General features: G+C 34.9%; 50 protein-coding genes and 2 pseudogenes (1 of these 52 only partly in view). 14 read left to right on the top strand and 38 right to left on the bottom strand.

Annotation, left to right across the window (positions count from 1 at the left end):
• Positions 1-139 precede the first annotated feature (139 nt).
• The 7 genes from ACZDYH_RS24745 to ACZDYH_RS24715 all read right to left on the bottom strand — a co-directional run bounded on the left by ACZDYH_RS24745 (position 140) and on the right by ACZDYH_RS24715 (position 6465).
• On the bottom strand, positions 140-490 hold the full coding sequence (locus ACZDYH_RS24745) for a DoxX family protein (RefSeq protein ID WP_033685496.1): 351 nt from the start codon (positions 488-490) through the stop codon (positions 140-142).
• 326 nt (positions 491-816) lie between these two features.
• Complete coding sequence (locus tag ACZDYH_RS24740) at positions 817-1236, bottom strand: MarR family winged helix-turn-helix transcriptional regulator (protein WP_001048563.1); 420 nt, start codon at positions 1234-1236, stop codon at positions 817-819.
• A gap of 503 nt (positions 1237-1739) precedes the next feature.
• Entirely contained in the window at positions 1740-2126 is a 387-nt protein-coding gene (locus ACZDYH_RS24735; RefSeq protein ID WP_002204749.1) for a DUF1259 domain-containing protein, read from the bottom strand.
• A gap of 417 nt (positions 2127-2543) precedes the next feature.
• Positions 2544-2705 (bottom strand): hypothetical protein, encoded by a 162-nt coding sequence (locus ACZDYH_RS24730; RefSeq protein WP_000441009.1) that lies wholly within the window; start codon positions 2703-2705, stop codon positions 2544-2546.
• A 239-nt stretch (positions 2706-2944) separates the two neighbouring features.
• The gene (locus ACZDYH_RS24725) at positions 2945-3160 is read right to left on the bottom strand and encodes a hypothetical protein (protein WP_001104104.1); all 216 of its coding nucleotides are present in this window, start codon (positions 3158-3160) and stop codon (positions 2945-2947) included.
• Positions 3161-3506: 346 nt separating this feature from the next.
• The gene (locus ACZDYH_RS24720; RefSeq protein WP_474887390.1) at positions 3507-4952 is read right to left on the bottom strand and encodes a L,D-transpeptidase family protein; all 1446 of its coding nucleotides are present in this window, start codon (positions 4950-4952) and stop codon (positions 3507-3509) included.
• A gap of 634 nt (positions 4953-5586) precedes the next feature.
• Positions 5587-6465, bottom strand: coding sequence for a CPBP family intramembrane glutamic endopeptidase (locus ACZDYH_RS24715; protein ID WP_006922764.1), 879 nt, complete (start codon positions 6463-6465; stop codon positions 5587-5589).
• Between the two features lie 360 nt (positions 6466-6825).
• Between ACZDYH_RS24715 and ACZDYH_RS24710 the strand changes: the two genes are divergently transcribed.
• The 3 genes from ACZDYH_RS24710 (at position 6826) to ACZDYH_RS24700 (ending at position 10991) form a co-directional block, all read left to right on the top strand.
• Positions 6826-8163, top strand: coding sequence for an erythromycin esterase family protein (locus tag ACZDYH_RS24710; RefSeq protein WP_400855960.1), 1338 nt, complete (start codon positions 6826-6828; stop codon positions 8161-8163).
• A 346-nt stretch (positions 8164-8509) separates the two neighbouring features.
• Positions 8510-9088, top strand: a complete 579-nt coding sequence (locus tag ACZDYH_RS24705) for a sensor domain-containing protein (RefSeq protein WP_006922767.1) — start codon at positions 8510-8512, stop codon at positions 9086-9088.
• Between the two features lie 115 nt (positions 9089-9203).
• Entirely contained in the window at positions 9204-10991 is a 1788-nt protein-coding gene (locus ACZDYH_RS24700; RefSeq protein WP_284996327.1) for a helix-turn-helix transcriptional regulator, read from the top strand.
• Positions 10992-11313: 322 nt separating this feature from the next.
• On the opposite strand, the pseudogene ACZDYH_RS24695 reads toward ACZDYH_RS24700, so the two are convergent.
• The 4 genes and pseudogenes from ACZDYH_RS24695 to ACZDYH_RS24680 form a co-directional block, all read right to left on the bottom strand.
• A pseudogene (locus ACZDYH_RS24695) lies at positions 11314-11505 on the bottom strand (alpha/beta hydrolase); the annotation flags it as partial.
• Entirely contained in the window at positions 11505-11885 is a 381-nt protein-coding gene (locus tag ACZDYH_RS24690; RefSeq protein ID WP_006922771.1) for a hypothetical protein, read from the bottom strand. The pseudogene ACZDYH_RS24695 and the gene ACZDYH_RS24690, both read right to left, overlap by 1 nt.
• Positions 11886-11966: 81 nt before the next feature.
• Complete coding sequence (gene bla, locus ACZDYH_RS24685; RefSeq protein ID WP_000636454.1) at positions 11967-12917, bottom strand: class A beta-lactamase; 951 nt, start codon at positions 12915-12917, stop codon at positions 11967-11969.
• A 306-nt stretch (positions 12918-13223) separates the two neighbouring features.
• Positions 13224-13652, bottom strand: a complete 429-nt coding sequence (locus ACZDYH_RS24680; RefSeq protein ID WP_048657193.1) for a DUF5412 domain-containing protein — start codon at positions 13650-13652, stop codon at positions 13224-13226.
• Between the two features lie 673 nt (positions 13653-14325).
• Here ACZDYH_RS24680 and ACZDYH_RS24675 point away from each other — a divergent pair.
• Positions 14326-16437, top strand: coding sequence for a TerD family protein (locus tag ACZDYH_RS24675; protein WP_434712345.1), 2112 nt, complete (start codon positions 14326-14328; stop codon positions 16435-16437).
• Between the two features lie 212 nt (positions 16438-16649).
• On the opposite strand, the gene cypD is transcribed toward ACZDYH_RS24675, so the two are convergent.
• Complete coding sequence (gene cypD / locus ACZDYH_RS24670) at positions 16650-19847, bottom strand: bifunctional P-450/NADPH--P450 reductase (protein WP_434712347.1); 3198 nt, start codon at positions 19845-19847, stop codon at positions 16650-16652.
• Positions 19848-20415: 568 nt separating this feature from the next.
• Complete coding sequence (locus ACZDYH_RS24665; RefSeq protein ID WP_016122833.1) at positions 20416-21894, bottom strand: DHA2 family efflux MFS transporter permease subunit; 1479 nt, start codon at positions 21892-21894, stop codon at positions 20416-20418.
• Positions 21895-22290: 396 nt separating this feature from the next.
• On the opposite strand from ACZDYH_RS24665, the gene ACZDYH_RS24660 reads away from it, so the two are divergent.
• Entirely contained in the window at positions 22291-22887 is a 597-nt protein-coding gene (locus ACZDYH_RS24660) for a hypothetical protein (protein ID WP_023522462.1), read from the top strand.
• Between the two features lie 83 nt (positions 22888-22970).
• Here ACZDYH_RS24660 and cuyA read toward each other — a convergent pair whose 3' ends face one another.
• The 5 genes from cuyA to ACZDYH_RS24635 all read right to left on the bottom strand — a co-directional run bounded on the left by cuyA (position 22971) and on the right by ACZDYH_RS24635 (position 28399).
• Positions 22971-23966, bottom strand: coding sequence for a D-cysteate sulfo-lyase (gene cuyA / locus ACZDYH_RS24655; RefSeq protein WP_088362216.1), 996 nt, complete (start codon positions 23964-23966; stop codon positions 22971-22973).
• A gap of 356 nt (positions 23967-24322) precedes the next feature.
• Positions 24323-25555, bottom strand: coding sequence for a DUF4073 domain-containing protein (locus ACZDYH_RS24650; RefSeq protein ID WP_434712350.1), 1233 nt, complete (start codon positions 25553-25555; stop codon positions 24323-24325).
• 326 nt (positions 25556-25881) lie between these two features.
• On the bottom strand, positions 25882-26841 hold the full coding sequence (locus ACZDYH_RS24645) for an RtcB family protein (protein WP_042867097.1): 960 nt from the start codon (positions 26839-26841) through the stop codon (positions 25882-25884).
• 282 nt (positions 26842-27123) lie between these two features.
• Complete coding sequence (locus ACZDYH_RS24640; RefSeq protein WP_000916240.1) at positions 27124-27342, bottom strand: RtcB family protein; 219 nt, start codon at positions 27340-27342, stop codon at positions 27124-27126.
• Between the two features lie 136 nt (positions 27343-27478).
• The gene (locus ACZDYH_RS24635) at positions 27479-28399 is read right to left on the bottom strand and encodes a class I SAM-dependent methyltransferase (protein ID WP_053089524.1); all 921 of its coding nucleotides are present in this window, start codon (positions 28397-28399) and stop codon (positions 27479-27481) included.
• 215 nt (positions 28400-28614) lie between these two features.
• On the opposite strand from ACZDYH_RS24635, the pseudogene ACZDYH_RS24630 reads away from it, so the two are divergent.
• Together ACZDYH_RS24630 and ACZDYH_RS24625 are read left to right on the top strand one after the other, a co-directional pair.
• Positions 28615-29205, top strand: a pseudogene (locus tag ACZDYH_RS24630) (ATP-binding protein).
• Between the two features lie 140 nt (positions 29206-29345).
• Complete coding sequence (locus ACZDYH_RS24625) at positions 29346-30458, top strand: LPXTG cell wall anchor domain-containing protein (RefSeq protein ID WP_000851000.1); 1113 nt, start codon at positions 29346-29348, stop codon at positions 30456-30458.
• A 64-nt stretch (positions 30459-30522) separates the two neighbouring features.
• On the opposite strand, the gene ACZDYH_RS24620 is transcribed toward ACZDYH_RS24625, so the two are convergent.
• Complete coding sequence (locus tag ACZDYH_RS24620) at positions 30523-31194, bottom strand: ABC transporter ATP-binding protein (RefSeq protein ID WP_320480714.1); 672 nt, start codon at positions 31192-31194, stop codon at positions 30523-30525.
• Positions 31194-32258: an ABC transporter permease gene (locus ACZDYH_RS24615; RefSeq protein ID WP_006922800.1), complete on the bottom strand. Its 1065-nt coding sequence runs from the start codon at positions 32256-32258 to the stop codon at positions 31194-31196. Before ACZDYH_RS24615 ends, ACZDYH_RS24620 begins: the two co-directional genes overlap by 1 nt.
• Positions 32259-32443: 185 nt before the next feature.
• Here ACZDYH_RS24615 and ACZDYH_RS24610 point away from each other — a divergent pair, with 185 nt between their 5' ends.
• Together ACZDYH_RS24610 and ACZDYH_RS24605 are read left to right on the top strand one after the other, a co-directional pair.
• A complete protein-coding gene (locus ACZDYH_RS24610; protein WP_049108442.1) occupies positions 32444-33067 on the top strand; it encodes an ArsR/SmtB family transcription factor in 624 nt (207 codons plus the stop codon).
• A 69-nt stretch (positions 33068-33136) separates the two neighbouring features.
• Positions 33137-34396 (top strand): MFS transporter, encoded by a 1260-nt coding sequence (locus ACZDYH_RS24605; protein ID WP_049108443.1) that lies wholly within the window; start codon positions 33137-33139, stop codon positions 34394-34396.
• Between the two features lie 151 nt (positions 34397-34547).
• Here the strand turns inward: ACZDYH_RS24605 and ACZDYH_RS24600 are convergent, their stop codons facing one another.
• The 4 genes from ACZDYH_RS24600 to ACZDYH_RS24585 all read right to left on the bottom strand — a co-directional run bounded on the left by ACZDYH_RS24600 (position 34548) and on the right by ACZDYH_RS24585 (position 38024).
• Positions 34548-35018 carry a DinB family protein gene (locus ACZDYH_RS24600; RefSeq protein WP_000820996.1) on the bottom strand — a complete coding sequence of 157 codons (471 nt, stop codon included), beginning with the start codon at positions 35016-35018 and terminating at the stop codon, positions 34548-34550.
• A 201-nt stretch (positions 35019-35219) separates the two neighbouring features.
• On the bottom strand, positions 35220-36596 hold the full coding sequence (locus ACZDYH_RS24595) for a sensor histidine kinase (RefSeq protein WP_103622165.1): 1377 nt from the start codon (positions 36594-36596) through the stop codon (positions 35220-35222).
• A 1-nt stretch (position 36597) separates the two neighbouring features.
• Entirely contained in the window at positions 36598-37275 is a 678-nt protein-coding gene (locus tag ACZDYH_RS24590) for a response regulator transcription factor (protein ID WP_000781961.1), read from the bottom strand.
• An 80-nt stretch (positions 37276-37355) separates the two neighbouring features.
• Positions 37356-38024: a YczE/YyaS/YitT family protein gene (locus ACZDYH_RS24585; RefSeq protein WP_325863855.1), complete on the bottom strand. Its 669-nt coding sequence runs from the start codon at positions 38022-38024 to the stop codon at positions 37356-37358.
• 114 nt (positions 38025-38138) lie between these two features.
• Here ACZDYH_RS24585 and ACZDYH_RS24580 point away from each other — a divergent pair, with 114 nt between their 5' ends.
• Genes ACZDYH_RS24580 through paiB form a run of 3 tightly spaced genes read left to right on the top strand, consistent with a single transcriptional unit; the run spans position 38139 to position 39781 of the window.
• The gene (locus ACZDYH_RS24580) at positions 38139-38591 is read left to right on the top strand and encodes a MarR family winged helix-turn-helix transcriptional regulator (protein WP_000658990.1); all 453 of its coding nucleotides are present in this window, start codon (positions 38139-38141) and stop codon (positions 38589-38591) included.
• 25 nt (positions 38592-38616) lie between these two features.
• The gene (gene paiA / locus ACZDYH_RS24575) at positions 38617-39135 is read left to right on the top strand and encodes a spermidine/spermine N(1)-acetyltransferase (protein ID WP_434712356.1); all 519 of its coding nucleotides are present in this window, start codon (positions 38617-38619) and stop codon (positions 39133-39135) included.
• Positions 39136-39157: 22 nt separating this feature from the next.
• Positions 39158-39781 (top strand): protease synthase/sporulation negative transcriptional regulator PaiB, encoded by a 624-nt coding sequence (gene paiB / locus ACZDYH_RS24570; RefSeq protein ID WP_325863856.1) that lies wholly within the window; start codon positions 39158-39160, stop codon positions 39779-39781.
• Positions 39782-39977: 196 nt separating this feature from the next.
• Here the strand turns inward: paiB and ACZDYH_RS24565 are convergent, their stop codons facing one another.
• Complete coding sequence (locus ACZDYH_RS24565) at positions 39978-40817, bottom strand: YitT family protein (protein WP_000747497.1); 840 nt, start codon at positions 40815-40817, stop codon at positions 39978-39980.
• A gap of 331 nt (positions 40818-41148) precedes the next feature.
• On the bottom strand, positions 41149-41790 hold the full coding sequence (locus tag ACZDYH_RS24560) for a F0F1 ATP synthase subunit alpha (protein WP_000525491.1): 642 nt from the start codon (positions 41788-41790) through the stop codon (positions 41149-41151).
• Positions 41791-42238: 448 nt separating this feature from the next.
• On the opposite strand from ACZDYH_RS24560, the gene ACZDYH_RS24555 reads away from it, so the two are divergent.
• Together ACZDYH_RS24555 and ACZDYH_RS24550 are read left to right on the top strand one after the other, a co-directional pair.
• The gene (locus ACZDYH_RS24555; RefSeq protein ID WP_000823365.1) at positions 42239-42721 is read left to right on the top strand and encodes a hypothetical protein; all 483 of its coding nucleotides are present in this window, start codon (positions 42239-42241) and stop codon (positions 42719-42721) included.
• Positions 42722-43579: 858 nt separating this feature from the next.
• Positions 43580-43990: a DUF3224 domain-containing protein gene (locus tag ACZDYH_RS24550; RefSeq protein WP_434712359.1), complete on the top strand. Its 411-nt coding sequence runs from the start codon at positions 43580-43582 to the stop codon at positions 43988-43990.
• 427 nt (positions 43991-44417) lie between these two features.
• Here the strand turns inward: ACZDYH_RS24550 and ACZDYH_RS24545 are convergent, their stop codons facing one another.
• The 12 genes from ACZDYH_RS24545 to ACZDYH_RS24490 all read right to left on the bottom strand — a co-directional run.
• Positions 44418-44927 carry a DUF4303 domain-containing protein gene (locus ACZDYH_RS24545; protein ID WP_000783832.1) on the bottom strand — a complete coding sequence of 170 codons (510 nt, stop codon included), beginning with the start codon at positions 44925-44927 and terminating at the stop codon, positions 44418-44420.
• Between the two features lie 144 nt (positions 44928-45071).
• Positions 45072-46319, bottom strand: coding sequence for a DUF1015 domain-containing protein (locus ACZDYH_RS24540; RefSeq protein WP_001063071.1), 1248 nt, complete (start codon positions 46317-46319; stop codon positions 45072-45074).
• Between the two features lie 13 nt (positions 46320-46332).
• Positions 46333-47505 (bottom strand): 3-phosphoglycerate dehydrogenase family protein, encoded by a 1173-nt coding sequence (locus ACZDYH_RS24535; RefSeq protein ID WP_000490228.1) that lies wholly within the window; start codon positions 47503-47505, stop codon positions 46333-46335.
• Positions 47506-47517: 12 nt separating this feature from the next.
• Positions 47518-48600 carry a 3-phosphoserine/phosphohydroxythreonine transaminase gene (gene serC / locus ACZDYH_RS24530; protein ID WP_434712362.1) on the bottom strand — a complete coding sequence of 361 codons (1083 nt, stop codon included), beginning with the start codon at positions 48598-48600 and terminating at the stop codon, positions 47518-47520.
• Between the two features lie 207 nt (positions 48601-48807).
• Positions 48808-48999 carry a DUF378 domain-containing protein gene (locus ACZDYH_RS24525; protein WP_000670805.1) on the bottom strand — a complete coding sequence of 64 codons (192 nt, stop codon included), beginning with the start codon at positions 48997-48999 and terminating at the stop codon, positions 48808-48810.
• 89 nt (positions 49000-49088) lie between these two features.
• Positions 49089-50156, bottom strand: a complete 1068-nt coding sequence (locus ACZDYH_RS24520) for a glycoside hydrolase family 113 (RefSeq protein WP_061113270.1) — start codon at positions 50154-50156, stop codon at positions 49089-49091.
• A 172-nt stretch (positions 50157-50328) separates the two neighbouring features.
• Positions 50329-51102, bottom strand: coding sequence for a DUF6612 family protein (locus ACZDYH_RS24515; RefSeq protein WP_000738991.1), 774 nt, complete (start codon positions 51100-51102; stop codon positions 50329-50331).
• 81 nt (positions 51103-51183) lie between these two features.
• Positions 51184-51549 (bottom strand): hypothetical protein, encoded by a 366-nt coding sequence (locus tag ACZDYH_RS24510; RefSeq protein WP_006922825.1) that lies wholly within the window; start codon positions 51547-51549, stop codon positions 51184-51186.
• A gap of 286 nt (positions 51550-51835) precedes the next feature.
• The gene (locus ACZDYH_RS24505; RefSeq protein ID WP_434712366.1) at positions 51836-54226 is read right to left on the bottom strand and encodes a penicillin acylase family protein; all 2391 of its coding nucleotides are present in this window, start codon (positions 54224-54226) and stop codon (positions 51836-51838) included.
• Positions 54227-54301: 75 nt separating this feature from the next.
• A complete protein-coding gene (locus tag ACZDYH_RS24500) occupies positions 54302-55150 on the bottom strand; it encodes a DnaD domain-containing protein (protein WP_139848993.1) in 849 nt (282 codons plus the stop codon).
• Positions 55151-55522: 372 nt separating this feature from the next.
• Positions 55523-57322 carry an S-layer homology domain-containing protein gene (locus tag ACZDYH_RS24495; RefSeq protein WP_434712368.1) on the bottom strand — a complete coding sequence of 600 codons (1800 nt, stop codon included), beginning with the start codon at positions 57320-57322 and terminating at the stop codon, positions 55523-55525.
• A 334-nt stretch (positions 57323-57656) separates the two neighbouring features.
• Positions 57657-57671, bottom strand: partial view of a hypothetical protein gene (locus tag ACZDYH_RS24490; protein WP_061113010.1) — the 3' portion only. It continues 444 nt past the right edge of the window; only the last 15 of its 459 coding nucleotides appear in the window; its start codon lies off the right edge, out of view; the stop codon is at positions 57657-57659.

Below are 57671 nucleotides of genomic sequence, written 5' to 3'. Positions count from 1 at the left end.
CCGAATGATCGTAATGTCTAAATTCGTATTGCTATTATTATTCAAGCACTAATTTGAGAATCCCCCTATTTGTAAAATAATCACATAATGATAGTAACTTGAACGCATAAAGTGAAAATTTAATAGTTTTCGGTTATTTTTAAAAAATGTGATACAAACTTATCCCTAAACTAAGGACAAACAAAACAAGTGCAGGTATCGCTTTCTTAAAGGGATCTCTCGCTAATACAATTAGCGTTAATGCAGCTGCAAGCATCGTACCGCCTAATAACAATCCTGCCCATAAAGCTACTGTTGAAATCCAAATTCCTATCAACATTCCAATCGCTCCTACAATCTCAAAAGCTCCAGTTAAGAAATTAAAAAACGAAGGTAAACCAAATCGTTTGAACTCATCTGCCATTTTCCCGGATATAATTTTCGTTCCTGTCATTAAAAAGAACAGAAACAACACTACTTTTACAATATTGATGAAAATTAAAATAGTAATCACACCTTTCTTATTATTTGATAAAAACTCAGTATTGTTCAGATAATAGTCACTACCTTTATCCTATTTCCTGAGATTACCTGTATGGAAGTCGCTTCCATTTACATTACCCTTTTCCATATTAAAGGGCCGAAAATTACATGCTATAGCATATATAATGCGGAAATTTGACTGGTACTAGGCAAAAAAGTGAACCTGAATCAGATATGATACAAAATAAAGTTATCTTCCCATTCGTCCAAACGAAATTATATGCTGTAGCATATATAATACCTAAAACAAAGTTTGTTCCTTATGAATAGCATAGCATCAATAAGGAACAAATATTAATAGTGTGTATCATACAATTTGTTTAATAACGATTGTAATACTTTAATTTCTTCCTCGCTCAAATTACTCGTAACGAAATGGTGAGCGTCTTTCACTACAGGCAAGATTGTTTTCTTTAACTCGTCACCTTTTTCAGTTAAAAAAAGGTTATGTGAACGCCTATCTTGGTCATTCAAAGCCTTCTTTACAATCCCTTTTCTCTCCATTGACTGTATCATTCTAACAACAGTAGTTTGATCTTTATCAATAGCTTCCGCCAACTCTTTTTGAGTAGTGCTCCTTTGGCTACAAAGAACACTAATAATCCCCCACTGCTCTGGCGTAACTCCATACGGCTTTAATTTCTTCGTAAAATAATTGGTCATTTTCACATCAGTACGATGAACAAGATAGCCTATTAAATCATGTAAGTTCATATACCACCTCTATAAATTAAGATATGAAAGGATATAGCATACCAGTCAATCATTCACAATGAATGTATTTGTTTCATCATATATATGCTATGGCACATATAATAAAGTAGATTATTTTAATTGTCAAATGATTTACCTATTATTTTTCGAAAACAAAATCGCCCCCTTAGATTATAGAAGGAATGACTAATTTGACGTATTTCTCTGGCGATTTCTCCCCTGTCGTTTTATGATATGCTAATAACATTTGATAAAATATGGTATCTACAAATAGTCAAATACCTTTAAAGATACCTCGTCCAGTTCTTGCTATTGCAAGATAAACAGCATATAATCAGTTAACCACCCTCATGAGCAACAAAAACATAAAAAAGACATTCCAAATACGGAATGCCTTCTTTCATTTTATAAACCCATCCACTTAAATCTATTTTACAACTATAACATTCAACACGCTGAAATCTTCTATTTAACGTAATCAATCCATTAACTAAAAAAATTTGTTAATTGCACAATGCTCTTCTCACTTTTCTTGCAAAATTTAGTGGATCATCAACGTCTTCGATATTAACGTAAATCAAATTTGGATCATCACATAACCACTCATTGTGTATAGACGAAACAATTATTCCTTGTTTAATAATTGTCGCCACAAATTCAGTGACTTCTTTTTGTAAGAGTGCTACTCGGCCTAGGCATAATGCCCGTCCAGTTTTATTGTCTCGTGATTCGAATGAAAAGGAAGTTGTTACTCTAAAACGTTTTCCCAAGATTGTTGCTCGTATTTCATCCCTGTTTATTGTTGCCACGCATTTCCCACCGGCGAATCCTTCTTGTCCACCGATAATTCTTGCAAACTGTTGACAAATTGATTCCTCATTAACTGCCATACCTTTAATCATCCCCCCTTTTACTGTTAGGTTATGAATGAATACATAGGTCTGAAACGGTAATGAATCTAATGTATTATAAAAAAATGATGACAATCTACCGAAAGCTATTAACTCAATTATTCTTGATCGTATGAATTGTTATCAGAGTTTAAATGGTGCGGAATTTTCATTTTATGTTTAATGGGCATCGGAGACTGAAAGCAAAACTCAGCTATTATATGGTAAGACATTTTTAAAAAGCATAAAAAAGACACCCTAAGGTGCTATCCTCCGACTTGAGAATCGTATCTATGTATGGAGAAATTTAGAAAAGACAAATACAAAAGAGAAGATTCTAACTATAATTTATAGAACTCTTATGCCATGAATTACTTACATATTTCCTTATTTACCAGAAGAAGAATCTCAGTTACATTATTTTCTGAACAGTCTCGTTAAAGCCATCCCAAGAAATCCAATGCCCATTCCTATTAGCCATCCAGTTTGGGCATTACCTAACATAGATCCCACTCCTCCACCAAGAAACATACAGCCAACGAATACTAATCCTCCAATTCCCCAATTCGGCCGTTCCATAATTCAATCACATCCTTTCAATAAAACATATGCGATTAGCTCCCTCAACTTTCTTCTATAGGATAGTTCATTATTTTGCTTAGGTTTAGCGCTTCAAGGAATTCATAAGATGTGAAGCTTGAGCCATTTATATAGATTGTAGAAGTATGAAGATTTTCCACATTTTCAAATGGTAACGTATAAGCATGAAAACACTATCGAAATAAAACCCCAGAAATCCAACGGTCTCTGGGGCTTCATTATATATTTAGCTCTTTTTGCTTTTTATTTTGTTTATGTCTATACAGCAATTTTCGACTTATTAGAGAAATCACTAATAAGGTCAGAATTAATAAGATAAGTTGCATAAATGATAAATCAAAATATTTAGCACCTGTAACGATTAAAAGTGTAGAAATCGTGCCTTTTACAACGAAAAAAATAATAACCCATAACCCGCCTTTTTTCCAGTTCATTTTATATTACCCTTTCCTACGTTTAAATTCTTAAAAGATTTAATGATAGTTCTTAAATGTGACAACTTAATAGAACTCTATTATATTAACAAAAAATTCATGTCTAATTAAATGCAACGATTCTATATTAAGTGAAAATGATATTCATTGTCAATTTTATTGACTATTTGAATACTTATTCTTAATCTCTTCCTACTTTGTTTCTTATTAACAATACACTTTTGTATTCAAACAAAAACACCTCCATTACATTTGCACACTTAGTATGCGAATGCAAGAGGTGTTTTTTCATATACCATCAGGTAAGATTTCCTGTTTTGTTTATTTCTTGATACGTAGCTATTTTTTAATACACGATAACTGGATCATACGTGTTCAAACTATCATATACAGTTTTTGCAACATTAGGAAGAAGGTTCACACATCCACCTGATCCTCCTGTTAAATAAGCATTATTTCCCCAGTCTTTTCGCCAGCCGGCATCGTGGAATCCTTGACCACTATTTGTGAATGGAACCCAGTAATCTACTTTAACCGCATAATCAGCTTTTCCTACTGCGTTACCTCTTAGCGTATATGGTGTTCGTTTATAGAGGACGTACCACACACCTGGTGATGTATCTTCACCAGTACTATGTTTACCAGTTACTACATTTGTTGTAACAACTAATTTTCCATCTTTGTAAATCCAAATTTGTTGCTCTGCAATTGAAACTTCTGCATACGTGTCTCCGATGCCATTATTCGATGTTGTTTTATAACCGATACCTTCCTTCTCCCAACCATTTCCGTGAATATTAGAAGCAGAAAGCGACTTTTCGCCTTTCTCAAAGGCTTGTTGAACTTGTTTAGTTTCTTTTTCAACATCTAGTGCCCAGCCGTATCCTTGTCCTTTTACTGATATGACTGAACCGGAATGCGTTTTAAATGAGAAATCTTTATTTAATGTTGATTTGGCATTATTAATTTCAGTAATTTTCTTCTTAATATCACTCGCATCAATTGTAACTTTCATATCCTTTGACATAGAGGCATTTTGAATTAAATCTTTCGCTTTTAAAGGATAAACTTCATCCTGCACTTTATACTCAACAGACTGCCCAAGAAGATTCTGTAGTGCTTTCTCCTCTTTTTTGACAATCGGATCGTCTTCTTTAATAGGTTTTATGTATGCAGACTTCAGATGAATTTCGCTTTTATATTTTTGCTTATCATAATCTTTCAGTAGACTAGTAACATCATACTGTTTCCCTTCCACACTTTTCGAAATAACAATTTTCCCTTGTTCTAGCTTCGCCATAGCATCTTGAGGCGCTTTTAATTTTTCATTCATAGAGATGAGCGTTTCTTCTACAAGTTTTTTCATCGTTTCACTACGATACTGATCTGCCTTCTCTGGTAGCAATGAATAATTTTCTCCCTTTGAGGAAGGGAAAAATGTCCACTGACTTTTTAATAGTTTCTTAACTTGAGGCAAATCTTTTTCCGTAAGTTCCGTTTTTGTATCTTTTTCATCTAAAATTTGTTGTTGATCAACATAGACTTTGTTTGCTAGTCCAGATGTCTTTAATTTCTGTATTGCCTGATCAGCGCTCAGACCACCAACTTTTGTGTCATTAATTGTAACATTCGAATTGAAGTGAGTTGCCTGATAATAACTCATTCCCCCAATAAGAAGTGCAATTACACCAATACCCACTGCGATAAACTTCCAATTTGTATAACGTTTTTTTGATCTTACTCGTTTTTGATCAATTTTTTCAACTGATTCATTTGTTGTATTGTTGTTCATCAATCTTTCCCCCGTATGCATTAACGTCAAACGATTTTCAACTAAAATCATAAACTAGTGTACCTTATTTTTCCTAAAATTTCATTATTTCCGACCACATTTTATCGCAATTTAATGATTAAATTTAGATTTTTTAATAGTAAGATGCATTGAACAGTCACTTACAAGTCATAAAGTGAAATTTCAATCAACCGTTACACCAAGGAAATTAGCTAAACCTTCTTTGGAAAACTTTTTCTCTTTACGTAAAATACGAATTATATTATCCATTTTTATGAACATCACCCCCTAAGTTTGTCAAAAAAATAAACGATAGTCCTTCTATATTTTTGATAGAAGGACTATCGTTTTTTCAGTTAGAGTATTTGTATAATCGTTTAACTTTTTATTTCCTGAAGGTCAAACGTGATGAAGATGATAAAATTTCATCTCCAAGCCTTTAAATGAAAACATTATGTTTTTTATGGCAACCTAGTTTATTTTCTTAGCTTGATGACGATGGGATATCACCACATGTCCAGCAGCCTAAGATTAAGTAAGAGTCCGTTCAACTAGATTTTTTCTAATATTTTTAGGAGCATCTTATTTCAGCCTCGTCATATTACACTAATTGAATTTAAAACACATCCGTATGCTATTTAGTAAAATTTACGATTCGAGCCATAATTATTGCAGTAGCCAAGATAATAATAGCGGTTATCAAACCAGATTCTCCAATCCAAATCTCAGTTTGATCTCCTGTACTTGCACGTGCGAAAGGTCCTTGAATAATGGCATTCCAAGTAGTATGAATGATAACCGAAGGCCAAACGCTACCTGTGATAAGTCGTAAATAAGCTGTAATATAACTGAATGGCACAATACAAAAATAGATGCCAAGTACTGAAAGTAGGGCAGATGTTCCCTCTACATATAGACCAGCAATAACAATTGGAACATGCCACGTTGCCCAAATTAATCCGCTAATAAGAATGGGACGTGAAAACTTTGCATCGATTAGTCTTGTAAGCATATAACCTCGCCATCCTATTTCTTCCCCCATAACTGGGATTAAGTTAAGCAAGCTTCCTAAAACTCCGCTCAATACTACTATAAAAATGAAACTTAATGATATCGGTAGATACTGAAATCCAAGTATATTGTAAATAGGTTCTAGCATACCACCTTGCGGAGGCTGAAACCTCACAAGTCCGCTAAACCAGGCAATAGAATAAGTAATTCCACATATTATCATAGGTATTAACAGCGCAAAACCAATCCCCTTCCATATCTTTAAGTTACCGAGACTAAAAGATACATCTTTAAACCCTTCTTTCAATATTATGCGAGTCAAAATAGAAGAAAATGCTGGGGTAAACATATATACCACAATAAGTGGCATACTTTTAGTAATCATTACTAGTACATTTAGGATAATAGAAGTAATAGTTAAGATACTTAGAAAAAGTTGAAGTCCTATTTTAGCACGTTGGATTTTATCTTTATTGTGGAATGCTTCTCCGCGTAATAACATTGTAATCCGCCCTTCCCCTTTTATTCATTTGTTTATCAAAATTACTTCCTGTCATTTCAACAGCTACAACTTAGAATAAAGATATTTTGGCATACAGATTCATTCATCTTTACAATCCCTCCCAAATTCATAATCTAATCTTACTTGCGGCTCAACAATGTAATTATTATTTATAAGTTGTCATAACCGATAGTACAAAAGTGTAATGATTAATCTATGACCTGTGTCAATTAACCTTATGACAATATGTAACTAGAAAATATGATATGGAATAAATAACAATTGAATTAAGGCAATTGATTCGTGCAAGTACATGAATCAATTTTGCTTTTACAAATAATTCAATTGAGGTGGAAAAAAATGAATAAGAAAAGAATAATTGCAATGGTTAGTACAGCTTTATTAGTCACAGGATGTGTAGAAGTAGGAAACGCTCAAACGGTAGCAATCGAAAATTCAGGTCAATCAATCCAAAAAAATATAGTTAAATCAATACAATCACAGGCTAACCCATTAAAAACGATAGAGCCGTCAAAACCATTTGAAGATTTAAAACCACTTAAGAAAATGATTGGGAACGCACAATATGTAGGATTAGGAGAGAATACCCATGGAAGCTCTGAAATTTTCACTATAAAATTTCGCCTTGTGAAATATTTGGTTACTGAGATGGGTTTTACAAATTTCGCACTGGAAGAAGATTGGGGAAACGGCTTAAAGCTAAATGAATATATCCAAACAGGAAAAGGAAACCCTAGGGAATTTTTAAAATTGTTATATCCTACTGATGAAATCATAGCCATGATTGAGTGGATGAAAGATTATAATGCTGATCCATCCAATAAAAAAAAGATCCAATTTATTGGACTCGACTTAAAAACGTTGGACCAAAGTAGCTTTAATAAAGTAATTGATTATGTAAGGGTGCATCGACCAGATTTGCTGACAGAAGTAGAAGAAAACTATAAAGAATTATCATCTTTTACCGGCAGTATACAAGAATATATGAAACTTACTCCTGAATTGAAAGAGAAGTTCAAAGCAAACGCTGAGAGAGTAGCCCGATTACTAAATGATGAGAACGAGCAAGCCAACGCAGAAATAATTCCATCCGAGTACATCTGGGCGAAAGCAACGGCAAGTGCAATAGAGAAATTTACCACAATGCTACTTCCTAACGACTATCCAAGTATAATAAAACTACATGAACAATACTTGGCCGATCATGCAATGTGGGCACAAGAGACATTTGGTGGTAAAACGATGGTATGGGCACACAATATTCATATAGCTAAAGGAATTATCGATGAGAAATTATACCCTTATGTTGCGGGGCAGTTTTTGAAGGAACGTTTAGACAATAATTATGTCACAATTGGTAGTACAACTACGGAGGGAAATTTCACCTTATACAGCGAATATGATCCTTCCACTGGAGGTAAGATTACAACAGACACTATTCCACAAGATGTAAAAAGTTTCAATTATACTCTCGGAAAAGTGCCATATAAAATGTTTTTATTGGATAACCGTCACCTTAAAGGACAAGCAGAGAAATGGGCTAAAGCAAAAAGACCATTACTAAGTATAGGGGGACAAATCATCCCGAACAGTTCGGTATACTTTGAGACTTCATTGCTTGAGCAATTTGATATTATTTTTCATATTCGAAAAACAAGTCCATCTCATATTAAATAAAAGTACAAAATAATCCCGTTCTTGCATATGCAAAAACGGGGTTGTTTTGTGGGGATTAATAAAGTGAAACTTTAATCAGCAGGTTTTTGTTCATCCCCCACTGATTATTAGCCTTCACCAATCGTGCGTTTACCGGCAGCCCGCCCCCCCACCTAACGCTGAATTTTGAGGTGGGAGTCTTACTGCCCAGTAAATAGCGGGATAAAAGCATCTTTTTTAAACAGAAGTAGGCTGCTCTCCCCTTTTTAACATCATTTAGAACTGTCATATGACACTTTTACACTAGTGAGACTGACAAAAAAAGCAGTATGATTCGGTTATTACATAGATAGGAGTGATGAACTTTATGAAATCAAGATTCATCCATAATGGTTATTTTTTATTGCTAACTTTCGGTACAGGATTTTTTTATTTTTGTTTTTACCTAATAGCTCTGCTATTTAGTTTAACGCTTTCATTTACTGTTGTTGGGATTCCATTAATTATACGCGTACTACAGACTACCACACCCTTTATCCAATTCGAGCGCATACAAACGAAAATTTATACAGATATTTCAACAGACTCTTACGATAGAAGTATAACAATGGATACATCGAACTGGGCTCAGGTGAAATTAGCGCTTACAGATCGTCGCACTTGGTGTGCTGTCTATTGGTTAATGCAGAAATTTGTGATTGGCATTTTCAGTCTCATTAGTGCAATCATTTTTTATGTAATGCCACTTATGTTCCTGTTGGCACCACTACTGTATCGATACATCGATATGAATATTATATTTATACAGATAGATACTTTTGCCAAGTCACTCTTTGTAATGTTTATGGGTATAGTATTTACCGCCATAAGTATTAGAATAGTAGATGGTTTGACAAAGAAAATTGGGGGCTATACACGTAGTATGATTCGGCAACTAAATCAATAGAAGTTTACAGTCTGTGAGTAGTATCACAGTTTTAAATTAAAAAGTATAATAAGGCAGGAAGGATTAAATTATAATATAGGAAGTAAAATGGTAGGCTATTTAGGGGGTAAAGGACTTGTTAGATATGGTTAAGTATTGGTTTTGGTATGATTGGATTATGTTAGGAGTACGCCTACTTGCTAGTGTGTCTATCATTCTAGCTACATTAAATTTTCAGGATGGTTTAACATTACCACTTTGGATTATTATTCTTTGGGAAATTATTGCCTTCTCAATTCCATGGGTAGCCTTACTATTCAATTATAAATATTATTTGTTCACAGAAATACTGCTATATGGTGGAATATGTATATATTTAACCTCATTATTTCCGGAAGCTTACAACACATTTCTTATATCGGTGTTTCTAATTGCTGCAAATAGTAAGCATTTGTCCTATTATTGGACAGCTCCAATAACAGTTTTTATAACAACTGGAATTTTCTATGCGATTGCGCCAAGTAATAGCTATTGGATTATGGTTACCTATTATGGATTCGCATATGTAATGGGCTTCGCTTTTCATTTATTAATCGTCAATCATAAGCAAAATGAATCAATTCGTAAACAAAACGCGGTACTTGAGCAATATATGTCTCAAATTGAACGCATCACACTGGCGGAAGAACGAAACAGACTGTCGAGTGAGCTTCATGATACAGTTGGTCACGCTTATACTTCTATTATTATGGGAATGGAAACGTTGCGCACCGAACTTGCTACTGAAATGGGTATACAGAGGCTAGATTCTCTGCTTGAAATGGGACGTAAAAGCATCGAGGACGTGAGAGGTTACCTACATCAAATGGAGTCTCCGTGTCAATCGCCTTCCTTAATTCAATCTCTCCAAAATCTTGGAGCCGAATTTCAGGAGCACGCTCAGGTTAATGTAAGTTTTCGGACATACGGAGAGGAATATGAATTGTCTCGGCAAACGAAGATAGCGTTCATTCGTTGCTTACAAGAGTCCCTTACGAATGCAGTACGTCATGGTCAGGGAACTGAAATTATAGTTTCATTGCAGTTTGAACAACAATATACGAGATTAGAAGTTCAAGATAATGGAAAAGGAAATGTAGAATGGCAGGAAGGCTTCGGTATGAATACGATGAAAGAACGAGCAATGAATTTGCAAGGTCAATTGTCTGTATATACAAAGCCAGATGAAGGAATGCTTGTTACATGTACCATACCGCGACAAACTGAAATAAAAGATGGACTTATTCGTTTGTTAATTGTAGACGACCAGCCGTTTGTTCGGGAAAGTTTGAGGACACTACTCGATAGATATGAAGATTTAAATGTAGTCGGTTTGGCCGAGGATGGCAATGAAGCCATCGATTTGTGTGGGCGCCTTCAACCTCATGTTATACTTATGGATTTAGATATGCAACACATGGATGGAGTCGAAGCAACCAAAAAGATTAAGCAACAATGGCCACATATCCGCATATTGATTTTTACAACTTTTCAGGATACCGAACAGGCGTTAGAATCGCTTCGTAACGGTGCGGACGGTTTTTTACTCAAATCTATTGAAACATTGGAGCTAGCTAATACGATCCGACTTATTCACAAAGGTGGGACACTGATTGATCAGGGAATGTCTCACAAAATATTTGAGAAGTTTGATGCGCAAAAAGAGACACCACAATCAAAAGCAACCGCTTATGAGCTAACAGCTAGGGAGATAGAAATCTTGCAGCTAGTAGCAAAGGGACTTCGATACACTACCATAGCATCAAGGTTATATTTATCAAATGGTACGGTCAGAAATTATGCTTCCACAGCTTATACAAAGCTAGGAGTCCGTAACAAAGAAGAAGCTGTTCAAAAAGCTCTAGAAATTGGAATTATTGAATAAGAAAAATGTTTTTTGTTTCTCTACAGCAAGATGAAATGTAGTTACAAAATACATAGAGGATAAATTTAATTGGATATCATTTTTTAAACAGGGTTAAATTTCTTGAAAAATTTAACCCTGTTTAAAAAATTTAAATAGCGTTGCTACATATTGAATGTAGCAACGCTATTATTTTCTATATTAGAAATTAGACATCTTTATTATTGCTATAGGGAAGGCTGTTTCAGGTCTTTTCACATGAAGATTCCTCTAAGCCAAATGCCCCCTCCCTAATACACTTGTTGCCTCTGAAAATAACTATTTAAAAATATGGTTGCTAATTTCATTTCAATCTTCCTTGCACCCAAGTGGCAATATTATTTATAACATACTCTGGGATATTAGCAGGCTATAATATTCATTCGATTGACTTAATTCTCCATCTCCTTCTGTAAAGAAGTGATTTCACTTTCGATACAGTCGATAATTAATGTTATCTCTCTCTTAATTGTTCTTTCCAAAAAGGATTATTTATCATTCTTTATGAATAACATCATTACATTGATCTTTTTTCGAGAGTACAATTCCTTTATATAATTGAACTGTAATCAAGTAATAAATCGAGTAAATTACTACAAAAATAACAAGTGGTAAGCAAATACGAGAGTACGGATCGATTAAAATAGGACTAAACATGTTCATACCAAATAATATATGAGTAATCCCGTCAATTGCTGGGAATAAAAACATGAAGTATAACTCTTTATAGATTGAGTTTGTTAATAATTCTCGGCGGACAACAATTTTACGAAACGTTTGATAACGTGCCACATCTTTTGATGCTCCCGACAGAACTTTAAACATTAAGCAACTTGCCATCGTTGCTAAAAATGCAACTCCAACGAAGAACCCCATAAACATTAGTCCGCTAGCAAAATCATGACTCACAATATTGTGACTAAAAACCGGGAAAATAATAATAACTAGTTACTATTATTATTTATTTGTCACTTTTAAAGCATCTAACACTATCTTGGTTGCTTCTGCAATAAGCTTATCATCGTATTTAGCATCCTCTTTATCATGATTAGAAAGTATCGCAAGAACAATTGGTTTTTTATTTGGTGGCCAAATAATTGCGATATCATTTCTGGTTCCATAAGATCCCGAGCCAGTCTTATCAGCTACTTCCCATCCTCCTGGAACTCCGGCACGAATTAAGTTGTCTCCGGTAGTATTCCTTTTCATCCAATCTATTAATAAATCCCGTTTCTCAGTTGAAAGTACATCTCCTAGCGTAAAAGCCTGAAGACTAGTAGCTAATGCCTTTGGGGTACTAGTATCACGTACGTCTCCTGGAAGCACTTCGTTTAATTCTGGTTCAAAACGTTCAGGATTTGTAACGGTGTCTCCTACTTCTCTTAGTGATTTTTTGAATTCACTAGGTCCACCTAATTGTTTAAGAATAAGATTTTGTGCAGTATTATCACTATATCGAAGAGAAGCATCTGCAAGCTCTTTCAGGGTCATACCACTATCAACATACTTTTCTGTAATTGGATTGTAATTAACAAGATCTTCACGGGTATACAAAACTCTTTGATTTAGATCTTCTATTGATTTCTTTTGTAAAAGTACTCCCACAGCTAAAGCTTTGTGAGTAGATGCGTATGCAAACCGTTCATCTGATTGATAAGTAACGGTTTGATTCGTATCAGTGTCCAATGCATAAATACCGAGTTTAGCATCAAATTCTTTTTCAAGTTTAACAAAAGAATCATTACCAGTAATTTCTTGTTTGATTGGATTTGTTTGTTTCGTTTGTTTAGGTAATTCAGATTGAGTATTACCATCAGAACAGCCTATAAGCGTTGCACATGAAAGAAATACTACAGGTACCATCTTTTTGTAATGTAAAATGTTAAAAAACTTGTTTAAGACTATCATACATTTTCAACCTCTTTCAAGAATATATGTTTTTTTAGGTGTTATACATATCGATACAATTAAAGAGTGTATCGGATATCACTCTCTTGCATCTCACTTTTCATAAAATGAGTGAACTATCATGAACCCCTGTTTTATACGTATACTTAATAGACAACCTAAATAACAAGTTTGTTCCATTTTTATCAGTAGTCGTATCTAGAAACCTAAAAAAGTCCATTTAGAAGATCTAAATGGACTTTTTCACTCATATAATCCTATCTATAGTTAAACGAATAAGATTAAATAAATTTAAATTTTCTTGTTTTATCTACTAAACTGTTTAGGCATTTCTTTAACGTGCTCATCATCATCACGCCAATCATAGGTTTCTTTCTGTGAAATATCTAAAGTTTGATCTCCAATTCTAACAATATTCTTATTTACCCATTCAATATATGGATCGGTATCTGGATAATTCCAATATATATTTTTCTCTGAATCTGTATCAAGGTTAACTAATTCACCCCTAACAGCATCCGCACTTAATGATCCTGCATTATGAAAATAAGTCTTGATGAGATATTTTCCATCTGGAGATTCCACTGTTCGAATTAATTCCCCTTTTGGAACACCTTGCAAACTAAAAAGTTTCCAATATCCAAATCCAATTATAATTACTAACATAGTAAGTATAGTTAGTAATACTTTTCTTTTCGTTTTTTTAATTTCACCTTTTGTATTTATAATACTCATTCAACTCCATTCCATAGAACCAATACCATATTATACCATCAAATAAATGGTATAATATATCAAAAATAAAAATCCTCCCGTAATAGTATTATAAAAAGGGCATGTGATGATCTCCCTATTTATAAAGTGAAACTTTAATCCCCCTCACCAATCGGGCTACCCGTTAATGCGGGATAAACATGAAAATTCCCCTTTAAGAAAAATATAAAAAATCAGACAGTATACTTGAATTGCTCTTCGCATGAGAATATACTAATAGAGCAGGCTATGACGTTCCTTCCTTCTAACTTCTTTGGCGAAATAGGGATGTTACTTTCCTGCTAAACACATAGGCTATGACAATTCTTCCTTCTTTGTAGAAATTTCAAATTGTTTTAGAGTTGTCAATTTCCTATGAAAAATAATTAGACTATAAAACCTCTTTCTTCTTTGGGATTGAATAAACTTTAGTTTATCAACCATTGATGTAGAGGTTTTCTTTTCTTAATTAACAAATTACCACTTAACAACTAAATGTTATACCCCTAATTTTTCACTAAAAAATAGCTTTATACCCTCTGTGCATTTTTCTACAATTAGTGTGTTTATGCATGTAAAAATAAAAATCTACCACTGAAAGGAGGACAGTCGGACTATTCCCCTCTTTTATAAGGAGTGAATAATCGGCGTTCTCATGAAAAATTCTATTTACATAAGAAGAAGTTTGAAAGTAATTATAAAAAGAGAAGAAAATAAACTACCGAACATGTATTTAGCCACTGTTTTAAAAAACTTGGAAAGTTTAGGATTTACTTTTTCTGAGCCTTTAATAGAAGAGTTGCAAACACTTTCGGTTGATGCATTCACATCGTTTTACAAGGAGTTGGTAAAACATTTAAAAGAAATGGTTGGTGCACATATTCAGTTTACTCCTATGTATCCAAACTTTCCGCAACAAATGATGGATTTAAGTGACGCTGATTTATACACCAATGCCGTTATTCATTATGTGACGTTGCGCCTACCTGTATCAAAAGTAGAAGAACGACTTCCTCTTTTAGATAGCGTTGATTTGAAAGTTATTGACTTAGGAAGTGAAGAAGATTTCAATCAAATGATTTCTCAATTGATTCGTGCAAACAGCTCTATTTCCTCAACTGATAAGACAGATGTAGAATGGGCTATTACACACACTGAAGATGTTTCCTGTTTTCTACCTAATGTAATTCCTCATAAGGAAAATATGTCTTTTATAATTGGGGTTTTATTAATAAACAGAAAAATATCAGCCGATGCTGCTGCAAAGTATTTTAAAACAGCAACTGATGTTCTTCGCCTTGCAGTTGCTTTATCTCAAGGCGATGTGAGTTTAGCATCCTCCGTTCGATTCAAGAAGTTTAACCGAGCAGAAAGACGCTTCCTTTTAGGATTGTTAGAGCAATGCGGAAACATTACCGAAGATATGCTTCGATACAAAAAACGTTGGATTCGTTTAGGTGAAATTCTTCATCCAGCAGAATATCATACTCGTTTCCCAAAAACCCACCGAGCATTTGAGATTCTTCGCAACAACATTAAAGTTGAAACATTTAATGGAAAAATAGAAGCAGCTTTGTTGAATCGTGATATCATGACAGCGAAAAATCTTTTAAAAACTCGCCCGGGGGAATTTGCCAGACGCTTGGATCATTTAATCCGTTTATGTAGTAATAAGTCAACAGATGTTTTCAATATTCTCGAAGATTTTCTAAGTATAATCGGAAACGTTTCTACTCCTGTATTACTTCAACTCACGGCTCATTTTAAGCATCGAAATGATAAAAATGAATTTCGTACATTTTTTCCAAAGGGAAATGTAGCAAAAGCTATAGGTATTGAAAATACACTTCCATTTATCTCAGAGGATATTTGTTTAATGATTGTAAAAATGTGTGAAGATACTTTAAAAAATCGCTTCGCAGAACTTCCAAGTCTCGGAAAAGTATTTTTGGATGAACAGTTAAAAAATCACTTAGTTCCCTTCTCTCAACGTTCAGCCAGCAAAGCGCTTCGTACATTATCTCGAGGAAGTAAAGTAGATTTGCCAGAAGGAGATACGATTCGTTTTTTCCTATGGTGGAAAGAAGGCTATGTGAATGGACAACATACAGGACGTGTTGACATTGATTTGTCTGCTGCAATGTACGACGAAGATTGGCAATACAAAGAACATGTATCCTTCACGAACTTACGTTCAAAAAATTTCAAAGCCTACCATAGCGGAGATATTACTTCTGCACCAAAGGGGGCATCTGAATTCATTGATTTCGATATTCCGTCTGTGCTGAAATATGGTGGACGCTATGTAGTCATGACTTTGCTTTCTTACACAGACCAACCATATAAAGATTTACCAGAATGCTTTACTGGTTGGATGGTTCGTCAATATCCTGGTTCAGGTGAAATATTTGAACCTTCTACTGTTCAAGATAAAGTGGATATTACTGCCGACACCCAAATCTCTATTCCAGTTATTTTAGACTTAAAGGAACGAAAATTGATTTGGACAGATTTATCTCTTACAAGAGATCTAACTTATGATAATACCATCGAGGCTAATCAAAAAGGTATGATACTAGTTGGGAAGGCTTTAACTAATTTAGTTAAACCGAATTTATATGACTTGTTCCGATTACATATTGAAGCTAGAGGTGAACTCGTTCAAGACATCGAAGAAGCAGAAACTATTTTCTCTTTGGATAAAGGGATTACTCCTTTCGATATGGAAAAAATAATATCTGATTTTATAGCTGACTCAAAAGGCTAACTACATTACAGACATTGATAATGTATGGAAAATATCGATGTATAATGTCTATGTGAAACAGGACCTGATAGATGCATATCAGGTCCTGTTTTTTATTTAGTAGATACTTAAATAGTCTGGTTAATCACTATTCATCTAAATACACTATACTAATAAAGTGAAATTTATTCGAAAGAAGTTCATTAGTTAATATGTATCTAATTAAGAAACATTCATATACCAGCCCAAACATCTTTTCCATATCGCCCTTCATCTTGCACACGATTCAACCAATTTCTTGCTTCTTGTTCACTTACTTCATGAATTTCTTGATATGCTTGACAAAGGGTATCTTCTACATCCGGAGCCATTTTACTTCCATCACCACATATATAAAGATGAGCTCCATTATCTAATAACGAAATTAAATTGCTTCTATCTTGTTTTATTAAATGCTGTACATATGTTTTTGGATGTCCCTCTAGACGAGAAAAAGCTGTGTGTAAAGAGATTAATCCATCTCTTTCATCATTTTCTAGTTCTGTACGATAGAGATAATCTTTTTCAGGATGACGACAACCAAAATATAGATGTGCTTGTCCTAAGTTCATACCTTTTTGCTTTTGAACACGACGCGCTTGCAAGAATCCACGGAATGGTGCAATTCCAGTACCTGGCCCAACCATAATAATTGGTGTTTCTGGATCTTTAGGTAATTCAAAGTTTGATTGCGGCGTTCGAATGAAACAGATAATCTCATCTTTATTATGACGCTGAGCTAAGTAATTAGAAGCGACTCCTTCATATGTCCCTTCCCCACTCCATGCAGGCGCATTAACAACACCGACCGTAATGCTCAGACGATTGTGTGCAACGAGTGGAGAGCTTGAAATAGAATAGTAACGCGGTTTGAGCGCAGGAAGAAGTTCTAAAAAGCGTTCAAATCGGATTTCACAAGCCTCATACTTTTCAAGAAGGTCCAACATTGAAATCCGTTTCTTTAATATTTGTTCATGGTAAACTCCTTCTTCTAATAATGCTTCCAATTCTTTTTTATGAGGAGGACATGCTGTGAATGTTACCATTTCTCGTATTTGTGCTCGAGTGGCAGCTTCTTGAACTTCAACGCTATAACTAAGAAGGTCCAATAAACTAACAGGACTGTCTAAAGGTATGTGATTTATACTTCGTCCACTTGCACTCAGTATAACTTGATCCTTCCCATTTAACCCAAAACGTTTTAAAATTCGGTTGATATTTTTCTCGCTATTAACTGGCAACACTCCAAGGTGGTCTCCTTCTTTATATGTAGCGCCTTCTGGCAAAGATACCTCGATATGTCGTGTACTTCTATCACTGCTGGGTGATTGGAGTTCACGATTTTCTAGTATAGATGCATAAACTGCTTCATATGTTCGTGCAAGAGGAGATCCTCCAAGACGACTGACAAATTGTAGACTCAAAGTACTGCGCTCTTTTTCCATATTTTTGTTGAGTTCCAATCCAAATGCCTTCATCGCATCAGACCACATACTTTGTTTCCATTGCTCAAGCTGTTCCTCGAAATCACCACTTGCATCTGCTTCTCCGCGTTTAGAAAATCTTGTTGCTCCTTTTTGAGCCATCTGCTCATCAATGTATCTTGGAATCCGTTGATAGGTACTAGCCCAATTATGATCTCCACAACCAAAAACTGCGTATTGAACACCTTTTAGCTCATCTGGTTTTAGTTCCTCCAACCATTGCACAAACTGCCCTGCATTACTTGGCGGTTTTCCATTATAAGAAGAAGTCACAATAAGTACCGCTCCTTCTTTTGGCAAACTTCCAATTCGATCGTTAAGAGCTACCACTTCCGTTTGAACCCCTTCTAAACTAGCTGTATCTGCTAATTCTCTTGCAATACCTTCTGCTACACCTGTATCCGAGCCATACAGAACAAGAAGTGAAAGATTATCGGCCCCAATAATAGAAGGTGTCTTCTGGACGTTTTGCTTAATTTCATCGTTTTTCAGCTTGCCCTCTGTAGGTGCAAGAACAGTAGGATGACTAATAGTTTGTTTTCGGGGTAGAATCCTAATCTTAAAATCACCGGGCTTTAGCGTTAATGTTTGTTTTACGTCCAGCTGATAGTTTTGATAATCGATTAATTCAAAATGTTGAAGAAGCATTCCCATTACAAGAGTGGCTTCATGAAGTGCAAATTGCATACCGATACATGCTCTCTGGCCATTTCCAAATGGCTTATAAGCATGATGAGGAACCTTATCCAGCTCTTCAAATCGTTCAGGTTGGAATTCTTCCACATTGTCTCCCCATGCATCTTTATCCCTATGTAGCTGTGGAATAAGAACAGAAATACGATCTTCTCCTTTCTTAATTGGGTATTTCCCGCCAATCACTGTATCTTCTTTTGCATAGAGACTGAATGCTGGAGCGGTAGGCCATAGACGTAGCGATTCATTTAAAATCATCCGTATATACTTCAGTTTCATAACTTGTTCGTATGTTGGAGTAGGATCTGTCAAAACACGGTCTACTTCTTCATAGGCTTTTTTCAACTTATCCGGATTCTTTAATAAGAAGTAAATTGCAAAAGATAACAATCCACTTGTTGTCTCATGTCCAGCTATTAAAAAGGTAATAATTTGGAAACGAATATTTTCATCATCTAATTTTTCACCAGTTTCCGGATCCTTCACATTTAACATACGGGAAAGTAAATCATTTTCTTCCTGATCTCCACTACTTTTACGTTCAGCAATAATATTATCTACTAAAGAAAACATAGATTGAATATCATGCTGAAATTGACGTTTCGTTCTCCACATGAGTTTGTCTTCTATATCCAGCCTCTGTAATTGGTGCATCGCCTCATCTAGAGCACGGGTCATGCTAGTAATAAAAGGATGAGGTGTCTCACGATAAAAGCTATTGAAGCGGTAATTAAAACCACATAGACCAATTGTATCTAACGTAAGACGAGTCATATCCTCCGGAACATCCACGTTTTCATTCGGATTAAGCCGTGCCCATTTTTGAACGAGTTGTACAGCAATATCGACCATCATGGCATGGTAATCTTTCATTGCCCGTTGGCTAAATGTAGGCATCAAAATATTATGAGCTTTTTTCCAGTTAGGCTCGTGAGTCTCGCTAGTAAATAATCCGTCCCCAGCAAAGGCACGAACTTTTGCTAAAGCACCCTCTATACTTTTATCGAACCGTGTTTCGTCACAGACTTCTGCTACCAATTCATGTCCAGAAACGACAATGATGGTATCACTTAAAGTTTGAATTTGAAAAATGGGACCATACTCTTCCGCTATCTTGATAAAGGATAGGGTCGGTTTATCTTTATCGATTAATGGGAGATTACCCAGCGGTCCATATGTTTTCGGCTGAGGAATGGCAGATACTTTTTTTTCCATTAAAAACACCCTTTCAAAAAAGCATGAAATAAAGATATGTAATTGATTACCTTATTTTATCTTTTCCCTAACTATTCATGATTATGATATTACGTATAAGCTTGGCAATTAGATTTATAACTTGTAGAAAAATACTAAATTAAAATGAAGCGAATAAATATAGTTGGACCCTTTTAATGTTGGTGTTAAAAGATAATCTAAAATTATAATGTTTATGAGAAATTGCAAACGGATCTCATCTCTTGTATTTGTTTATAAAACAATCATTTTAATTCATTTTCTTCTAAAACACCCCAAAATAGAGAAGTTGACGAGCTTAAGATTGTAGTATTTGAAAAATCAGTGGTTTAGTTAAACCAATACAATAAGCAATATACCGTGTTACTAATGAAAGAGGACCTGATATGAACATCAGGTCCTCTTTCACTACATAATTATGTCACTGCTTCTTTCAGTTCTTTTCCAGCTTTAAATACCGGCGCCTTAGCAGTAAAAATTTGCATTTCTTTATAGTCTATCTAATCAGCAAACAACTTGTAGGAATCATTATCTAGCGTTTTATTCTTCTCTACCGATTTAACTTCTCGACGGCTTCCGCACTTGTATCTACACGTTTAACGAAAAAAACTAATAGTAGTGCAACAACATTCATGCCAAGCGCTACATAGAAGGAATACTGAATTCCAGATAATAAAGCCTTTTGAGTTACTATTGCCTTCGTAGTTTCTGTGAAGGTTGTTGGATCTATATCAGACATTAAACTTTCAACTTTTGTTTTTGTTACAGAATTCATAATCGTAACAAGAATAGCAGTACCAATCGAACCGGACACTTGTTGAGCTGTATTATTAACAGCTGTACCGTGCGGATTTAAGCGAGTTGGCAATTGATTAAGACCATTTGTCATAAGTGGCATCATCACCATCGCCATCCCAAACATCCGCAGTGTGTAAATAAGAATAATATGTGTGTGACTAGAGTCGAGTTGCAGGTTTGCTAGCATATAAGTTGAAACGGCTGTAATGGAAAGTCCTACTATACCAAGAATACGAGGACCATATTTATCAAATAGTTTACCTGTAATTGGTGACATAATCCCCATTATAACCGCACCTGGAAGCATCATCAGCCCAGAGCTCAGCGGCGAAATACCACGGACGTTTTGTACATAAGCTGGTGTTAAAATCATACCCGAAAACATGGCCACCGCGTTAACAATTGCAATTACAGACGCAAGTGCAAACATTGGGTACTTGTAAACACGTAAATCCAATAACGGCTCATCCATTTTTAATTGGCGGATAATAAAAGCAATTAGGGCAATAGCGCCTATGATTAAGGTTGTTAAGACAACTTTATTTGTCCAACCATCGGAGCTTGCAGAACTGAATCCATATAACAAACCGCCAAAACCGACAGAAGATAATAGTAATGAGAGATAATCAAGTTTTGCATTTTTGTTTTGTTTCATGACATTCTCAGATTTCCAAATCCCTAACAGTAAGCTAATGATTGCTAACGGTAAAATCATTTCAAAAAGCAAACGCCAGTCATAATACTCTACAATATAACCTGATAGTGTCGGTCCAATTGCTGGAGCTGTAATCATAACTAGTCCAAAAATCCCCATTGCTGTTCCCCTTTTTTCTCTCGGAAAGCTTACTAGCATAATATTCATTAACAAAGGTCCCATAACTGAAGAGCCTGCCGCTTGAACCATCCGACCAGTAAGTAATAAACCAAAATTCGGCGCTACAGCCGCTAAGGCAGTACCAAGAATAAAAATCAACATAGATGTAATAAATAGGCTTCTATTCGAGAAACGCGTTATTAAAAATGCTGATGCCGGAATTAATATACCACTTACAAGCATATACCCTGTAGAAAGCCACTGGATCGTTGAATAATCTTGAATGTCTAAATCTTTCATTATTGATGGCAAGGCTACATTTAAAAGCGAGTTATTTAGAAATGAAACAAATGCCCCAATAAAAAGAATTACAAGCATTAAATATGGTGGTTTTCTTTTATGTAATGTTTCACTCATATATTTAATTGCCCCTTCATTATAAATTTCATTGATTCGTTTAAATCGTTTACATATTTGCACAAGAAAACATTACCCTTGCAGTATTTTGCCAAACTCTTCGAATGGATATTCTCTTTTTAGCAATTCCACTTGCTCAACATACCATTTTAAAATCTTTTTGTTGATTAAACCTTTATAAAAACGTTTATTAACGGAATTTAAATTAGGCTGAAATATATAAAAGAAGCAACTGAAAATACCCTTCTAAAATAAAGTGAAACTTTAAATCAACAAGTCCACACACCCATTCCTTTAAATACAGGCTTGTAGATCTAGTTATGTAACCATCCATAAAAAGGAATATTACATAGGCTAAGTCTAACATTACATTTTTAAAGTGAGGAGAATAAGCGTATGCACCAATATTGGTATTTGAATTCAAAGGGAAACGGGGAACAATATACTAACCAAATTTCATTATATTCACAGCCCGAAATAACTAAATCTAAGGTAATGAATGATTTGAAGATTCCTGAGAATTGGAGTTATCGAGTCTATCCAGTTAGTTGGGATTCATCAGCCAATTATACGGGATTCAATCCCCAACCTCCTCCCTTCTCTTGGGGGCAGCAGCCAATCAATTATGCAGGGATAATACCACAAGGTCATCCTGCCAATTGGACTCCATTACCAGGCCATGCAGGTTTTAATTTTCAAAAACCTCCCTTCCCCTGGGCCCAACCATTCAATCATGCAGGGATGTTTGCACAAGGTCATCTTGCCGCTTTATTATCTCCGCCAGCCAAGCCTTTTCATATCAATACCAATAACTCGGGTGTTTTTGGAAACCCTCCAGGATGGGGTAGTCCGTGGGCCCCAATGGGATGGGGAAATAACGGAGGTAACGGTCAGCTAGGAATGCTTGGAAACTTATTTACAGCAGGAAAAAGCACCATGAGTGGAATAGGAATGATTAGTAGTCTAATCGGGATGGGGAAATTCTTCTTTTAGTTAATTAAAGTGATAGAATTGGTCCGCAGCTCAAATAGTCCAGTATATAACAAAAAGCATTGGATACCCAATGCTTTTTACACTTACGCAAATAGAGACGTATTCGCATATAAAGCTGGTGAACCACCTGAATGTACGAATAAAATATTGTCTTCCTTATTAAATTTACCTTTTCTAATTAAGTCGATTAATCCCGCTACTGCCTTACCTGTATACACTGGATCAAGTAAAATACCTTCTGTTTTCGCAAGTAACTGAACTGCCTCTACCATTTCCTGCGTTGGTAACGCATAGCCTGATCCTACATATTCATCAAAGCACGTAACAGCGTCGCGCGGGATAAAGTTTGGAATACCAACGTGTGCTGAAGTTTCATCTACAAGTTTTGCTACTTTCTCTTCTTGCTCAGCTTTTCCTCTACTTACGTTAATTCCAATTACAGGAATATGGCTTTGTGTTCCAGAAAAACCAGTAATTAAACCAGCATGCATACCGCCGCTACCACTTACACAAACAACTGAACTGAAATCAATTCCTTGCTCAAATGATTGCGCCATAATTTCTTGGGCACAAGCAACGTATCCCATTGCGCCCGTAGGGTTTGATCCACCAACTGGAATTACATATGGTGTACTACCTTTTTCACTTACTTCTTTTGCTACTTTATGCATTTCTTCCATCAGGTCTGCTCCGTTCGGTACAACAATGACATTCTCAGCACCTAATAAGTGATATAAGAAATAGTTTCCGTTAAAGTCTCTCTTCTCTTCTGGCTCAAGCCCTTCCTCTAATACAAGAATACATTTCATTTTTTCTTTTACCGCAGCTGCCAGTGTCAGACGGCAATGATTTGACTGAATACCACCAGCTGTAATTAACGTATCTGCACCCTTTTCCTGTGCATCTGCAACTAAAAATTCTAATTTTCTCGTCTTATTGCCACCGGCTGTTAAACCAAGTAAATCATCTCGTTTAAAATAAATAGTCGGACCACCAAGTGCTTCAGAAAAATTGTTTAACTTTTCAATTGGTGTATATGATTCTGTATATTTTTTTCTCGGGAATTTAGCTAAATTCATTGTAACGCTCCTTTTGTACTTCTTTCACAATATATGTAACGTTACTATTATTACACGTAAAAATGGTGAAGTCATCTTTCTCGGTTAAAAATGTATTAGAATTTCATTTTGATAAGTAAAACCGTATTAATGATTTTGACTTAATTACGGTACATGAAATTTATATCAACGATTTTTTAAATATATCGTTCATTACTTACAATATATCAACGATTTTTCAAATATATCGATCGTAACTTGCAGTATATCAACGATTTTCTTAATATATCGATCTATCGACAAAAAACGACAGACAGGCAACCCCTTTCTCATCAACAAAAAAAGAGCCCACACATTCAAATGCAGACTCCCTCCAATCACTTATTTACCGTAAAACGAAGTAACTGCGTTAATCCCGGCTCTAAATTCATTTCACCTTTATGGCGTACGTATACGACTTTATCTCCATCAAATTTCGGAGGATTTGCTTTACTATACGTATGCCACTCATTCGTTCCTTCTATAGTGTACTCCATATATTCAGTTGCACCGACAATTATATTTTTACTATCATCTGCCGTTACATTTGGTGCCATCTGCGCAATTTTTGAATCACTAATTAATAACTTCTTTATATCCTTATCACGTTTGTAATCGTAAGCTGTCACGATTACATCGTTACCATATGCTTTCACTTGTAACCCTTGTTTAAATGAATAGCCATCTGGAGCAGTTTTCTCTCCTCCATTTGGTCCTGCTGACATCCAGCCTGTTTCAATCCCGCCCGTATTTACAACAGTAAATCCTTTTTCATCTCCGCCTTTAATTTTCTTTTTACCAGCCCAGTCAGGTAAGTTTAAATCCCAATGCGTATGACTCGTGAAGAAAACGACCTGCGGATAGTCTTTTAATATATCGTACAATTTATCAACGTTTAAATAGTCTTGTAAATATGGTGATTGTCTTGATCCAGACACAGTATCGGGTAAAACGTGATGAGAGAAAATGAAAACTGGTTTATTTTTATCTTTTTGGCTGTACTCTTCTAAATTTTGTTTTAACCAACCTAGTTGCTCATCACTCATATATACTTCATCCCACATTTTTGAATCATGGTATTTCATATATTTTTCCGTCCCTAAAAATAGAAGCGGATAACCATCTAATTCTTTTTTATGATATACCTTTTCTTGTCCACTAAATTTCAGATAGCGGTTAAATAAAGTTTCCTCAGTTACACCATTTGGCCATGTACTTTGAGAGAGTTTCCCATCCGCTGTCCATTTACCAGCATAAAACTCATGATTCCCAACAGTAGACCATACATTTTCTGGATGCTTATTTTTATTTAACACACGCTTTACATCATCATATTGTGACTGTTGTCCAGTCGGCGTTATATCCCCATTCATAATAAGCGCTCTAGAAAGTGGCGTCACTTTGTTCATATCTTTTAGCACATGATCAAAATCCCCTAAATCCCCTTGAATATCACTAATAACATTAAAAGTTGTAGCTGATTTTCGGGCTTGCTCTTTCCCTTCCGCATGCACTGAAAACGTCGGTAATAATGCCGCCATAACTGCTAACGAAGCAACTGTCTTTTTCATACAAATTCTCCCCCTAATAATAGAATGTACAAACTGACATGTTCTGCTTTCTCTTAGGTGCTTGTCCAATTCACATTATAAAGAGGGATTGTAAAGATAGATGGAGTAAAAAGTTAAGTGTTTTTTAAGAGATTTTGTCGTTTTTTGCACTCCACAATTAGCGATTCACGCCAATCTAGCTTTCTAGTCTTTTACATTACATACATGTAAATGAATATGATGAATCTCTTAGTTTAATATGTTGTCTTTTTAATCTCCGTTATATAACCGCCACAAAATATGCTATCTTTTCAAGTTCTCTTTCTTTAATAAACATTACTCCTCTTTTAATTCGCCTTAAAATTGTAAAGTGGCTTAATAATATGTTTAATATCAATTGTTTCTTTTGTATTCTCAATAATTTCATCCATTGGTTTATATACCATTGGTGCTTCATCTAAAGTACTTTCTGCAACAGATGTCGTCCAAACCTCTGTCATTGTATTTTGAAAATCCTCTAAGTTAAGTACTTCTTTCGCCTTCTTACGGCTCATAATACGTCCTGCCCCATGCGGTCCAGAAAAGTTCCAATCTGGATTCCCTTTACCAAATGCAATGATAGAACCGTCTCTCATATTAATTGGAATGATTACTCGTTCATCTTTCTGAGCTGAAATAGCACCTTTTCGTAGAATCATATTTTCCATATCGATGTAGTTATGAATTGTAGTGAATTGATCGGTTACATTCCAATCCATTTTAGTGACGATTTCATCAATCATTGCTTTACGATTTAACTCCGCATATTTTTGAGCAATTTTCATATCATTCATGTAATCTTTAAATCCTTGTCCTTCTAAATAAGCTAATTCTTTGCGAATCACCGGTTTCTTAATTTCACGTAAAGCTTCATGTATTTCTTGTTGTCTACCTTCTTTCGTTAAACGCTCAATCATTTCTTCTTTAATAGATTTAACGTTTATAAGTTGCTCGTAAGCAAAGTTTTGATAATACTCTGCTACTTGTTTCCCTAAATTACGCGAACCACTATGAATGACAATGTATACATTTCCTTTATCATCCTCATTCAGTTCGAAAAAATGATTGCCCCCGCCAAGTGTACCAATACTTTTTTGAGCACGTTGCAATGTAAACGGGGCTCTTACACTATCAAAATCAATCATTTTTGAAAATCGATGTTCCTTATCTCGAATACGAAAACCACTTGGGACAAATTTACGTATCGTTTCGTCTAAGTGATCGAAGTTGATTTCCTCTTTTTTCTTATTAATCATAACAACTTCCATGCCACAACCAATATCGTACTTACCTCTCAGTTTCCTGAAAGAGTGGACTATACCTTCTCTACAGTCATCGAGATATGCAGTCTCTACTGTAGGCTCACCGTATTAATTATTCCTCTTCAATTCAAAATAGATGAGGAATAATTCTGTACCTTAGTCTGCTAACATGGTACAAGTCTCTGAACCATTCGATTATGTCACCATAACCACTGGCTGCTGATTGCCCTCGCCTTTTATCGTTAGGGTTCCCAGTCAATTGAGTGAGTAGTTTAAAGTCTGAGCCGATTAGTTAACCCCGACTAAATTAGGAACAATCTTATCTTGAATTGTCATTGTTGTCCCAATCGTGCAACCTGCACCCGCATGTGTATCTGGCATAATACGAATCTTGCTATCCTTTACGAATTCTTGGTTACAAAGATCAATAATTTGACCTGCTGCAGTTTTTTCTACATTCGTAGTAAACACTTTTGCTTCATTGTATTTCCCTTGTAATTTCAACATCTTCTATTTCCCCTTTCCTTTAGTTTCTACAAAACATTAATTTATATATATTTATAATTATATTTTCCACCACTACAGCTCATTTCCTTTTTTATAAAAAAAGACACAGAGATTCCTCCCCATGCCTACTAATTTCCTACCTTTTCACCGCATGCACATAATGCACTGTCTCAAAAGCTTTCAAATAATCGTTTCGTCCTTCAAAATATAATTTATTTATGTCTTCTGGCGATAAATGTTCATAAATGAGTAAGCCCGCCTTCTCTAACAGTGCTTCCATTTCGGCATAAGAAAAACATGATTTCATCGGTTCTCCGCCTACCGCAGCCATTTTTACCATATTTTCAACTCGATTGGACAGTCCCTTTTCTGTAAACAAGTTTTCATCGGGATAATCAAAAACGATAGAACTACCTGCCGGAACCATCTCGAATAAACATTCTAATAAACTAGCAAGTTCCTCTTTCGTTAAATAGTACGTAACACCTAAAAGGCTAAAGAAAGTCTTTTTATGTTCAAATCCTTCATTGCTTAACTGTTCATAGGAAAATCCTTTCGTAAAATCCATTGAAACAAAATGAAGGTTTTTTGGAACTTCAAGTTCTGTTTCTTTTATTCTTTCCTTCTTAAACACCTGCGTAGAAGGATGATCCACTTCAAATATTTCTATTTTATTTTCCAATTCTCGGTGTCTAAAACTGAACGTATCTAAGCCTGCACCGAGTATGACGTATTGTTTCGCTCCTAATGTAATTTCATGTAGTAATACTCTTTCACAATATGCCGCACGTGCTAAAGGTGTTGGTGATAACTGAACTTGCGTAATCCATTTTAATATTTCTTTTGGATTGTCTTGAAACTGCTGTGCAATGTCTGTATTGAAGAAATGTATTCCTTGAACCATATTCGTTTCAATATTAATTCGTCCTTTTGGCGAAATGAACTCTTTAGCTACATAATCATCAAAGATTTTCGGATTATCAAATTCACTATGATATGCCCTGCTGAAAGCTGATACTAACGACGTTACACTTGCTTCACCTTGTTTCACGCACATACACTCTCCTTCATTTTCACAACAAAAATAGGGTTCCCCTGGCCAGGAGAACCCTATTATACACCTTATTTTTATATTGGTAAATTATAGCATAAATAAGTTTTTTTGTCAAGTTTTCAGCCTACTAACGCTCCAACAATTTGTGTAATCTCTAGCAGGAAGATTTCGATCTACACTGAATATTCCAGTTCATAACAATACAAATGGAGGGCGTCATGAAAAGATTAGTCATCATTACAGTTTGAAAAACACACAGTGGAAAAACTACATTTGCAAGAGCATTAGAAAAAGAGTTACCCCACTCTTTCGTTATGGATCAAGATAATCAAGCTGAATTTATTAACACGCATTATGAAAAATTACAGCCGGCTGAAGGTGCTAATACATTTAAGCACGGTCTTTCAAAATTCATTGTTGATTATGCGAAAGAACATACAAATTTACACCTTATTATTTGTAATTCCAATCGCAGTAAAAACGGAAGATTCTATTTACTAAACGAATTATTTCCACAGAATGAATATGTACGCATATTAGTTCATTTTGACATTCCAGATGATGTACTTTACGAAAGAGTGGCTCGAAGCACGCGAAGTACGAATATTTTTAGAGGTGGATATTCTAGTTTCAAAGAAGTACTTGATCGACAACAAACTGAATCACTTCACGATAATGTGGTAGATCCTGTAGAAAACGAGGCTGATTATTTGTTTGTTATTCGCAATAATAAAGATGTAAGCTTTACTATAGAAGAAATTGTTCATCTAGCTAAAGGTTTATCCCCTACCCCAAATAAGAGATTATAAAAATTACATAATCATAGATTATTATGCAAATCCTTCCTCTAAGCGCCTAACATAGTATATAATAATAAGATAATCTACTTCTATATGCTCATTTTTACACAAAACAGTTCATGCATATGAAAGAAAAGAGGTACAAAAATATGAAAACAAAACAAACAATCGCTGCGTCTACACTAGCTTTAGCAATGATTGCTGGCGCGAACCCTGCTCATGCGGAAGTAAATGATGCTACTCCTCAGCAAAGTACGGGAGATCGATTAGCTGAAATTAAGCAACATAAACAAGAGTTAGATGCGAAATTGCAGCAACACAAAGAAAACGTGGATCAAACATTGAATGAACTTAACAAGGTTAAGGAAAATGTTGATACGAAGGTGAATGAACTACATGAACGTAAACAAGTTGCTGATGAAAAAATTAACGAGATTAAACAACATAAACAAGAGTTAGATGCAAAACTTCAGCAAGACAAACAAATCGCCGAAGATAAAATCGCTGAAATTAAAGAGCATAAAAAACAAGTAGAAGATAAAGTTGCTGAAGTAAAAGAGCATAAGCAAAATATCGATAACAAAGTGAATGAGATTAAAGAACATAAACAAACTGTCGATGAAAAAGTGAATGAAATGAAGCAACATAAAGAGAACATTGATCAAAAGGTTAATGAACTTAAGGAAGTTAAAAAACAAGTAGATGAAAAATTAGCTGAGTTAAAAAAAGCGAAACAAACTGCTGAGGACAAACTCGCTGAACTAAAAGAAAACAAGCCGAATACTGGTAATACGTTAGAGGAACTTAAGAAAATTAAAGGCAATTTAGACAGTCTTTCCGCTAACTTAGAACTAGCTAAACAAGATGTAAAAAACAAACTAGCTGAATTACAAAAGGCTAGAGAAGATTTACTAAATAAAATTAACGAAATTAAACAATCGAAACAAACTGTTTCAGACGATTTAACAAAGAAAAAACAAGACTTAGATATTAAAATTAACGACTTTAAGCATACTGAGAAAAAAATTGACGACAAATTAGCTGAGTTACATACAACGAAGCAAAATGTTGATAACAAGATTAATGAAGTGTCACAGTCTAAACAAACGCAAGCAGATAATAGTACTAAAAACAATAACGCTAAAGAACTTCCTAACGCTGGTAGCGAGCAATCAAACAATATGGCTCTAGGAATGCTATCTGTATTAGGCGGGATTTTATTAATAACACGCAATAAAATTAAAACGTTATTCTCAAAATAAAGCCATTATACTTATTAAAAACAATGATACAAAGGCCAACCGCATATACGGTTGGCCTTTTTCTTTATATTAACTGTCCATCTCGAAGCGTCAATATACGATCACATACATCAAGCATTCTTTCATCATGTGTAATCATAATTGCTGCTTTTTGGCTCTCTTTCACTTCATGTTTCATCATTTCAACAACTTCACGTGCGCGTTTTGAGTCTAAGCTTGCCGTTGGCTCATCCGCTAATATTAAATCTGGGTTGTTCATGAACGCACGAGCAATTGCTACCCTTTGTTTTTCCCCACCAGATAGTTGATTTGGATAATGATTTTTTCTTTCTCCTAATCCAAATGCCGCTAATAAATGATCCGCACGCTTTTCTGATTCTTGTTTACTTTCTTTTTTTAACTTAGCAATGTAAAGTAATTGTTCTTTCACATTTAAATATGGAACAAGATTTGCGAACTGGAAAATGAAGCCGATTTTTTTCAAACGAATGTCTGTCATTTCCTTTTCTGATAGCTTCGTAATATTTTGCTCACGAATGTAAATATCCCCTTTTGACGGTGATAATAGTGCACCCGCGATTGATAATAATGTACTTTTCCCTGATCCAGAAGGACCGACGATTCCGATAAACTCTCCAGCTTTCACATCAAGCGACATCGGATGAAGGGCTGTTACTTCCGTATTCCCTTCTCCGTACACTTTACTTACTTTGTCTAATTTCAATAATGAAGTCATTACATCCCGCCTCCAATTGCTTCTAATGCATCAACTTTTAATACTTGGTATAACGAAATAAGTGTTCCTAAAATACTAATTACGATAAAGATTGCTGCGTATTGTGCAATCATCGGTGTTGTTAGTAAGAATGGCATACCTGCTGGTAAAATTTGTTCTAACCCTTGTACAAGAACAATACTAATTACCATCGCAACGACTGATAAGAATAACGCCTGTACGACTAAACTATTTGCTAAATACGAGTTCTTCGTACCAATTGCTTTTAATACGCCTAATTGCTGTGTTTTTTGCAGTGTAATAACGTAGAAGAATACACCGATTAATAACGCTGCGATAACAAGTAAGAATGCAATGATCATCGTTAATGTTCCTTGCTCTTCTTTAAATCCTGGAATACTTTGCAGTACTTCTTTTTTGTCGATAACATGTGCATTTTTAATTTCTTTATCTGTATTCAGCGCAATTGCACTATAATCTTTTTGGTTTGGTTGTGAAATAGATCCCCATACATCTTCATTTACATATACAACTGGTGTATGGCTAAACATTTGATCTTTCGTAAATCCAACGATTGTAAATTCTTTCTTTGAAACAGGATCAATAATTGTATCTCCAATATCGATTCCTTTTTCTTTAATGGATTCATCAGCAACCATTTCATTATTTGCTGTACCTAATTTCTCACCTTTTACAATGTTCGGTTCTAAAAATGAATCTCGTTCGCTTGAGAAAATAGCGATATCAACCTTTTTCGAACTATCTTTCTTTTCATATGTTGAAACTTTCACACGAAACGGAACTGCCTCTTTGTCACCTACTTGATTTACTACGTTATCTACATCGTCTTTCTTAATTTGTGAACGAAGTAATTTATTTTCCGCATCATCTGCTAAAACGAACTTATTTGCCTCCATATTTTGAATCGATGAAGCATTATCATATGATAATCCATTTGCTAATCCTGAAATAACAAGGACTAAAAATGATAATAACACCATAATCAATCCGATTAATCCGTATCGTAATTTTGATTGTTTTAATTCACGCAGAGCTAAAAACATTTCGCTCGCTCCTTCCTCTTTCTTTCTATGCACTTATCATAAAAAAGAAATATGAACGGAATATGAACAGAAGATTACAGAGGGTAAGATTTAATTTTCAGAAAGTATTGAAAATATTTGAAATCCTTGATACAATTCAGTCAAATAATCTTGACCGAGTAATTTCATTTAAGGAGTTGATCATTTTGAAGCCCGTATTAACACTAACTACTTATAGCCAACTAAAAGCATTAAGCGATCCACTACGTGCCGAAATGATGATACGTCTATGCGAACGTCCTTATACTGGACAATTACTATCTGAGAAATTCGGCATTTCAAGGGCGAAAATTCATTATCATTTAAAAGAATTAGAAAAGAATGGTCTTATAGAGATCGTTTATACAGAAGAAAAGAATGGGATTATTCAAAAGTTTTATCAATCTGTCGCGAAAGGCTTCACCCCTGCTACAGATCTATTACCTCATTTAGAAATATTAAGTAAATCAGGTCGCCAAATCTTTTTACAAATGATAGAAAGAACGAAAAGCCAAATTCTCGCTGCACCAGAAGAAGCTTTTACATTACGAAATGCAAGTGAAGATCCAGCTAAGTGGAATTACGTTTCATCCTGCTGGGAATTTGATGCTACGCCAGAACAATTTCAATTGTGGGTAAAAAAGTTTTATGAATTAATGGCTGAATTAAACGAAATCACAAAAGGTGCAGATAAAGATCCGAATAGTAAACCTTATTATATTTCTACTACTGCACTTCAAATCGCTGAGAGAACAATGCAGCAATTTATTAAAAAAGAAGAAAAATCGTAATACGATTTTTTTTACATAAACGGTCAAATTTATTTTACCGAATAAATTTATTATAAAGGAGTAGATAAAGTGGACATATTAAAAAACCGGAATTTCCTCTTATTATTTTTAGGAAGAATTTTCACCAACATAGGAGATAGCTTATATTACGTAGCAGCAATGTGGCTCGTATATAAGCTCAGTGGTAATCCTTTTTATTCTGGATTAGCAGGTTTTCTTACTTTATTACCTTCTGCACTTCAATTTCTTACCGGCCCATTCGTTGATAGGTGGCAAATTAAAAACACCCTCGTCATTACACAAGTTCTGCAATGCATTCTTATTTTAATCATTCCTATTACACACTACTTCGACCTACTAACAGTCCACCTACTACTCATCATCATGCCTATCGTAGCCTTTATTGAACAATTCGCCTATCCCGCACAATCAAAAGCTTTACCACTTCTACTGCATAAAACACAATTATTAAAAGGAAATTCACTCTTCTCATTTGCATATCAAGGCATTGATTTAATTTGTACGACTCTTTCTGGAATATTAGTAGCACTATTTGGCGCGATCACTTTATATGTAATTGACTCTTTCACATTCGCGATTACTGCCCTTTTGTTCTTTTCATTGAAAATACCAAAGCAAACCGAAACGGGCACATCACTTTCAACTAAACAATATTTCTCTGATTTAAAAGAAGGTTTTTCAATTGTCTTCCGTTCCTTAATGGGCGTATTCTTAATCGGTTCCGTTGTCGCTAATTTTTCAATCGGTATGACGATGGCAATACTCCCTTCTTTCGCTGATTCTTTAGGCGGTGTAAAATTATATGGTTTCTTTTTAGCCGCTATATCCGCCGGTTGTTTAATTGGAGCACTATTCAGTTCATGGGTTGGTAAACATAATGTTGGCCGTGTCTCCATTATTAGCTTTGCGACTGGCGCTTTCTTTTGGTTTCTCTCTACAGTTGTACCGTTTCAATGGTTATCCATTTTTTTATTCGGCTTAGCTTGGATACCAATTGGTGCGACCAACATATTATTTGCGACTATTGGTCAAATTGTAATTCCAAACCAATATCTTGGGCGTATCAATTCAGTCACACGAAGCATGGGCACAATTGCTATGCCACTCGGCTCTTTAATTGGGGGATACACTGCGAATGTATATAGTAGCCAACTCATTTTCGCGCTTGCTAGCATCGGGATTTTATTCATTTCCCTCGTATGGCTACTTCATCCGAAATTACGGGCTTTTCCAAAAGCTGATGAAATTACAGCGGATACTTTTGAGCTTCGGTTTAAAGAAGAGTGCGGGAAAGGTGCGGCTTTATAACAGAACAAACATAACCCCGTTCTAAATTGGGGACGGGGTTAAAAATATAATTATTTCATTTTGGATGTAAAATACTTCACTAAAAATATAACAATGAAGTCGTTTGAATATCTAAAATTTATTCAACAATAGCACCAACTAAAAGGTTCCGTTAACGCTTTGATGGCCATGCCCCCTGCATTTTCCTTAATTGAATAATTTGGCCTGTATGATAAGCATCATGAAGCATGATGTCCAGTAATTTACCTTCAAGTGAATTTTGTTCAAGCTCTCTTTCAGAAATTGCACTTAATACCTGTCTTAAATTACGCTGAGCATTTTCAGAGCGTTCAACGACTTCCTTCCATTCCGTATCATTATTAGATTGCTTAGTAAGATAAAAGGTGTCATTACCGTCAAGATTATGTGTCCATTCACGTCCTTCCAAGTTTGCAGCAAGTCTTTCTTTGTAATAAGTGAGATGATTAACATTCTCCCAAATGGTATTCGTTGTCTCTCCAGCTGGTTTCCACATAGCCTGTTCAGCTGTAAGTCCTTCTATAGCATGTTTAAACGGTGCATACCAACTCTCTTTGTCGAATGTTGAATCTAGTTTATTTAATAACAAGTCAATTCGTTTCAAAGTAATTTCCTCCCTACACAGTTCAAGTTTTAATACACTCCCTCTAACTCTGTAGAGATTCTACATTTTTAAATAAACTTCCTCCTAACCCCACTCCATAAACTCATCCGATTATGCAATTAAAATGACTCATATTTTTTCATTTTACACGTATACTAGCGACAAAAAAAGAAGAGGCTGTTCCCAAACAGCCTCTTCTATCTATTTAGGAAGCTCCACCCGAACAGTGGTACCTTCCCCCTTCGTACTATATACCGAAACGTTTCCGTTATGCAGTTCAACAATCTTCTGCACGATTGATAATCCTAAACCGCTACCTTCTACGTTTCTTGCCCTTGCTGTATCTACTTTGTAAAAACGATCAAAAATACGTTCCATCTCTTCTTTTTCCATTCCGATTCCGTTATCGGATATAGAGATAATGACACTAGACTCTAACTCTTCCACGAAAAACTCAATCGTCCCAGCATCGTTTGAAAACTTAATACTATTCGTAAAAATATTACTCCACACTTGATGAAGCAAGTTTTCATCACCTTTAATTGTAATGTCCGGCACATCAAACTCAACAGCGATATCTTTCTCACGCCATTTCCATTCGAGCATAAAAATGACGTCTTTAATTTGCTTCTGCAAATTGAATTCTTTTATTTGTAAAACTTTCTCTTCTTTATCTAATGAAGCGAGCGTCAGTAACTGTTTACATAAACTAGACATTCGCTTACTTTCCCCCTCAATAATTTGTAAGTAATGGTTTCTTTCTTCCTCACTCATCTTTTCTGTTTGCAACGTTTTTGAAAAACCTTGTATGGAAGAAAGCGGCGACTGGAATTCATGTGAAACGTTCGAAACAAATTCTTGTCTCATTTCATCTAGTTCTTTAATACTCTTCGTCATCTTTTGGAAGCTTGTAGATAACGTTCCTATTTCATCTTTTCGTTTTACATCTAATTCAATTTCATATTCCCCACTCGCAATTTTTTGCGTAGCCTTCGTAAATTTACGGATTGGGCGAACGATATAACCTGCTGCAATCGCTATAAAGATAATACTTAATAGTACGATAAACCCAAGTAATACCGCTAAGAAAATTCGCATCTCGCCAAATTGGTTCTGAATGTCAGGACGAATAAATAACGCGTACTGTTTATCACCGTGCTTTACCGGTACACCAACACTATTTATTAATTCATTATCGAAAAATCCTGTAATAAAAAGACGCGTTGGATACGTAGAAACACCATTAAACGTTTCTCCTTGCAATACTTTATGAACAGTAGCATCGCTAATAGACGTCTTACGAAACGCATTACCAATACGCTTCCCATTCTTTTGATCATCGACAATATAAATTTCATACCCTAACTTTGCAATAGAATGCAAATACGTCTCTTGATTTTCTTCACTTTGCTTTTCATATAACGATTTAACTTCTTCCGCATACTTTAAAATCTTCTCACTGTTATACGGTTTTAACTTCACTTGATAATATACGTTCGTTAATAAAAAGCCGATAATACTACTAAGTAGCATAATACCGACCGTCATAAATACAAATCTAGAATATAGTGATTTCATTTTATTTCAGCTCCAACTTATATCCGAGTCCGCGTACTGTCGTAATTTGAAAATCATCCGTTCGTTTTGAGAAACGATCTCGGAGCCTTTTCACATGAACATCAACTGTTCGTTCATCCCCTTCAAAATCCATTCCCCATACTAGTTCAATTAACTCTTCTCTTGAAAATGTTCTTCCAGGATAACTAGCAAGTTGTGATAATAGCTCAAATTCCTTTAAAGGAAGCAAAATTGTTTGACCGTTACACTTTACTTCCACACCTTTTCGATCAATTGTCGTTCCGTGCAACGTAATAATATCTGCACTCAGCATTTGATAACGACGTAATAAAGCTTTCATACGGAAAATGACTTCAGCTGGCTCAAATGGTTTTACGATATAATCGTCTGTACCAGAAATGAATCCTTTTTCTTTATCCACTAACTGGTCTTTCGCAGTTAATAAAATAACAGGAATATCATGATACTTCCGAATTTCTTCACATAACGTATAACCATCAACAAACGGCATCATAATGTCTACAATCGCAAGATGAATGTTTTCCTTCTCTAATACGTCTTGTGCTACCTTTCCATCTTCCGCCTCAAAAACTTTAAACCCCTCTTTTTGTAAATGATAATGCAATAACTCTCTAATATGTTTATCGTCATCAGCTAATAAAATATGTATCATCTTCATTAAACCCTCTCTCGTTCATCCTTCTACATCACTACATTAAGAAACAATTGGATTTTTTGCAAGAAAAAGAAAAGGATTCCTTAGAAGATACTCTTGTTATCATTGTGGTTAGCTGCTTTATTACTCTTATAACTTGGTGATGTTGTACTCTGGTGTACGAATAAGTGATCTATTACTTTTTTAGTAAGTGGCATAAAGAAATTCAGTAATAGCCCACCTAAACAAACAGTTAATATAGTCCCAACACCAATTGGTCCATGTAAAATCGTTGCCATTATTAAGAATATAAGGTAAATACATGTTCGTGATATAAAGATATTCGTTCTAGTTAATTCTTGTATGATTAAAGTTAATCGATCAATTGGAATGGGAGCAAAATTTGTTTGTAAATATATCGCAGTTCCTAATCCTGTAATAACTAATCCGATTCCAAAATAAATCATTTTACTGTACCATATTTCAGGTGTAATTAAATTGCGTAATAAAAATAGCCACACATCAATACCAATACCCGTTATGAATGCTGTTAACAACCCTAGTATCTCTGGTCTATGTCTTTTTAAAATTGAGTTACAACATATTAATAATAAAGCTATTATTATTTCCCAGCTTCCCACAGTAAGTCCCACATTTAAAGAAAGTCCTACTAAAAGCGCATCAAAAGGTGACGTTCCAAGATCTGATTGTATTGTGAAAGAAATACCAAGGGTTAATATTAAAATTCCTAATACATAAAAAACATACTTCATTTTAATCAACCTCTTCATCGTTATTTTTGTTGCATTTACAATAAAAATATTTTATATTAAATGTAACTTCAAATTGTTGCATTTGCAATAAAAATAAAAGATAAGGAGTTCATTATGAAAGAAATTCTTCGTGAAATTGGCATGATTGCAAGGGCATTAGATTCTATTAGTAATATAGAATTTAAAGAATATGAGCTTACAAAAGGTCAGTATTTGTACCTTGTGCGAATATGTGAAAACCCAGGAATCATTCAAGAAAAGCTATCTGAGATGATAAAAGTAGATCGTACAACCGCAGCCCGTGCTATCAAAAAGCTTGAACTCAATGGATTTATCGAAAAGAAAGAAGATGAATCTAACAAGAAAATCAAAAAACTTTTCCCAACAGAAAAAGGGAAAAACGTCTATCCTTTTATTAAAAGAGAAAACGATTATTCAAATACTGTTGCATTAGAGGGATTTTCGGAAACAGAAGCGGAAACTATTTCTAACCTTCTTCAAAGAGTAAGAAAAAATATAGAAAAAGATTGGGAATTTGTAAAAAAGGGAAATAAGAGAGATTATTGATTATATAAAGGAGCGAACTATTAATATGACTACACATATAGAAAAGTGCACCCTTAAAGATATACACAAACTTCAAGAAATTAGTTATGAAACATTTAATGAAACTTTTAAACATCAAAATTCACCCGAAAATATGCATCATTATTTGGAAAAGGCATTTAACTTAAAGCAATTAGAAAAAGAATTATCCACTAACTCTTCTCAATTCTTTTTTGTCTACTTCAACGATGAAATTGCTGGGTATCTGAAGATCAATACTGATGATGCTCAGTCTGAAGAAATGGGCGATGAATCACTTGAAGTCGAGAGAATTTATATAAAGAGCTCCTTTCAAAAACATGGTCTTGGTAAACACCTACTAAATAATGCTATTGAAATTGCAATAGCAAATAATAAAAAGAATATTTGGCTAGGCGTATGGAAAAAAAATGAAAATGCTATTGCTTTTTATAAAAAATTGGGTTTTGTACAAGCTGGCTCTCACTCCTTTTATATGGGCGATGACGAACAAGTTGACCTTATCATGATCAAAACACTCATATAACTTTTTTGAGAGGTGGGCTATTATGTATATTCCAAAGTATTTTAAAGTCACAAATGTTGATGAAATTTGGGATTTTGTTCAAAAAAACTCTTTTGGAACAATCGTCACAACAAAAAAAGAGAAACCAATCGCAACTCATTTGCCTTTTGGGTTAACTAAACAAGGTGATGATTATTTTATTACTGGACATATGGCTTATGGGAACCCCCAGTGGAGAACATTTGAAACCTGTGAGGATGTTCTTATAATGTTTCAGGGACCGCACTCTTATATCTCTTCTTCTTGGTATGAAAATGAAGAAGTTCCAACATGGAATTATCAAGCTGTCCATATATATGGTAAAGCAAGTATTTTAGATAAAGGGGAGTTAATAGATGAATTAACAACAATGCTGAAAAAATATGAAGAGCACCGTGAAAATCCAGTATTATGGGATAAACTTTCCCCTACTCTGTTAGAAAATGAACTGAAAGGCATAGTTGGGTTTAAAATTAAAGTAGGAGACATCCAGGCTGCATATAAATTAAGTCAAAATCGAAATGAGACGGATTATATTAACATTATTGAGAAATTGTACGATGAAGAAAATCCAGATGCAAAACAAATGGCGAAACTCATGGGGAGTAGATTAAAAAATCGCATATAACCCATTGTTATTCAACTCTCACATTTCAAAATTAAAGAACAGACTGGAGCGCTTTATCGGCGGTTTTCTTTAGAACGTAAAAGATTGAACTGAAAGTGACTGGCGTTTAATTAAAAAAGAATCTATTTTGAAAACAGATGATTCAAAATAGATTCTTACGTTTTAGTATTAAGTTTATTTTAATCAAAAACAATTTTTAAGCCTTCGAAATATCAACAAATCCTTCTCCGAACACGTCACGAACATCGTGTATAGCAATGAATGCAGCTGGATCTGTAGTTTGAACAATCCTCTTTAGCTTCACTACTTCTTGCTTATTAATAACAACATAAAGAATTTCCTTCGGCGTTTTCGTGTAATAGCCATGACCTGAATATACAGTAACCCCTCTGCCCATTAAAGTCGTCACCTTCCCAGCAATTTCATCTGGTTTATCAGAAATAATCGTAATGGCCTTTTTCGGATTTAAACCTTCAATTACAAATTCCATTACTTTCGTTCCTACATATAACATAATAATTGTCAGCATCAGTTTTTCTGCACCAATGATGAAATAAGATGAAAACGCAACGATTAAATCGAAGAACAGTAGACCATAGCTAATACTCCAGCCTAAATACTTATGCGTCATTCTTGCTAAAATCGTAGTACCTGCAGTTGTTCCGCCAACACGAATGATTAGACCAATACCACACCCAATAAATATTCCACCGAAAATGGCATTTACGAGCATTTCATCAGAAGCAATCGTCCAGCCTTCTGTTAAATGAAGAAATAGCGAGTTGGTCACTACAGCGATAATCGTATAAATCGTTGTAATCTTATTTAAAAATTTATAACCGACTATTAACAAAATCGCATTTAAAATTAAGTTAACTAAACCTGGTGACCACTCAAATAAATAATACGTAATAATCGTGATACCTGTTACCCCGCCCTCACCAAACTCGTTCGGAATAACAAATAAATTGACACCTAACGCAAAAAGAAATGCACCGATAATAATAAAAATAATGTCTGTCGTTCTTTTTTTCATACAGTACCTCACTTCTTATGTAAATATTTATTCTGCCATAAACTCTCACTATTATATCGTGGAATATTCAAATCGAACAGTGGTTTGTTTTTATTTTAATATAAGATAAAAAATCAACATTATTTATTATGTACTGCAAATAAAGTTTTGATTTCACCCGTAATTTACTCTTAAAAAGAAATGCTGAACATTGACTTGCACAAATTTCAAATAAAAAAGTACCCATCTAATTGTCATACGCAATGAGAATTAGATGGGTACTGCATGATACATTTAGTTTTTACATGTATTGTTTGGAGAAAATTGCAAATAACGACCTATACTCGCCTTATTAAGACCAAATCCATACATCATCATTATTTTCAGTGTTCGTCTTTGCTTCATGAACTCTTTCGATATGATCAACTGTGTTCCAATTAATAGAACTTCCGCCCCAGCCTACATACTTCATATCGATTTTTACTTTCTCACCCGTATTAAATACTTGTCCCTTTGTTAAGAAAACATCAATAATAACTTTCTTCCCATTTAGCGATGGATATTCAACTACGACATATTTAGTAGCACCGTCTCCCTCATCTTCCATCGTTCCTACTTTTGCTACTTCTCCAATTACATAATCAGGTGAGCCATCTTCTTTCATATGCATACCTAACTTGTTTGTTGTATTTTCAACTGCAGTTGCAACCATATATTCTGTAAAATTACGCATCATAGATCCAGTAGCTTTTACTTCATCTCCTACTTTAACGTTTGAAAGTGAATCAATATACACACTAACAGGTTCCTCATATTGCTGAGATTTTACAACAATTACACCGTTATCTACTTCTACTACTCGTCCTTCTAACGTCGAGAAGTTCGATTCAATAGAAGCTGCACTCGCTTTTGTTAGTTCTAATCCTGGTACATTTGTTCCTGATAATGCTGCGATTCCTAAAGCACCTGCTAAAATTATTTTTTTCATACCCATTATGAAACATCTCCATTCATGATGATTTTATTTTTGATTGGTATCGACCAACCTGTAACTATTATAGTTACAGTATATAAAAAATAGCAACCCTCTTTCTCATGCAATGATGCATACTGTACTTTTTAAATATAAAGCAAGAGGGCTTTAATTTAATTCAAAGCTAAAATAACCTTATGACCACGGTATAAAGAAATTAAGATCTACTTTCGGTCCTAAGGTTAATGAATAGCTTTATAAAAACTCAATCAAAATCTATTCAACTAGTTGAAAAATGAACCATGTCGAATTTTATTTTCATAAAATTCAAATTTCAAGGAGGTTTTACAAAATATTACACAGAATTATTCGTATATCGTAATATAATTGTATTTTTTTACGATTCATTTCATTTTATCTACCACGTTTAGACAAAATGAAATAAAACAATAAAAAGGAGAGAGATAGATTGAAAAGAAAAATTAGTACAGCTGTTGTAGGGTTATCAGTGTTTAGCTTTGGTCTTTTTGGTGTAAATATTGGGGATGGGGGCGTTGTAAAAGCAGAGCATGGCGATGTTCCTGCTCCAAAACTAGAGACACATGCTGATCTAAGCTCTAAATTAGATTCACATGGCGACACTTGGGCTCCTTCTTATACAAATACTCATGGGGAAGGAATGGCTCCTAAAAAAGAGAGTCACGCTGACTTCTTTGCTCCTACGTTAGAAGCGCATGGTAATACTGGCGCTCCTGCTTTAAATGTTGGTGATACTCCTGCTCCAAAATTAGATTCCCGTGACGATACTGGCGGCGCTCCTGCTTTAAACATCGGCGACACTGGTGGAGCTCCTAAACAAGAAGGGCATACACATTTCCCTGCTCCGAAAGTTGAATCTCATGGCAATACTGGCGGCGCCCCTGCTAATTCTGAACATAGTACAGGTTGGTAAGTTAACAAAATTAAAATCTATTTAGATTACCATTTTCATATACTTACAAGGAAACCATTCGATGTAACAAATATTATGTATATACATGATTTCTATTGTGATACATTCTAACTAAGAGAAATCTCCAATACATATGTGGTTTTCAAGTCTAAAAAATACACCTATTAATTAGGTGTATTTTTATTTTACCTCTCTATCTACTAATTAAAGAATAATTCCCTAAAAATCAAAAAAAACGAAGAATCTATCTATACTTCGGACACTTAAAGTACCACGAACGTTGCGATTTTTAGGGACAATCCGTATCAAACCTCCCTTTCCTCCCATGCCTAAAGGCGATAGCTTTCTTGTTCAGGAAAAGCTATAACCTCTCCATTCATGATGATTTTATTTTTCGGATTGAATACGACCAACTTATAATCATTACAGTTACAGATTGCAGAAAATATCAACCGTCTTTCTCATACAATGTTGCATACTGTAATTTTCAAATATAAATTGGTTATTCCTATATTCAACACTAAGACTGAATTCTTGAATCCCAGCAGGTAAACGAATTGATGATGAAGAAACTAATGTCATACATCATGTTTTTCAATAATACAGTTTGTATAATCGTAGTCCATTACATTCTGTAGCAGCGGAGTTAACATGTTAATAAAACCAAAGAGGTTACAAGCAGAAGATATCGTGGCGACAGTAAGTCCTTCATGGGGAAGCGCAGGTGATTCTGAGATAAGATAACGATATGACAGAGCTTAAATAAATAAAAACACTCCTATAAGATATGACTGTGAATTAGTACTTTTTAAATGATATGGAGATTACTTATCTAATGATAAAGGGGGATTTACGTGTATGGAGGTAACATTTACAGTAAGTAAGTGGGATGAAAAACCAATCGATGATAATAAAAAAGATTTCCCTATTAATATTGCTCATGTTGAATATGATATCGATGGGGAATTACAAGGAAAAACTTTTGTTGAATACTTATTATATTATTTGGACTCAAATATAAATGATGGTCACTTGGCTACTGCTAAAATTTCTGGTTTTTTACACTTTGAAGGAATTTATAAGGGGCAACAAGGGACATTTACAGCTATAGAGCAAGGAATATTTGATAAAGGAAATTTAGATTCCCCAGGAACAATTATTAAAGCTACCGGTAACTTAGAAAACCTGAGAGGATCCTATAATTATCAGTTTACAGGTCAAACTAGTAAACTAATTTTAGAGTTTGAATTTCAGCAAAATACCTTATAATTTAGTGGAAAGGACATTTCTTGTAATACTAGGAATGTCCTTTTTGTTGACGAGTTTATCCATCACCTATTTTCTAATAGTTAAGAAAAGAACAGAGTATATTACATAACGTCTTATTATCAGTATTCAACGATACATCAAATTTTCGTTATGAGGGAAATTAAAACTCTAAGCCTGAGAGGCAGCGGGGGCCCACTTATTCATTACTTTTCCTACCAATCAAAGAATAATGCCTGAAAAGCTCCCCTGCATTACTTCTTTTCCAAGTTGATTCATACATATAAACATTTTAATTATCTTTGGACGTTTTTTCATCAGGTTCTAATTGTTCAATGGTTACGTCACAACGAATGGTTACTATTAATTGGTGACTTTCTATTAAATGAAAATCGCCTCTTATAGAGCGCAGTTTTACTTATGTTCATTCTTATGCAAATTCTGAAGCATATTCTTCGTATGTCTTTAATGTATTAAGCAATCGAGCTGATTCAATCATGATTTCGTTCGATGAATCAGTTACACAAATGACAATAAATCGATTATCATCTCTATCTCCAAACAACCCTTCTGATTCAAGTTCCATTAACACATTTAACGTTTCTTTCAACAGTGTATGTACTCGTATGTTAAAGTCATCTTCGACGATATTATGATATTTCTTAATAATTTTGTTCACTTCATCAAACATTCCAAAATCGTCCCATTCGCTCCACTCAACAGCTCCGTATCTATAATAATTGTATAAAGGGTCCGATTTATTAACTTTGATTAGTCTTTCTTTATTTGCCACTGGTCCAATGCTATTGACACAATCGTCTGTTAATATGGAGTACCCGTATATTGTGTCAACACCGCATCTTGTTAAAAGTTCGTTATAATGACAACGAATTGCATTTTTCAATTCAACATAAAAACTTTTTTGCAGCTGCATTTTCATCGTATTTCCTCCATTTTTTGTAGCGACCTGTTGTTACATATTTCAATCTTAACATTAAAATCAACATTAAACGTTTACTGAGCCAAAATAAGAAAAACCGAAACTAAAATCATTTCGGTTTTTCAAAACTATAGAAATCAATATTTACTTTAAAGAATGAACAAACAACCCACTACGCAGTTTCGGTTCAAACCACGTTGATTTCGGCGGCATGACTTCTCCGGCATCTGCGATTGCTAATAAATCTTCCATAGATGTCGGATATAATGCGAATGCTGCTTTGTATTCGCCGCTGTTCACAAGGCGTTCTAGTTCTTCTAATCCGCGGATTCCTCCGACAAAATCGATACGTGAATCAGAACGCGGATCATGTATTTCAAGTACTTGGCTTAATAAATGATCTTGCAGGATAGATACATCTAAACCTCTAACAAGATCATTCGCATCAAATGTTTCTTCTTTCACAGTAAGCTTATACCACTTCTCATTTACATACATACCAAATGTTTTTGGCTCATTTGGTTTATACGGAGAAACAGGTGCTTCTTCTACATAAAAGTACTGCGTAATTTGATTTAAAAACTGTTCCTCTGATAAGCCATTTAAATCTTTCACAACTCGGTTATAGTCCCAAATCGATAATTCATCATGAGGGAATAGAACCGATAAGAAGAAATTAAATTCCTCTTCTCCTGTGTAATTTGGATATTGTTCTCTTCGCATAAGTCCTACTTTTGCAGCTGATGCAGAACGGTGATGCCCATCTGCAATATAAAGATTAGGAATATCTTCAAATGCGTTTACTAAAGTCGTAATTACATCTTCATCTGCAATCTTCCACGCAACATGCTTAACACCGTCTTCTGCTGTAAATGTATAAATTGGCGCATGTTCTTCTTTCCAGCTTCTAATTAAATGCTTTACTTCATCTTTTGTACGGTACGTTAAAAAGATTGGGCCTGTATTGGCGTCACACACATCTACGTGGCGAATACGATCTAGTTCTTTTTCATGACGTGTTCTTTCATGTTTTTTAATTGTATCATCTTCATACTCATCAATAGATGTACAAACAACAAGACCTGACTGCGTTCTTCCTTGCATCGTCAGTTCATAAATATATAGCGCTGGCTCTTCATCTTGTATGAACACTTCTTCTCGTATAAATTGCTTTAAATTGTCACCCGCTTTTTCATACACGCGATCATCATACGGTGACAGTTCAGGATCTAAATCAATTTCTGCTTTATCAACATGCAAGAAAGAATATGGATTCCCTTTTACAACTTCCCTTGCCTCTTCACTATTTAATACGTCATACGGTAAAGCTGCCACTTGTGCCGCTTTTTCCTCTACTGGACGAATGGCCCGAAACGGTCGTATTTTTGCCACATTCCTCTCTCCTTTACACAATCATTCGAACGGCTACAACACCTGTAATTTTGCTTATATTTTCTACAATATTCTCTTTTATTATATCATCAATTCCGTTATCGATATCAATCATTGTGTATGCCCAAGAATGTTTACTACGATTAATCATATCGGCAATATTAATATGATGTTCCGCTAAGCATCCTGTAATTTGCCCTACCATATTCGGGACGTTTTGATGCATAATTGTAATTCTTTTCTTTCCGATATACGGCAATTCTACGTTTGGATAGTTTACTGAATTACGAATATTTCCTGTCTCTAAATATTCACGTAATTGACGTGCTGCCATTACTGCACAATTTTCTTCTGATTCAGACGTAGATGCGCCAAGGTGAGGCGTCGCTGTTACATTTTTCATCTTTATTACATTTTCATTTGGGAAGTCCGTTACGTAATGTGTAATAATATCTTCTTCTAATGCCTTTTGAAGAACCTTTTCATCTACAAGTTCTCCTCTAGAGAAATTAAATAGACGCATCCCTCTTTTCATCTTCTCTACAGCGTGTTCCCCAATAATCCCCTTCGTTTGATTCGTAAGAGGAATATGCAGTGTAATATAATCACACGTTGCAAAAATTTCATCAAGGCTAAATGCTCTTTGCACATGTGTAGAAAGACGCCAAGCTGTTTCAACTGAAATATAAGGATCATATCCGATAACATCCATCCCTAACGCTAACGCATCGTTCGCAACTAAAGCACCGATTGCGCCAAGTCCGATAACACCTAGACGTTTCCCTGCAATTTCTGATCCAACAAATTGTTTTTTTCCTGATTCAACAAGCTGTGGTACTTCTTCACCCTCTAAGTTTTTCGTCCAACTTACACCATTAATAATGTTACGTGAAGACATAATAAGACTGGCAATAATGAGTTCCTTTACAGCGTTTGCATTTGCCCCCGGCGTGTTAAATACTACAATTCCTTTTTCTGTACATCGCTCGACAGGAATATTATTTACACCAGCGCCAGCTCTTGCAATCGCCTTTAAGTCTTTTGAAAACTCTTCTTGATGTAAAGAGTAGCTACGAAGCAAAATTCCATCTGGATGATTGATTCTATCTCCTACTTCATAACGTTCTTCAGTAAAAACTTGCAAACCTTTTTCTGCAATTTGATTTAACGTTTGAACACGAAACATATCCCCATCTCCCTATCTATTCTCAAGCTCAAATTCCTTCATATAATTTACTAATTGCTGTACGCCTTGTACTGGCATCGCATTGTAAATACTAGCGCGCATACCACCGACTGATCGATGTCCTTTTAACGTAACAAGGCCGCATTCCTTCGCTTTTTGTAAAAACTCATTGTTAAGTTCTTCTGACGGTGTTGTAAACGGAATGTTCATAAGTGATCGATACGCAGGATCAACTGGTGAAGTAAACAATTTAGATTCATCTAAAAAATGATAAATAAGTGAAGATTTCATTCTATTTTGTTCTTCAATCGCAGATACTCCGCCTTGCTCTTTCAACCACTCTAGTACAAGTTTTGTTACGTAAATACTAAAGGATGGCGGTGTATTATATAAGGAGTTATTTTTACTGTAAGTTTCATAATTTAACATTGTCGGACAAGAGCGATCTGCTCCCCCGATTAAATCTCTTTTTATAATCGCAATCGTTAAGCCCGCAGGTCCTAAATTCTTTTGCGCCCCCGCATATATAAGACCAAACTTCGAAACATCATATTGTTCTGACAAAATATTTGAAGACATATCCGCAACGAGCGGCACTCTTTCTACATGTGGAATTTCCACATATTTTGTCCCCTCAATTGTATTATTCGTTGTAATATGTACATAATCTAGTTTTTCATCGCTTAGTAAACCGTCCAGTTTAGGAATCGTAGTAAACTTCTCTTGCTCGGAAGAAGCAATCACTTGTACTTCCCCAACTTTTTCGGCTTCTTGCAGTGCCTTTTTAGACCATGAGCCAGTTAGTACGTATCCAGCTTTTTTATACGTATTCATTAAGTTCAGTGGTATCATAGAGAATTGTAATGACGCACCGCCTTGTAAAAATAAAACTTCATACCCATCAGGGATGCTCATTAATTCACGAAGTAAGTTACTCGCTTCCTCTATAATACTTTGAAAATAAGAAGATCGATGACTCATTTCCATAATTGACATGCCTGTCCCGTTATAATTTAAAAGCTCCTTTTGCACTTTCTCTAAAACTGGCAAAGGGAGTATTGATGGTCCTGCTGAAAAATTATAGACTCTCTCCATTACCTTCATAACCTCCCTATTTTTTATTTGGATATTTTTAAACTTTCTGAATTATAACCTAAAATATAATATACGGTCAATTTGTTTTCTATTATTAGGGCGCAAGACGCGATGGAATCGCTTGCAAGTGCAGACTTTTTTATGGACATATAAAAAAGTGTTAAGTACATAATCGTACTTAACACTCTAATAATGAAAGAATAATAGCTAGTCGTTCGTAAAGAACCGATCAAAAATTTGATAAATAGCAGAAAGACCAATGAGCCAATAAATAGTGTCCACAAGCGCCGGCATAGAACCAAACCATTTCTCAACTACATTGTAATCTAACGCTACCAATAACCAATTCAAACCGCCAAGAATCACCAATATTACTGTAAGGTAAGACAAAAATTTCATTATGATTGCCCCCTAGGTGATAAGATGGTGAAAGGCCTTTCACTAGAAATATATGTAGTAAACTTTAAAACTTACCTATTTTATAAAAATTATTTTCGGTACCACCCGCTAATAACTGCCTCTGCTTCTTTACTATGTATTTGATACGCATGTGTACTATCATTAGAGCCAATAAACCAAATTGAAAAACCTTTAAAATATGGTTTCGGTTCTAATACATCTCGGTAAGCACGCCATCCATTTAATTGTACATCTTTCGAAAACACATTTGAAACATCTGGATTCCATGGATTTTGTAATCCAAGTTCACGTGCTGGAACGTTAAATCCACCGAAGTAAACTGGCTTTCCTGTTGCATTATGTAATTGTTCCAATTGCTGAACAACATTTTGCCCACGATTATATACTGTTGTCGCAAATAAACTTTGCTTCACTTCTTCATATGTTGGATTTCTTTTTCCTGAAACTTCAAACCAACTGTCTATGCTAACAATATCCACCTTTTTTAAATACGTGCGATTGATTTTCTCTTCAAACTTCGCTTCATAAGAAGGGTCCCAGCTTGCTGTTAACCACCAGTTCATTTGATACAAAACATTTCCTTTATACTGATTACGAACAAAATCAATTGTATCGCTCCAGTATCCTTCTGCATACTCCATATTCACGAAATTAGAAGCAATCTTTAGTCCATACACATTGTATTTACTTGTAATGGAATTAAAAATATCTTGCAGAATAACCGTCTTCCAATTCCAGAAGAAATCATTAATGTTACTTGGGTTCCATTCTGTCTCTCCAACATTCCCCTGCTGAATATACGGGAACGGTTCCACTATAACTTGAATATTACGCTTTAATAATTCTTGAATTAAAATAATAGCTTTTTGCTTTTGCGCTTGATTAATTACCATGTTTGTAGAAGTCACATTTGGGATATCTACTTGAATCGGTACATTTACTGTATTTAAATTTAAGCGCTCCACATCCGCTAATACTTTCGCTACATTTCCAACTTCCCATACTGTTACGTTTCCTGATTTGATTTTTCCAGATTGAACAGTATTTACATCTGCCTGTACATTTCCTTGAAAACAAAAAGAAAACAACATAATAAACACTCCTAAAAAACTTATTAAACTCTTATTTTTCTTCACAACTTTCCCCCTATAATTTTTGGCTTTCTTGATTATTTTATACAACGTTTCACATTTATTCCAGAAAAACATGAAGTGCCGTTCAACTATATTCATATAAATCTTCTAAAAATAGTAGGAAAAATAAAAAAGGAGCAGATTTCCGCCCCTTTTTATCCTTTTACGATTGAAATTATTGAATCCCTTCTGGTAACTTAATTGAATCAAACTTTTCATATGAATCAATCTTTATACTCACAACTGCATCCAATTTTTCCTTATCTGTACTAGCTTTTTTATCTGAGTTACTTTCACTCACTTTTATAGTTGTTCGCATCTCTTCAAATTTATAATCTTTTGTTATTATATATTCAATGTTAAACGCATCCATATTAAATCCTTCCGTTAATTTTTTCATATCTCCATTGATTTTTTGTAACGTATCTACCGCTTCTTTTCCCTTTAATTCAAGTGTAAGTTTATATGTGTCTCCATCTTTCTTTGCCTTCATTTTCTTAGCCAAAGCTTCTGGTAAATCTAACTCATTAAGTAAATTTTTACTGACCATTACATCATTTACATTAAATTGATCATTAGGTATCGTAACTAACTCTCCTGTATCAGGGTTTTTCACTTGAGCAGCGACCTTTCCATCTACTTCATACGTTACAATATCTGTACCACTTATTTTCATTTCAGCTCTAGAATTCTTCAGTTTCGGCTCCATCTGTATTTTCATTTTAATTTCTTCTGATTGGCCGCTCCCCTTCATTGACATAAGAGATGTCAATGTAAGATATTCCTCTTGTTTTAATCCGTCAGCTGCTTTTTTAAAAATATCTTTCGCTACTAACTCTTTTTCTTTTTTTACAGATACTGTTTTAGGTCCACTTGTTTTTTCACTGCTACAACCAGTTGTTAAACCTACTATTAGCGCCAAACTAGATATTACAACCATTTTCTTCATACTGATTCTCTCCATTTCCCACTTAAAAATATTTTCATCCCATGTATAGTAAATCAACTGAAATAAATATATATACAATAATTATTTAACCTCTAAACGAAACCAGTTATTCAATCCGTATACTAACGTAACTAAAGCTCCTATCACACCAAAAACAACAATATTTATACCAATTGACGAACCGAATAAAACAGCTATCATTGACACTATTAGTAATAGCATGGCAATACTATTTATCTTAATTTCTACTACATCGCCATCCTTTACTTTCTTTTCTTTACTTCCAAAAAAGAATTGTTTTACTTTAATATTCGCTTCATCTAATTCAAAAGGAAGCGTATATTCTTCGTTATTCTCAAGTTTCATTACTACTTCGTTATCTACCTTTACAGCAACTCTTGCTGCTCCGCCCATCATCCCTGTTGCCCTTATTACTTTAACGCTCATATTAAATCCCCCTATTCGATTTCACTGCAACTATTAAGAAATTTTCCTTGTTGTACACTACTTCATCCTCCGTTTAATAAACATAATATTCCAAAAGGTATTATAACAAGTCTCTGTATAATATTTTGTCAAAACTTGTCGCTTCTTTACAAAAAGGATATTTTATCCATTATCATAATAAAGAGACTCTTACAATCGTAAGAGTCTCTTGTATAAAGCAAAACTTTCATTAGCCGAAGGAGTATTACCTCATAAAGCTGGGCCATCTGCAAATAAGAACTTACTATCACTTCGGCTGCAAAGTTAATACCTTCCCCTCTATCCCCTCCGTATTCAATGTAGTCGTATGATACGTGCCATTTACCCAATCATCTATTTGATCATGATACCAATCGCTTCTAAAATGGCCCGACTGTCCTGGCCCTACGATATGATAACCGTTTGACATATCTTTCGTATCAATAATGAATCTCCAAGACGCCCCGTGATTTACAATGCCGTTTTCGCCGTAACTCGCTGCTTGCACGGTAACTTGGCTCCCACCAATTGGAACTGGCTTCTCACGATTAAAAGCGAGTAATGCTAACATACTCGATGATTTCGAAATGGGATGTGTAAAAGCGAGTTGATGGTAATCGCCCCACTTCCACTCTCCAACATCGGGTCCATATTCCTTCTGCAATTTCTTCATTACATTCTCGTACGATGTATGCACAACTTTTGTGAAACCTCCGTACTTCGTAAACCAAACGCTATTTTCTCCCGCTACTTCTTTTCGAATCATTTCATCAACAACTTGTGACTTCCCTTCAAATAACTCCAGTACATCTTTCGGTATTTCTTTTGAAAATAACGTATTTGAAATCTCTTTCATTAACAAATGGAATATTAATGGTGCCGCTTCATCTTTACTATCGTAAAAATTCCACTTTGTTAATTGGTCTACGCCTTCTTTCTCTACCTCATTTAAAGATGCTTTATTTAACTCTTTTAAAAATATAGGAGTAAACTCTTTCCCATATAAATTCTTTTGATCCATCTGTAACTCTTCTAAATCTTTCACCGTATACTTTTCCTTCTCTTGCAAAAATTCTTGAATACGCATTTGCCTATATGGCTGCGCCCACGTATTGCTAATATGATACGGATAATTATCATCAACAATTTTATTATTCGCAGTTGAAATAAACCCTTGTTTTGGATTAATTACTTTTGGAAGTTGATCAAACGGGATATACCCTTCCCATTCATATTCATCTGTCCATCCTGGAACAGGTAAGCTACCATCACCTTTTTTACGCACTGGTATATTTCCATTCGCTTTATAAGCAATTGTGCCGTCGTTTGATGCAAACACAAAGTTTTGGGTTGGTGTATGAAAATCTTGAAGAGCGGTTTCAAACTCATTCCAGTCTTTTGCTTTGTTCATATTTAATACAGCTTTTAACTCAGCTGACGGTTCTAAAGCTGTCCACTTTAAAGAGAATACTGTTTTCGTTTTCTCCTTCCCCTTATCCGCAAACTCTGAAATTACTGGTCCATGCCTCGTAATCGTAACGTTATAAGGAATTGTCTTCCCGCCTTTTACTTTAATAGACTCGTCTACAACGGTAGCTTTTTCCCATTTATCGTTATACAGAAATTCATTTTCATTATTAGGATTTCTCTTCTCAATATATAAATCTTGCACATCAGGCCCTGTATTCGTAACACCCCACGCTATTTTGTCATTGTGTCCTAATATAACACCTGGTACTCCAGCGAAAATAACGCCACTCACATTTAAACCTTTCATTTCAAGTCTCGTTTGATACCAAATAGAAGGCGTCGCAAGAGATAAATGAGGATCATCTGCTAAAATCGGCTTACCTGACGCACTCTTCTCACCGCTCACAACCCAGTTATTACTACCGTTAAACTCCGGCGGAATTATCGTTTTTGAAAAACTTTGTGCTACGTCCACATTTGTATTTTTCAGTTCAGCTAGCAATCTAGGAGCATCTTTCGGATATGCAGGAAATAGCTCATTCGCTTGCTCTTTCGGAAGATTTTTCAGCGCCCAATATCGAAATGCCTGTCCGTGCCAATGTCCTCCTAAGTCAAACGCCATATACTTCCCGATCGTTAAAGTATCAACAATTGACCACTCAGCAGGTTCATAACCTAATATAGTAAACTCAACTGGTAATTTCTTTTCCTCTTTCGCCTCACGTATAAAAGCGTTCACCCCATCAGCAAATGACTGCAGGGCATATTTCGCTTCTCCATCATATTGACTAACTGAAGCTTCGGCAGCTCGCCGTAAACCGAGTGTTCGAAACAATTTATCTCGATCAACAGCTGCTTCCCCAACAACTTCACTTAACATACCAGACGCTTGTCTTCTACTTAAATCCATTTGAAACAAACGATCTTGTGCTTGCACATATCCTTGTGAAAAATATAAATCATGTGCATTTTCCGATTTAATATGCGGTACACCTTTACTATCACGCTTCACCGTAACAGCTTGTTGTAAATCCTCTAGCTTTATCATTCCATCTATCTTTGGCATAGATTTCAGCGTATATATGTTCAAAAAAATCGCAGCGGAAATAACTAACAAAAGAACGATACTACTAGCCCAAATAAAAATTCTTTTTCCCCTTTTTCGTTTCTTCTTTATAACGACTTCCATATAACCACCCCTTTCTCACACTATTCGCTTCTATAGTAAAAGAACCTTTTAGACTAGAAAAAATCCTTATCCAAACTATGGATCATACGAACCAAATACTTCTCTCCTATGCATTCCTTCACTAAAATCTACTCGTCCTTTCTTACACCAATTCCTCAAAATCCCCTTCACATAAGCTAACGTTTTCTTATTATTTTCAAACGCAATTTTAAGTGCCTCTAACACTTCCTCTCCAGAAAGTCTTTGTATCCAATTCTTCAATTCCTTCACAATATATGGGGATAAACTACTAATATTTTGTTCATAAAACTTATAAACTTCACTATTTGGAACGTCCTCTTCTATGGTTTCCACCTCTATCTCTTCCGCTTCTTCTTTCTCTTCAATAACTACTTGTGAACTACTATTATCCTCTTCTTTTGGCATACCAAAATGCTGCAATAATAATGGAATCTTGTATTCTTCTTCAAGGCATTTACGTAAAAATATATGTATGAACTCATTACTTTTTATAGTCTTTAACTCACGTAATACGCACTTCTCCACATTCGTATTTGAAATAGGGTTATAGTGTAACCAATTTATTATGAATACCTCTTTCGTTTCCGTATCATATAAAATCTTTCCATACTCAACAAACCTGTTTAGCAACTTCTCAACAGTCTCCATACTGTAACCTGTTTCAAGCTCTGCCACACGCTTCGGTAATATGTAAATACCACATTGCTTCGTTTTCGTACCAGTTAACAAATATATGTAAAAATAACGCTCCTCTGGCGTTAAATCTAATATGAATTCATCTTGCCAAAAGTTCACCTGCACATTACGGTATACTGCCATATGTTTCCCTCCACTCTTTGCTAGTAAATAGGAAAATTTTAATCCTTCATTATAAAGATAGGCATGCGGGAATGGTTTTGGCATTCGAATTACAATTTTTTTACTACTACAACGCCGGTTTCATTTTTTCGCGCTTGTTTTGTTCTTGTAGTTGTTTTTGTTTTTGTTTTTTCTTAGTGATTTATTACTTGGTAGGGGCTTATAAGGGGCTTGGAAGGGCATTCTACATTACAATCTATCAAATACAATTTGTTCTTCCTACTAAATAGGAGCTATTCCAAATTATTATTTTGGATAGCTCCTTTCAAATTCTTCTTATTTTTTTACTTCTACCAATGTCAGCTTCTACATACAATTTCTTCTGCTATTTGTGGGCAGTAAAACTCTCATTTCAAAATTTGGTGAATAAACTGCTTGATGTAAGTGCGAGTGGCCCTCACTGATTAAAGTTTCCTTTTATTTTTGCATTGAATCTAACATCTTCACAATAAAGGCAGCCGCCTGACCACGAGTTGCTGTGCCTCGAGGATCAAACTCATTATTTCCAATACCATTAACTACCTTTAGACTGTATAATCGTTGAACCGATTCTTTGTATGTTATTAAATGCTTGTCTGTAAATGGTAATGCTACTAACTCACCTGTAATTCCTTTATATCGTAATGCTTTGTCAATCATAATAGATACTTCTTCACGAGTAATTGGTGAGTTAGGATCAAAAATCCCTTCACCACGACCATTAATAATTCCTGCACTTGCACAACGTTTAATACCGTCATGAAGTGATGGATGTGCCTCATTAATATCTACAAATGACTTATTTCCCTCTGGTAGTTTAAGAGCATTCGAGATTAATTTCGCAAACTCCGCTCTCGTTACATTTCGATATGGAGCAAATACACCATTGCCTTCGCCTTGCATAATACCTAGACTGTTTAATTTACGAATATGCCCTTCAAACCAGCCACCTGTAATATCATCTTTTGGTTTTTGTACTTCTTCCTTAGGCTTTTGTACTTCTTCCTTTGGTACATTGTAGTTAATTTTAATCCAACTTGGGTCATAGAAAATCCATTCTCCATTACCTACTTTATACCAACCATTTTTAACGGCTAATACTTTGTAACGATCTCCGTTTGAAGCTTTACGTACAACACGATGTTCAATACCCGCATCACTACGTACATTGATGCCACTACCATTTACCACTAGTTCCATGCTAGGTTCAGCTGGATTATTTTCATTTGGATTAAATGAGTCATTTTTATCTTGTAAAGGCGTATCAATCTGCGCATTTATATTTGCATACCACTGAATTCCTTGTACGAAACCAGCCCAATTACCACGTGAAATTAAAATGTCAGGACATTTTTTCCCGCTCCATTGTTGATGCTTGTAAATATGATCTGCACCAATTCCTTCTTTGTTCATTAAATAACCTGCAAGTCGTTTTGCATTTTCTAACGCTTTATTGTAATCACCGTCTTGGTTAACCGCAATCTCGATACCGATAGACTCCCTGTTTCCTGAACCATCTCCATCTCCTGCATGCCAACCATTTTCGTTTGTTGGTAAGTGTTGATAAATTTGTTTATCATCTACAGTAAAATGCCATGAAGCTGTTCGGAAAGTGCCTTCAGTTGCTTGCTTGTATAAATATTTCGCATGATTTTCAGCATTAGCACCAGCAGCTGTATTTGCGGTCTCATGGATTGTAATGTAACGTGCTTTCATCGGATTTGCAGGACGAATATCAGGATTTCCTGCTGGAACAATCCACTCCACAAATGGAACTCCTGCAAGTGTTCCATATTTCTTCGTACTCTGTGCACTATATTGAATACCTCTTGGCTTTGCAACAGGTTTCATTTGACGATCAGATCCATCATTTCGACCATCTACAGATTCAAATGCCTTTTCAATGTTTGAAATAGCTTCCTTTTCTGCTACTTGTCCCTTCTTAGCATCTTGCATTTTGTTTAATTCTTCTGTTTCATCATGTTTATGCTTATATTCTTCTAAAAGCATTTTTTCATTTTCAGATACTTCTGCTTCGTTAATTTGTACATGATCAGGAACTTCCAACTTGAAATTAGAATAATTTAATCCGCTCGCTCCGTGTTCTCCTTGGGCAATATTAAGTTGATCAGTTTGAGATTTGTTGATCTCTTCTGCTGATGCTGATAAAGGTGTGCTCCCTAAAATCACTAGACTTGTTGATAGTGCGATTACTTGTTGTTTGATTGTCTTATTCATTATTATAATAAATACATACACACTCCCACCGTGTATGTATCTCAACCTCCCTTTATTGTCACATTAATTTTTAAAAATATGAATCTACTATGTACTCCTAATATATTTTCTTTTTATTTATATATTTAAATTACCATATTTTATACCCATTAAGAAAATATTTATATGTCATCCCTACAGATGAATTTCATCTAACATACTTTTTATAAAATTCATCAACAAACATTATTTTACAACTAATTACAAATACCGTCAAAATAATCAATTTAAACTTAGACAAATAACTGGCATACAATTTCATAATAAGAGATCCTATACTATCGACATACATCTATTACAAATTCCCTTT

Source organism: Bacillus sp. EB V-12 (assembly GCF_056158125.1).
This window is presented reverse-complemented; position numbering and strand designations above follow the sequence as displayed.

What these genes read in the sequence shown, in the direction of transcription:
- ACZDYH_RS24730 (WP_000441009.1), bottom strand. Translation starts at nt 2,705, where the DNA reads ATGGAACGGCCGAATTGGGGAATTGGAGGATTAGTATTCGTTGGCTGT.
- ACZDYH_RS24505 (WP_434712366.1), bottom strand. Translation starts at nt 54,226, where the DNA reads ATGGAAGTCGTTATAAAGAAGAAACGAAAAAGGGGAAAAAGAATTTTT.
- ACZDYH_RS24725 (WP_001104104.1), bottom strand. Translation starts at nt 3,160, where the DNA reads ATGAACTGGAAAAAAGGCGGGTTATGGGTTATTATTTTTTTCGTTGTA.
- ACZDYH_RS24715 (WP_006922764.1), bottom strand. Translation starts at nt 6,465, where the DNA reads ATGTTATTACGCGGAGAAGCATTCCACAATAAAGATAAAATCCAACGT.
- ACZDYH_RS24705 (WP_006922767.1), top strand. Translation starts at nt 8,510, where the DNA reads ATGAAATCAAGATTCATCCATAATGGTTATTTTTTATTGCTAACTTTC.
- ACZDYH_RS24635 (WP_053089524.1), bottom strand. Translation starts at nt 28,399, where the DNA reads ATGTGCGTGAAACAAGGTGAAGCAAGTGTAACGTCGTTAGTATCAGCT.
- ACZDYH_RS24645 (WP_042867097.1), bottom strand. Translation starts at nt 26,841, where the DNA reads ATGGAAGTTGTTATGATTAATAAGAAAAAAGAGGAAATCAACTTCGAT.
- ACZDYH_RS24735 (WP_002204749.1), bottom strand. Translation starts at nt 2,126, where the DNA reads ATGGCAGTTAATGAGGAATCAATTTGTCAACAGTTTGCAAGAATTATC.
- ACZDYH_RS24740 (WP_001048563.1), bottom strand. Translation starts at nt 1,236, where the DNA reads ATGAACTTACATGATTTAATAGGCTATCTTGTTCATCGTACTGATGTG.
- ACZDYH_RS24720 (WP_474887390.1), bottom strand. Translation starts at nt 4,952, where the DNA reads ATGAACAACAATACAACAAATGAATCAGTTGAAAAAATTGATCAAAAA.
- cuyA (WP_088362216.1), bottom strand. Translation starts at nt 23,966, where the DNA reads ATGAATTTAGCTAAATTCCCGAGAAAAAAATATACAGAATCATATACA.
- ACZDYH_RS24580 (WP_000658990.1), top strand. Translation starts at nt 38,139, where the DNA reads ATGAAAGAAATTCTTCGTGAAATTGGCATGATTGCAAGGGCATTAGAT.
- ACZDYH_RS24665 (WP_016122833.1), bottom strand. Translation starts at nt 21,894, where the DNA reads ATGAGTGAAACATTACATAAAAGAAAACCACCATATTTAATGCTTGTA.
- serC (WP_434712362.1), bottom strand. Translation starts at nt 48,600, where the DNA reads ATGGAGAGAGTCTATAATTTTTCAGCAGGACCATCAATACTCCCTTTG.
- ACZDYH_RS24585 (WP_325863855.1), bottom strand. Translation starts at nt 38,024, where the DNA reads ATGAAGTATGTTTTTTATGTATTAGGAATTTTAATATTAACCCTTGGT.
- ACZDYH_RS24675 (WP_434712345.1), top strand. Translation starts at nt 14,326, where the DNA reads ATGAAAAATTCTATTTACATAAGAAGAAGTTTGAAAGTAATTATAAAA.
- bla (WP_000636454.1), bottom strand. Translation starts at nt 12,917, where the DNA reads ATGATAGTCTTAAACAAGTTTTTTAACATTTTACATTACAAAAAGATG.
- ACZDYH_RS24680 (WP_048657193.1), bottom strand. Translation starts at nt 13,652, where the DNA reads ATGAGTATTATAAATACAAAAGGTGAAATTAAAAAAACGAAAAGAAAA.
- ACZDYH_RS24500 (WP_139848993.1), bottom strand. Translation starts at nt 55,150, where the DNA reads ATGCCAAAACCATTCCCGCATGCCTATCTTTATAATGAAGGATTAAAA.
- ACZDYH_RS24550 (WP_434712359.1), top strand. Translation starts at nt 43,580, where the DNA reads ATGGAGGTAACATTTACAGTAAGTAAGTGGGATGAAAAACCAATCGAT.
- ACZDYH_RS24565 (WP_000747497.1), bottom strand. Translation starts at nt 40,817, where the DNA reads ATGAAAAAAAGAACGACAGACATTATTTTTATTATTATCGGTGCATTT.
- ACZDYH_RS24625 (WP_000851000.1), top strand. Translation starts at nt 29,346, where the DNA reads ATGAAAACAAAACAAACAATCGCTGCGTCTACACTAGCTTTAGCAATG.
- ACZDYH_RS24515 (WP_000738991.1), bottom strand. Translation starts at nt 51,102, where the DNA reads ATGAAGAAAATGGTTGTAATATCTAGTTTGGCGCTAATAGTAGGTTTA.
- ACZDYH_RS24615 (WP_006922800.1), bottom strand. Translation starts at nt 32,258, where the DNA reads ATGTTTTTAGCTCTGCGTGAATTAAAACAATCAAAATTACGATACGGA.
- cypD (WP_434712347.1), bottom strand. Translation starts at nt 19,847, where the DNA reads ATGGAAAAAAAAGTATCTGCCATTCCTCAGCCGAAAACATATGGACCG.
- ACZDYH_RS24495 (WP_434712368.1), bottom strand. Translation starts at nt 57,322, where the DNA reads ATGAATAAGACAATCAAACAACAAGTAATCGCACTATCAACAAGTCTA.
- ACZDYH_RS24640 (WP_000916240.1), bottom strand. Translation starts at nt 27,342, where the DNA reads ATGTTGAAATTACAAGGGAAATACAATGAAGCAAAAGTGTTTACTACG.
- ACZDYH_RS24510 (WP_006922825.1), bottom strand. Translation starts at nt 51,549, where the DNA reads ATGAGCGTTAAAGTAATAAGGGCAACAGGGATGATGGGCGGAGCAGCA.
- paiB (WP_325863856.1), top strand. Translation starts at nt 39,158, where the DNA reads ATGTATATTCCAAAGTATTTTAAAGTCACAAATGTTGATGAAATTTGG.
- ACZDYH_RS24690 (WP_006922771.1), bottom strand. Translation starts at nt 11,885, where the DNA reads ATGGGGTTCTTCGTTGGAGTTGCATTTTTAGCAACGATGGCAAGTTGC.
- ACZDYH_RS24545 (WP_000783832.1), bottom strand. Translation starts at nt 44,927, where the DNA reads ATGAAAATGCAGCTGCAAAAAAGTTTTTATGTTGAATTGAAAAATGCA.
- paiA (WP_434712356.1), top strand. Translation starts at nt 38,617, where the DNA reads ATGACTACACATATAGAAAAGTGCACCCTTAAAGATATACACAAACTT.
- ACZDYH_RS24660 (WP_023522462.1), top strand. Translation starts at nt 22,291, where the DNA reads ATGCACCAATATTGGTATTTGAATTCAAAGGGAAACGGGGAACAATAT.
- ACZDYH_RS24650 (WP_434712350.1), bottom strand. Translation starts at nt 25,555, where the DNA reads ATGAAAAAGACAGTTGCTTCGTTAGCAGTTATGGCGGCATTATTACCG.
- ACZDYH_RS24560 (WP_000525491.1), bottom strand. Translation starts at nt 41,790, where the DNA reads ATGGGTATGAAAAAAATAATTTTAGCAGGTGCTTTAGGAATCGCAGCA.
- ACZDYH_RS24525 (WP_000670805.1), bottom strand. Translation starts at nt 48,999, where the DNA reads ATGAAATTTTTGTCTTACCTTACAGTAATATTGGTGATTCTTGGCGGT.
- ACZDYH_RS24620 (WP_320480714.1), bottom strand. Translation starts at nt 31,194, where the DNA reads ATGACTTCATTATTGAAATTAGACAAAGTAAGTAAAGTGTACGGAGAA.
- ACZDYH_RS24710 (WP_400855960.1), top strand. Translation starts at nt 6,826, where the DNA reads ATGAATAAGAAAAGAATAATTGCAATGGTTAGTACAGCTTTATTAGTC.
- ACZDYH_RS24595 (WP_103622165.1), bottom strand. Translation starts at nt 36,596, where the DNA reads ATGAAATCACTATATTCTAGATTTGTATTTATGACGGTCGGTATTATG.
- ACZDYH_RS24590 (WP_000781961.1), bottom strand. Translation starts at nt 37,275, where the DNA reads ATGAAGATGATACATATTTTATTAGCTGATGACGATAAACATATTAGA.
- ACZDYH_RS24535 (WP_000490228.1), bottom strand. Translation starts at nt 47,505, where the DNA reads ATGTTTCGTGTTCAAACGTTAAATCAAATTGCAGAAAAAGGTTTGCAA.